Source organism: Amycolatopsis sp. NPDC005003 (assembly GCF_053600695.1).
This window is the reverse complement of record NZ_JBSGAI010000045.1, coordinates 1-55665: the sequence shown is the minus strand read 5'-3', so window position 1 is coordinate 55665 and position 55665 is coordinate 1. Positions and strand designations below refer to the sequence as shown.

The window sequence follows — 55665 nt, the reverse complement described above, 5'->3', positions numbered from 1 at the left end:
TGGGTGCTCTCCCCGGCCGGCGACGGCTCGGCGGGCTTCGGCTCGGGCGGCTCGACGTATTGGGTGCTCTCGCCGTCCGAAGAAGGCGCTGTAGGCGCTGTGGGCGCTGCCGGCGCGGCGAGCTCGGACTGCTCGACCCGGATGTACTGGGTGCTCTCCGCGGCGGGCTTCGCGGCCGGCGGCTGCTGGACGGCGGGCTGCTTCTTCGGCTCGCGGCTGCCCAGGCGGTCGGCGAGGTCCTGCTTGGCCGGGGACGGCGGGGGCGGCGGCTCCTCGGCCGGGGCGTTGAGGCCGGGGATCGGCTCGGGCGGCACGTTCGGCGCGAACCACGATCCCTTCGGCGCCTCACTGCCTGTGACCTTGGGCACGCCGGGGCTGTCCTTCGCGCGCTCCGGCGGGTCCGGCAGTGCCATCGGAGTGGTTTCCCGCGCGCCGGACGACGAGCGGTCTTCGTCCGACGAAGGCCACATCGGCTGGTCGTTTTCCGGCACCCACCACTCCTTCTCACCTGCCCCGGGAGGGGCCAAGCTCACATGCCGCGTGGCCGACATCGATGCGACCCCCGGGCAGGGCGTAGTCCACACTAGGAGACGTCAAGACAGTCATGAAGGTTGCCGCCCGCGACGCGTGGCATGCCCGCAATCGAAAGAAGCAGCGAGGACAGGCGTGGAGTTCGACGTCACGATCGAAATCCCCAAAGGGGAGCGCAACAAGTACGAGGTCGACCACAAGACCGGCCGCATCAAGCTGGACCGGACCCTGTTCACGGCCACCCAGTACCCGGCCGACTACGGGTTCATCGACGACACCCTCGGCCAGGACGGCGACCCGCTCGACGTGCTCGTCCTCGTCCAGGAGCCGACGTTCCCGGGCTGCCTGATCCGCTGCCGCGCGATCGGCATGTTCCGGATGACCGACGAGAAGGGCCCGGACGACAAGGTCCTCGCGGTCCCGACCAACGACCCGCGCCTGGAGCACCTGCGGGACATCCACCACCTGAACGAGTTCCACAAGCTGGAGATCCAGCACTTCTTCGAGGTCTACAAGGACCTCGAGCCCGGCAAGAGCGTCGAAGGCTCCTCCTGGGTCGGCCGCTCCGAAGCCGAAGCCGAGATCAAGCGTTCGCTCGAGCGCGAGACCGACCGCCTGGCCAAGGAAGAAGCCAACGGCGGCCACTGAGCCATGCGGAAAGGGCCCCCTCGGGAGATTCCCGAGGGGGCCTTTTTACGCGGTCAGTGCGCCAGGGCGAGCGCCGGGGCGTCCGCTTCGGCTTCGGCGCGCTGCTCCATCGCCGACTTGTCCGACAGCGGCTTCTCCTTGAGGAACCACACCAGCGCGAAGCCGACGGTCAGCACGATTCCGCCGACCAGGAACACCGTGCTCATCGACTCGGCGAAGCCCTGCAGGATCGGCCGGGCCAGCGTCGGGTCGAGCGTCGACAGGAACGACGTGTCGTTGACGTCGAGGCCGCCCTGCATCTGCTTGGCGAACTCCGGGTGCTGCGCCAGCGCCGCCGTGTAGGCCGGCGTGGTCATCGCCGAGCGGATGGCGTTCGCGATCCGGTCGCCGACCGTGCCGAACAGGATCGAGAGGAACACCGCGGTGCCCGCCGTGCCGCCGATCTGCCGGAAGAACGTCGCCGCCGAGGTGGCGACGCCGATGTCCTGCGGGCGGACGTCGTTGGTCGCGGCCAGCACCAGCGTCTGCATCGAGGCGCCGAGGCCGAGGCCGATCACGAAGGCGATCACCATGACCAGGGCCAGCGAGGTGTCGACGGTGATCGTGGACAGCGCGAACAGCGCCGCCGCCATCAGGCCGATCCCGGCCACCGCGAACATCTTGTAGCGCCCGGTCTTCGAGATGAGCCGTCCGCTGGTCATGCTCGCGGACATGATGCCCAGCGTCAGCGGGAGCATCTGCAGGCCGGCCTGGGTCGGCGTCGCGCCCTTGACGATCTGCAGGTACAGCGGCAGCGACATCATCGCGCCGAACATCCCGGCGCCCTGCACGACCGTGACGATCGTCGACATCCGGAACACCGACCGGTTGAACAGGCGCAGCGGCAGCAGGGCGGCGTCGCCCATCCGGCGTTCGATCCAGACGAAGGCGGTCACGCCCAGCGCGCCGACGACGTACATCGCGATCGAGGCGGCCGAGCCCCAGCCCCACTCGCGGCCCTGCTCGGCGACGATCAGCAGCGGCACCAGGCCGGTGGCCAGCGCCACGGCACCCCAGTAGTCGACCTTCTGGTCCACGCGGGTGTGCGGGAGGTTCAGCACCTTGGTGACGACGACCAGCGCGGCGAGCGCGATCGGGACGTTGACCAAGAAGACCCAGCGCCAGCCGGTGATGCCGGCGAACGTGTCGATGCCGGCGAAGAAGCCGCCGACGACCGGCCCGGCGACGCTCGAGATGCCGAAGACGGCCATGAAGTAGCCCTGGTACTTGCTGCGCTCGCGCGGCGCGGTGATGTCGGTGATGATCGCCAGCGCCAGCGACATCAGGCCACCGGCACCGAGGCCCTGGAAGGCGCGGAACGCGGCGAGCTCGTACATCGACGTCGCCATGCCGCTGGCCAGCGAGCCGACCAGGAACAGCGAGATCGCCGTCAGGTACATGGGCTTGCGGCCGTAGAGGTCGGACAGCTTGCCGTACAGCGGCGTCGAGAGCGTGGCGGTGATGAGGTAGGCCGTGGTGGCCCAGGCCTGCAGGGACAGGCCGTGGAGTTCGTCGGCGATGGTGCGCATCGAGCTCGACACGATGGTCTGGTCGAGCGCGGCGAGGAACATGCCGAGCATCAGCCCGGACAGCACGGTCAGGATCTGGCGGTGAGTCAGTTTGCCGTTCGTAGCGGCTGCTCCTTCCGCCGTGGTGGTGTCGCTCATGGTGGTCTCCCTCGGGAAGTCTCCGCGTAGTTGCTTGTACCTCTCAACTACTTGCCTGAGCCAAGTATTCCCCGGGAAGCTTGTAGCATGCAATCAAATATTCTGTGACGCCCGTCTCGGACATGCCGAGGGCGGCACTTCCACGGGAAAGTGCCGCCCTCGGGGTTGCGGGGTCAGGCGGAGTAGCCCGGGATCGGGAACGGCGCCAGGAACTCGCGGATCTCCGCGGCGATGGTGTCGAGCGAGGAGTCGTCGTGCGCGGCGGCCGCCGTCACCGTGCGGTCGATCCACTCCGCCACCTGCGGCTGGTGCTCCGGCTTCAGGCCGCGGGTGGTGATCGCGGAGGTGCCCAGCCGGATGCCGGACGGGTCGAACGGCTTGCGCGGGTCGAACGGCACCGTGTTGTAGTTCAGCTCGATGCCCGCGCGGTCGAGGGCCTGCGCGGCCGGCTTGCCCGCGACCGCCTTGTTGGTCAGGTCGATCAGCAGCAGGTGGTTGTCCGTGCCGCCGGAGACCAGGTCGTAGCCCTTCGCCAGCAACGCGTCGGCCAGCGCCTTCGCGTTGGCGACGATCGTGTGCGCGTAGTCGCTGAAGTCCGGGCGCTGGGCCTCGCCGAGCGCGACGGCGATCGCCGCGGTCGTGTGGTTGTGCGGGCCGCCCTGCAGGCCGGGGAACACCGCCTTGTCGACGGCCTTGGCGTGGTCGGCGTCCGAAAGGATCATCGCGCCGCGCGGGCCGCGCAGGGTCTTGTGCGTGGTCGTGGTGATCACCTGCGCGTGCCCGACCGGCGACGGGTGCGCGCCGCCCGCGACCAGTCCGGCGATGTGCGCGATGTCGGCGACGAGGACCGCGTCCACCTCGGCGGCGATCTCGGCGAACGCCGGGAAGTCGATCGTGCGCGGGATGGCCGTGCCGCCGGCGAAGATCAGCTTCGGCCGGTGCTGGCGCGCGAGGTCGCGCACCTGGTCGAGGTCGACGCGGCCGGTCTCCTTGGCGACGCCGTAGCGCACCGGCGTGAACCACTTGCCGGTGGCGGACACGCTCCAGCCGTGCGTGAGGTGGCCGCCGTCCGGCAGCGCCATGCCGAGCACGGTGTCGCCCGGCTGCGCGAACGCGAGGTACACAGCCAGGTTCGCCGGCGACCCGGAGTACGGCTGGACGTTCGCGTGGTCGGCGCCGAACACCGCCTTCGCCCGCTCGATGGCGAGCTGCTCGACCTGGTCGACGAACTGCTGGCCCTCGTAGTAGCGCTTGCCCGCGTAGCCCTCGGAGTACTTGTTGGTGAGCACGGTCCCGGTGGCTTCGAGCACGGCCTGCGAGACGTAGTTCTCCGACGCGATCAGGCGGATCTTGTCGTGCTGCCGCTTGGCTTCGTCCTCCACGAGCCCGGCGATGGCGGGGTCGGCGGCGGCGAGTGCGGTCAGTTTCGGCTGGTGTGTCATGGCGTGCTCCGGCTCTGGAGTGGCCTTCACCCAGGCGCGCGGTGCCGGCCTCGTCGTCGCTTCCCGGTGGTGCTCCACCTCGATGGCGCCAGTCGCTGCTGCGGAACCAGCCTAGTCCCTCAGTCGACGACCACGACGCCCATGGACCGGGCCGTGCCCGCGATCGTGCGCATCGCCGCCTCGACGTCGGACGTGTTGAGGTCCGGCAGCTTGCGTTCGGCGATCCCCCGGAGCTGGTCCTTCGTCAGCTTTCCCGCAACCTCGTGCCCCGGCCGCGAGGAACCCTTGTCCCCCAACGCCTTTTTGATGAGGAACGACGTCGGGGGCGTCTTGAGCCGGAGTGCGAACGAACGGTCTTCGAACACCGAGACGACCACCGGCACGATGTCGCCGCGCTGGCTCGCCGTGGCCGCGTCGTAGGACTTCTTGACCTCGACGAGGTTGACCCCGGTCTGCCCCAGCATCTTGCCGAGGTCGACGACCGGGGCGTTGCCCGCGGCGAGTTCCAGGGTGACCTGGTGGGTGAGTTTCTTCTTCGGAGCCATGCCCCGAAGCTAGAGTCTCCAGTTACCGGAGGGTCAAACCGGTTTCGTGCCCGCGCGGTGCCGGCGCGCCAGCTCCTGGTAGATCGCCGCGTTGTGTTCGACCCACATCCGCGCCGAGTCGGTCAGCGGGACGAACTTCTTCGCCGGGCTGCCCATCGCGATGACCTCCTCGGGCACCTCCGTCGCCGGCGTCACGGTGGCCCCGGCCGCGACGAGCGCCCGCGCGCCGATCTTCGCCTTGTCGAGCACCGTCGAGCCGTTGCCGATCAGCGCCTGCTCCCCGATCGTGCAGTCGTGCACCAGGCACTGGTGGCCCACGGTGACGTTCTTGCCCACCTCGCAGACGCCGTCGTTGACGTGGATCACCGAGTTGTCCTGGATGTTGGCGCCCTCGCGGATGACGATCCGGCCGAAGTCGGCCCGGATCACCGCGCCGAACCAGACCGAGGCGTCCTTCTCGACGACGACGTCGCCGATGAGGGTGGCGGTGGGCGCGATCCAGGCGTCCGGGTGGACCTGCGGGCTGAGCCCTTCGAACGAGAAGAGAGGCATGCCCGCACCCTAAACCGCGCAGGCCCCCTTCCCCGGTCCAGCGGGGAAGGGGGCCGTTCGCGAGCCGCGCCGGCCGCTGGGGGTCAGCCGGTGATCGCGGCGTTGATCAGGATGTCGACAGCCTGGTCGTTGCGCGTGGTCTGCGGGACGATCTGGGTGTCGCGCGGGTAGAAGCCCGGGCTGCTGCCCTTCGGGTACATCTCGAAGGTGAAGCTCCAGATCTTGTGCTGCGCCCACATCCAGTCGTTGACGCTGCCGTCGGTGATGTAGAGGTCGCTGGACTGCTGCGGCGTGTAGCCGTTGGTCGCGGCCATCTGCCTGCCGAGCGACTGGAACTTCTGCGCCTGGGCCGCGGTCAGGTCCGGCGCGGTGTCGGCGTAGGTGTAGCCGAACGGCCAGAGGACCAGCTCGGAGTAGGTGTGGAAGTCGATGTGCGTCTTGATCTGCTGGACGCCGCCGACGACCCGCGAGTTCACCCAGTTCGAGACGGCCCGGGTCTCGGGCGCGGAGAACGCCGCCGTGCCGCGGTAGGTCTCACTCGACGTCGAGCCCGACGAGCCGCCGCAGCAGCCCCACTTGTAGCCCCAGTTGCGGTTGGTGTCGGTGCCGGGGCCCTGGCGGTTCTTGCGCCAGCTGTGGAACGTGCCGCCGGAGATGTCGTACTCGGAGCCGTCCGGGTTGACGCTGGGGATCACCCAGATCTCGGTGCTGTCGACCAGCCGCTTGATCGCGCTGTTCGTGGCGTATCCGCTGGTCAGCCGGTCGACGATGTGCAGGCACATCTCGGTGGTGAGGTGCTCGCGCGCGTGCTGGTTGCAGGTGAAGAGGACCTCGGGCTCGTTCTCGTCGGTGGCGGCGTTGTCGCTGATCTTGATCAGCGAGAGCGCCCGGCCTTCGTACGAGTTGCCGGCGCTGCCGAGCTTCGTGAGCGACGGGTAGTTCGCGACCGCCTTCTGCAGCTCGGTCTGCGTTTCCGCGTAGGTGTGGTAGCCGGTGTAGCCGGCCGGGAAGTCCGCGGCGGCGGCCGCCGCCGTGCCCTCCTGCCGGTTGACCTTACCGAGCGACTTGACGCCGAAGCCCTTCGCGCGCAGCTGGGCCGCTTCGCCGGGGTTGGCGATGACGGTGGCCGTCGCGCCTTCGGCGTCGAGGATGTCCGCGCCGGTCCGCGCGATCTCGGTGCGCTGCTGGGCGGTGGCGGCGCCGGTCACCTCGTACACCTGCGGGCCGTCGGGCTGGGCGGCACCGGCCTGGCCGCCGGTGGTGAGCACCAAGAGGGCGGCCGCGGCCGCTGCCATGCACGTTCGTGTGCGCATCACGTCTCCTGCTCTCGGGGGTTCCTCGACCTTGGCCGGAGCCGGACGTAGGGCGCAATCCGGAGCAGTACGGATCTATTGGCGGTTTCTACCCGTAGTTCGCGAAGCAGAGGGCCTCGATGTCGGCACGCAGCGTGGCGAACGGCCGCGGGCGCACCCGCTGCTGGACGACGGTGCCCAGCAGGTACGACAGGAGCGCGCGGGCCCGGGCCCGCGGGTCGTCGACGTCGAGCGGGGCGAGGAGCTCGGCGAGCAGTTCGGTGAGCGAGGTGAGCATGACGTCGATGGCCTGCGGGTGCTGCGCGCGTCCGGCGGCGATCCAGTACTCGAACCAGAGGAAGGCGGCGTTCGGGTTCGCGGCGAAGACGCCCAGGTACTCCTCGAGGACGGCGAAGAGCCGCTCGCGGGGTTCCTCGTGCTTCGCGGCGACCTCGCGCAGGCCCGCGGCGAAGGCGGTGATGTGCGCCGCCATCGCCCGGTCGATGAGGACGTCGATGTCGGCGAAGTAGTAGTGGATCGCGCTCTTGGTGAGCGGGCCGGCGTCGGCGATGGCCCGGACGGTGCACCCCGCGAGCCCGTCGCGGGCGAGGACGAGGCGGGCGGCTTCGACGATCTGTTCCTGCTTGGCCAGCTGGTTCGGCGAGAGCCGCTCGCTGCGGCCGGGGACTGCGCTCACGGTGATTCTCGTTACCTTCTTACTGGACGCCGGACCCCAAACCCTAGGGCAGACGTCCTGTGGGTGGCTTTCGGGTGAAAAACCGGATTGGCCACCCCGCTCCGCGCAGCGGACAATGCCCGGCATGGTGATCTCAGGGGACAAGGGGCTCAGCCCGGCTGCGCGCAGCCAGCTGGAGAAGGAAATCGCGAACCTGCGCGCGCAGCGGGAGGCTCTGGCGCCGCAACCCGGCGAGCAGGAACGCACCGGCGACGCGGCGGACCAGGCGGACGTGATCGACCGGGCGGAGGCCGCGGCCCGGCTCGACCGCCAGATCGCCGACCTGGCGGCCAAGATGGAACACGGCGGCTACGGCAACAGCCAGCTCCCGGACGGCACGGTGGTCACCCTGCGCTTCTCCGACGGAGACGAAGAGACGTTCCAGGTGGTGACAGTCCCGGGCGAGGACGCGGACGCGATCACGTCCGACAGCCCCCTGGGCCTGGCCCTGGTCGGCGCAAAGGCGGGCGACGAGATCACCTATCGAACCCCCCGCGGCGACGCCAAGGCCACGGTGGTGAAGCTGACCCCGCCGAAGTGACAACGCTTCCGGAAGCCGCCTCCCGCCGCGGGGGCGGCTTCCGCTCTCCGAGTGGTGAACTCCCCACGCGGAGCACAACCGACACCACAATTGATCACCCAGAGTGGCAGCCTGTAACGCAGCGAAGTGAGCCCGCGATCGATGTCACATGCTCAACGAGCTCATCCAGGTACAGAACGGCCATGCCGTCCTCGCGAATTCGGTCACCAAGGTGGCGAAGGCGCTCAACCCGCTGGGCCCCGCGGCCGAGATCGTCGCCACCGTCGGAGCGTGCGCGGTGGAGATCGGCCGTTTCCGCATCCAGAAGGAGCAGTTGCAGGCCCGCCACGACACCGCCACGAAGCTCATCCGCACCCGGCAGGGCGTGATCGTCGCTCTCTTCGACGCCCGCATGCGCGACGGCGCCCGCATCAACGTGTCGCTGGCAGAACTGCACCGCAGTTACCGCCGGATGGTCGACCACGCCTGTGACCTGCGCTTGTCGTCCGAAGAGCGGATCGCGACCCAGGGCACCCTGCAGGTCCTGTCCGGCCAGATCATCGGCCACCACGCCGACAGCGGGAACACGCTGGTCCGGCTCAGCGACTCGCTTTCGGTCGGCGACACGAAGACCGCGATCGCGGCTTGGCGCAGCCTCGAAACCCGCCGCTGACGACGATGCAGAAAACGCTCGGCTGTCTGATGGGCGCGTTGTTCGCCCTCGTCCTGCTCTCGTCCGTCATCGAAGCCGTCTTCCGGCTGCTCGCCAACGAATGGCCGTACCTGGTTCCCGTCGTGGGGATTCTGCTGGCGGCCGACCTGGTGTTCCGGCGCCGCCGTCGGCATTCCGCCGAGCAGGCGGAAATGGCGACGATCACCAAGCAGGTCGCCGAGGTCGAGCGGCTGCGGAAGCGCTCCGCCAAGGCGGTCCGCGTGCTCGAAGCCGATCGCATCGTGCTGCAGCGCAAGGCCCAGGAGCTGGAACAGCTGCGCCGGACAACGCGCGGCGAGGTCAACTTCCAGCTGCTGACCCAGCGCCACCACGCATCCCGCCTGCTGGCGGACGAGTGGCACGGGCACAAACACCAGGCGATCGGCTCGAAGCGCGAACTCGCGGCCGGCGTCCGCAAGCTGGAACGCCACCTGGCGGACGCCGCCCGCGGCACCGCGCGCCTGCGCCGCCACGCGGAATCGACCCGCACAACGGTCCGCACCCTGTCCGGCGGGCTCGGCCAGGTACAGCAGGAGATCGACCGCAGCGACCGCGAACTGACCCGCTTCAACCAGGCAACGGGCAAGCTGCGCGACCACATCCGCGACAGCTGCGGCCGCCGAGGCACCCGCTGGTACGACGACCTCCAGGAACGCACCCGTCAACGAGCGAACCGCTGAAGGACTTCGACCGGGCAGTTCTCCGCACCGCCCGAATCGGGATGGGCGACGGCCGGAATCCCCGCGTCGGGTGAACCTGCGGAACTTTCTCCGCCCACCGGCCAGGCGTCTTAGACACTCACTTTGTCACCCACCAGACGAGTCAGGCCCCATCCGAGGTGTCTCGGATGGGGCCTGACCTGCGGAGCCGCCTAGGGGAATCGAACCCCTGACCTATTCATTACGAGCGGAATTCGTCACTTCTTGACCATGGTCGCAGGGCTCCGACCTGTACGTTCGAAGTCTCCAGGCGTCCGTGGACGTCCGTCGCTTGCCGTCTTGATTGACCCTCACTTCGACACTCAGCCAACGCCTACGAGGCGGGCGCAGATGCGCCCCACTCCCAGCGGGGCAGCACACAACGCGCCCCCTGCTCACTCGCCGATCCGAGCACCGGCCATCCGCCGATGTCGCGAGTCCCGTGCCTTGTCCTCTCCCCGGCCGGCCTCCTCCAGTTCAATGCGGGTTGCAGCGAGTCGAGCAGTACTACGTAAGTCAGCGCAGCCCTCCATTCGGGCGAGGAGCCGGAGCGCGTCGATGAGGACGCGGGTGCGTGCTTGTGAGCCGGGGCACTACTAGGGGTAAGTACTGGGTGGTACGGAGTGATTGTCAGGCGGTTGGTCAGGCCATGTCGATCACCACGACCATGCGGGACAGTTTGCCTCGGCAGCACAGTTCGCGACTCGCCGGACGCCGTCTTCGAGCAGCACTCTCTTCGGTCCGGGCTTCGCGGTCAGCTTCCACCTCCACGGGTCGACGACTGGCTACTGCGTAAGCACGCGAACTTGATCCCCACCAGGCGGTTCAGCGAGGGCAAGTGAGTTTCACGCTGCCTGTAACCAAATGTGTACGTCGAACGACTTACCAGCAACGCCCGTCACAGGAGGCACAGCAACGAAATCACACTCATACGCGCTCACCTATGGCAATGCACTTGGCGCGATCAGGCATCCTCGCAAACCTGCACCCCCAGGAGTTCGATGAAATCGAAAAAGAAAAGGAGAGGGTCCACCTTTATCGACGTCGACTGTTTCACCTGGGGACCTCCGGACGACGTCTCTCCTCGTCATTCCATTCGCCGAGGCAATACACCCAGATCACCTCTGGTCGAATTCAGCATCCTCCATTACCTCTTGCGTTCACAATTGATTCTAGGCTTAGACTACCCGAAGGAAGGGTTGCCTGCTTATCGCGAGTTTAGCGAAGCTTGCGCACTCGAAGCTCGGCAACTCTTAAGCACCTGGGAGAGCGTGCCTAACCCAGGCTGGCTGGGAGACTTCCGACAGAATCTAAAGCTGTCAGGAGTGGTCGATTCACACAAAGTCGACGATATCGGCTTTTCGTTCATACTTTCCCCGAAGATCCAGGCTTACAGCTTTCCCTCGGAGCAATTAATCGAGGTTTCAGCCACCTCCCTGGTTCACCTAAGGACGGTCAACCTGCTCTTGTGCACTGCAGCAGGACAACTACACCAGGCCACAGGAACACTCGGCGAAGAAAGAAAGCCTGATGAAGTATGGGACACGGAAGGATGGCTTGAAGGTGAAAACTTTGTAGATTTCTTTCTTCCACATTTGTTCGCACTATATTTCCCGAACGTCAATTACAGTTCCCTGCCAATCCCGAGAACGCCGGACGCCGACATCCTCATGCGCGCGAAGGTTGGCGCCTTCGCGCAAATGGATTTCATGTTGGCACACGAGTGCGCCCACCTATTCCTTCACGGGGACAAGAAGCCCAGCGGCGAACTCGAACAGGAAGCCGACAGGTTTGCATTCGAACTGTGCCTGGACGACGAGAACTTCTGGAAGAACGATCAAGGAACCTTCTTCACCTTCGTTCGATGGTTCTTCCTCTACCTGGCACTCGATAGAATCATCGGGGCAGTTCTATCTCACTACGATATAGACTGGGTTGACCTCCCAATACGCAACCGTGACCGATGGCTAATTGATCGAGTTCCCGACATCAAGTTCGCATCTTCGCAAGATCGCGACTGTCAATTTCTGGGCGACCTCGTACTTTTCCAAGCCAAGGCTAAGCTATACGAACGAGGCGCCGACTGGATCCGGTCAGCCGCCAAAGAGTTTCAGAAAAAGCACTGCTTTCCAGGAGCTTAGGAGCACCAAATGCACAAACAGTTCAATCTAATTCTGGACGTGGACACCCTGTCCGACGGCACGGCGCAGAACCAGGAGAAAGTTCTCGTAGACCGCCCCGATCTGCGGATTGAAGTCCTCGACCAAGAGACCGGCCACGGCTTCGGCCTCGCCGAAATCGTTACTGTAACCGTGTTGATCGGGACTAATGTGACATCGGATCTCGCTGCCTCGTATATCCGTGATGGCATTAAGGCTGTCATCAGACGAGTTAAAGGCCCAAACAGGGAGACAGATGGAAATCAAGAGTCAATCTCAAAGCTGATCGAAGCCGAACGTAAGATTGATGATGAGGAAGGAGATCGGTAGAATACTGTAGTTCGAACACATTTGCATATTCGTTACAAGTGGACGGCGAATTGCAACCTAGCTATGGACAGCGGGCGAACTAATCTGCGGTCGCTCTAGGCGGTCTTGATCAGCCCCATCCGGTCGGCCATGCCGCGGACCTCGCGGGCCACACCTTCGCGCCGAGCTCGGGCAAGCATCGTGGAGATGATTTCCCGGACGAACGGGTTCGTCCGGGTCCGGATGCGCCCCAGCTTCTCGGCCTGGACAAGGAGCGCAAGCACCTCCTCATCGGGCCTGCGGATGCCGTAGAGGGCGCGGGCGTGCTCGATCAGGAATGTGGTGCGGCGTGAGTCGATGGTGAGCTCGGCCGGGTCAACGGTGGCGGCGAGCCGGGCGGCTTCGGCGTGGTCGCCACGTTCGAGGGCCGATGAGATGCGCCAGAGCACGACGTTGGCCGGGCTGAACAGCAGGAAGTTCCGGTTGCCGTACTCGACGTGCTCAGCCAGGCCGGCGGCCTCGTCAAGCGCTGCGGTTGCGTCGCCGCCCAGGACGGATTCGGTGTAGCCGGTGGTGAGGGTAAGCGCGCCGCGGACGTCGTAGGCGTCGGCCGGCACGTAGTCCAGGGCGCGTTCGGCGAGCTTGGATGCCCGCTTGTGTGCGCCGAGGCCGGACAGGGCCTGCGTACGCGCGAACTCGGCGAGGGCGATCCAGCCGGGTTCGCCGAGTCGCTGCGCTGCCTCGTGGCCGCGGTCGGCGGCGATCCAGGCCAGCTCGAACGCGCCGAGGCCCTTCGTGAGGAGGGCCGTGGTGTGGGTGGCGGTGACGAGCGAGCGGAGTGCGTCTGGCTTGTCGACGTGGGTGTGCAGGGCCAGCAGCAGTTCGGGGAGCCGGGCGCCGACCTCGGCGTCCTGGTTCGCCTGCCGCAGGGCTGCGACCAGCTGCGTCTCGGACAGCAACTGCGCGAGGTCGCCGATCGGCGGCTCGGTGCCGTCGAGGTCAGTGCTCAGCAGGGCGTCGCGGATAGCAGGGATGGCGGAGTCTGCCTGCGGGTCGCGGATCTCCAGCCCGTCGCCGGTGATGTCGGAGAGGCTGACGCGGAGCGCGCCGGCGATCGCGACCAGGGTTGAGCGCTTGTCGATCGCCGTGCGCTCGTTCTCGATCTTGGACAGGTAGCCCTTCGAGAGGCCGGACAGGCCGGCGAGCTGTTCGAGGGACAGACCACGCCAACGGCGAAGCCGGCGGATCGTGATGCCGATCGAGTCCATGCGCCTCAGGGTACAGACTTGGGTTTCCCAGCAGGAAACGTTTGTGACCTGCATCTTTGTACGGTCACTAACTATGCGTGATCGACGACGTACGCGACAAAGCACCGAGGGTGTGGACCAGCTCGGCGGTCCGGCGCACGTCGAGGTCGAGGTACGGGATGACGACCGGATCGCGCTGACCAGCTCGACGCCCCCAGGCGAACCGATCCTGTTCACCGCCGAGGCGGCCGCGCAACTTCGGAACCAGCTGGGTGACGCCCTGACTGTCTCGTTGCGCGACGCTCGCACAGCTCGGGGGTGCAAGGCGCCATGACCGCGGAGCACTTCGACGACCGACCGACGTTCCGGTGTGGCGCGTCGCTGTTCAACTCGGGTGGTCAGCGGCTCAACGAGATCGATCTTGATACCTACCGGCATCCGACGAAGCACGCGGACATGACCGACGCCGACTGGGAGCAGGCCGCCGCCGCGGTCCGGGCGTTCGACGTCGAGCGAGGACTTCGATGACCGCGTTGGACGACTGGCCGATCACCGACGCCGACTCGCGCCGGGACTTCTGGGAGTGGCACGAGTTCACTGGGGGCGACGGGTGGGCTCACCTGTACCTGCACTCGCAGATGGCCAACCCGCGGCTCGTCATGCTGTTGCCCTGGTGCCTGACCGACGTCCGGTTCCCGCTGGAGCACGACCGCCCCAGCATCAGCCGCCACCGGGTGATCCCCAGGCCGGGCCGGGTCTGTCCCGTCTGTGCGGCCCAGAACGAGCATCGGCGGATCGGGGTGCCACGTGCACGCTCGTGATCGCGAGTTGCTCGCCGCGCTCTCGAAGGTCAACTCCAAAATCGGAAGCGTGACGGTCGAGCTGCTGACCCTCCAGCCGGACGACGCAGCCTACGCCGCCGGCCTGCGCACCCTCGGCCGCCAACTCGTCCACATCGGCGTTGCCCTCACCCGCCGCGCCGGCGAACTGGACGGGACCGAACTCGATCCATCTGCCCTGCTCAATGGCCCCGACACAGAAACCCACGACCGAACGGAGCGGTCTGAACCGTGACCGAAACTGCCCTCCGACCAGCCGTCATCGCCCTGGCCGGCGGCCTGCGCGAGGCCCGAACCCGGCGCGGCATCGGCCTGCGCCGACTCGCCGACATGATCGGCATCTACCCCGCCGTGCTGTCGAGCTTCGAACTCGGCCAACGAGCGCCACAGGACACGATCGTGGCCCACATCCTCGGGGTCCTGCGAGCACCACAACACGTGCGCGAACACCTCATCGACCTGGCCCGCCGGTCCCACGATCGCGACTTGATCGACCGCACCGGACGCGCTGAGAACTACCTACGCACCGCCTTCGAACAGCGATCCACCCGCGTGACCGAGTGGTCGCCGACGCTCATCCCCGAGGTCCTGCAGACCACCGAGTACGCCCGCGCCTCGCGCGACACCGGCCTGCTCGACCCGGAGGCCGCCGACGTGGGCTGTCTTCTCCGGACCGCACGTCAGCTCGCCCTGTCCGACGAACCGGGCCCACCGCACACCTTCCTGATCGGCGAAGTCGCCACCCGGCCCGACGCTTGCACCCCTGATGTCCTCCGCGACCAGTTCGACCACCTACGCACCTGGGCGAGAAAGCCGCGGATCGGCGTGCGGATCGTCCCCGCCGCCGACTGCCCACCCGGGCTGGTCGAGCCGTTCACCCTCTACGAACGCCGCGTCGGCGCCCTCGCCGTCGCACTGCGCCACCACCACGGAGTCGCCATGTACTCCACCCACCAAGCCGCCTTGACGACCTACGAGAACGCCGCCCGAGCACTACAACGCCACGCCACGGAGAACGCGTGGCCCTAAGCCCCCGGTCGGCGCGTCCTGTCCTCCCTCCAGGCGGCGCGCCGGCTGGGCCTCACCGCCCAGATTCGCCGAGCACACGTTCCTACCGAAGCTCTAGCCTGGCCAAGGCACCCCGATAGAGGAGTCTGATGACATCGACGAAGGCTTTCACGACGGAGCGGACACAAGCTGTCTTCGAGGCAGCGTGCGCCTTCGCCGGGCTGGATGCCACCGGCGCGAAACGAGTCCGGTTCGGGGAGAACGCCATCTACCGCCTGGCCGACAGCTCCGCCGTGGTCCGCGTCGGCCGCTCCATCCCAGCCGCCACAAAGGAAGTGCTCGTCGCCGGGTGGCTCGCCGAGAACCAGTTCCCCGCCGCGACGGTGCTCGACGGCAACGAACAGCCCTTCGTCGAGGACGGTCTACCCGTCACCTTCTGGAACTGCCTAGAAGAGGATGACACGCCGATCACCCCGGCGGAGTTCGGAAAACTGCTGCGTGACCTGCACGCCCTCCCCCACCCGACGGACTTCCGCTTGCCGGCCTTCTCCCCGATGCCGAAGGTCGAACCGCGCCTTCAAGCCCTGAAGGGCAAGCTCCCCGAAGCTGACCTGGATTTTCTACGCGACCGGTACGAGGAACTCTCCGAGAAGTTCCAAGAGCTTGAGTTCCCGCTGCCCGCCGGCCCGGTACACGGCGACGCGCACCCCGGAAACGTCATGCGCTCCCCCGACGGGACGCTGAACCTGATCGACTTCGAGGACTTCGCCTACGGACCGCGCGAATGGGACGCGGCCGTACTCTCCGTCCGGCACCAGGCGTTCGGCTGGGCCTCCGAAGCCGAATATCACTCGTACACGGCGGCCTACGGCTTCGATCCGATCGCGTGGCCGGGCTTCCCCGTGCTCAGGGCCACGCGAGAGCTCAACATGACCATGTGGCTCTCGCAAACGGTCGACGAGTCCGCCGAGGTGAAAGCCGAGGTCGAGAAGCGGATCAGCGACCTACGCGACGACCAGGCGCCCCGACACTGGAAGGTTTTCTGACGGCAGGTGGATGTTGGCGAAGTCGAGGAATTCCTTCACCAACGGGTCGCCGGCATGCCCGCCCAACCGTCCGCGGAAGTCGTCGAGATACGAGATCACCCGGAACGACTTAAGCTTCGCCGCGGTCTCGATGACCGACCTGGCCACGTCCAACGCCTCTTCGAGGTTCCCGCCTTGCAGGTGCGACGTGGCCAGCACGGTCCGGCAGAACGAAAGGCTGCGGACGTAAGTCGACTCCGAAGCCGCGATCGACGCGGCCGCGTGGTGGTTGGCCAACTCGGCGTTCCCGATGTCGCGGAAGCAGTGCGCGAACTCGGCGTGTAGCTCGGCTTCGTCGAAGTAGTGGATCCACTCGGGGTCGTTCTCCCGGATGCCCTGGCAGTGCCACCGTTCAGCCGTGAGCAGCGCGGCCGTGACGTCCTCTGCCCTGCCAAGCGACGCAAGCGCCCTCGCTTCCATCGCGTGGAACAGCGCCATCGTGGTCGGAGTGGCGTAGCCGTTCGCGCCCTTGTACGCCGCTCGCGCCAGGTCGACCGCCCACTGGAAGTGCCCAAGGAAGTTCGCCTGGTGGGACATGCCCGCGAGGATTCGGCCGCAAAGCGCCTTGTCGCCGGCCGCCTTCGCCAGGCGGAACGCCTGCGTCAGGTACCGCTGCGCGAGACCGTGCGCGCCCGTGTCGTATGCCGTCCAGCCTGCGAGCCGCGTTAGAGCAGCGACCTCCCGGAAGTACTCGCGGCCGATCGGGTCCTGCGGGGACACGTGCCTGATGTTCGGCAAGATCTCCTGGTCGAGGAACGAGGCGACGAGCGACTTCGGCCGGCCGCCGCCGTACTTGTAGTCGAAGCTGCTGAACATCGCGGTTGCCTCGCGAACCGCCTCGACGTCCACGACGGTGATCGAGCGCGGTTCGGTCGGCGGCCGCGATCCTTCGGTGTCCGAGTCGGTCAGCCACCGAATGACCAGCCCGCTCCAAGCCTCCGGCACCACGGACAACGGACCAACCCGCTTCGGCGTCCGGAGCTCGAGTTCGGTGATCGCTCCCAACGCGACCAGGCTGTGAGCGATCTCCTCCGGATACTCCAAGCCGACGTCATCCGGAGTGGTCTCCGACGCCGTGGCGAAGCCGATCTCTTCGAGGCCGACGGGCCGGCCGAGCAATTCGCCGAGGACGCCGGCGATCAGCTGACAGGTGCGCGGGTGCGGCTTCGTGCCGTCGAGCCAGCGCTTGACCGACACGTGGTCCGCGCTGACCAGCTCGCCGCCGTCTCTCTGGCTGCGTTCGCGCACCCGGCGGGCGAACCCCTTGTTCGTCGCCCCCGCCTGTCGCATAACCGCAGCTAGAAGTGCGTTCGGCTGCTTCCCCTTGTCGACCACCGGTACCTCCGAAGGTCATTAAAGCACCCCCCGTGCACCCCCCACGTGCAAAAACGCACCCCCGCGTGCACACTGCTGCACCCCTGCATCCGCGCGGTTTCCTGAGTGCATCAGCGACAACGCCGAATCGAAAACCTCGATTCGGATCGGCCTCCAGGCCCGTCGCAGAACGAAAGGAGACCGTGATGGCGAAGAACAACTTCCCGGTTATGAAGAGCGGGGGCGGCCTGGTCGGAAAGGCGATCGGCCTGGTCATCGGGCTCGCGATCGTCGTGCTGATCGTCAAGTACCCGGCCGACTCGGCGAGCTGGGCAAGCGGAGCCGCACACGGCGTCGGCGTCGTAATCGACGGCGTCGTGCAGTTCCTCCGCGCCCTGTTCGGCTAGCGCTCCCCCAGCTTCCGCTCGATCTCGCCGAGACGCTTCCTGATCTCGGCAATGGCCTGCCAGACCCGCTCGTCTCCCGAGGCCTCGGAACGAACCGCGGAGTCACCCTCGGCCGGCTGGGTTCGGACGAACGAGCCCTTGCCGTGCCGGATCACCACCAGGCCCTCTTCCCTGAGGTGGGCAACGGCGCTCTTGGCCGTGTTCACCGCGACGCCCCAGGAATCGGCCAGTTCCTGGTAGGTCGGCAGTTGCGCTCCCGGGGCGTACTCCCCCGACAGGATCGCGGCCCGGAGACCGCCGGCTACTTGCAAGAACGGTGCACGCGGGTCGTCCGGGTTCAGGGATGCCATACCACCAGCGTAGGCCAAGTCAGTTGGCTAAGTCAGTTCTCCCATGTCAGTTGACAGAGTTAATAGACAGGACTTACGTTGGTCTCGGCCGCCGCCGGCCGCTCCCGAGCGGGAGACCTACGAATCGTTGGAGTTCACACCAATGGATGACCTCATCCCTTTGCCCAGCTACGCCCCGGACGGCCTGACCGAGTCGGACATCGACGCGATGATCGCCGAGTACTTCGTGACGGCTCACGAGCAGGAAACGGTGAGTACCAGCCTGGCGCCGAGCACGGACCGGGCCGCCACGCATCGACACGTCCGGCGCATCAGCCGCCAGACCATCAACTCGGCTCTCCGGGGCCGGTCGGACAGCCCAGGCGCGGCTGCTTGAAGCCGCCCCGGCCCGGCGCACGGAACCGCCAAGAACCACCCGCCGGACCGGGCTTCTCCCAACCACTTCCAAACCAGTCAGGAGAACACCCATGGTAGGGCTCGACACGCCCACGAACACCCGAAGCGCGTACCCGCCTTCGGTCACCGACCTGCTGCCCCGTGTCCGCGAGTTCGCCGCAGACCTGGGTGAGCGCCCCTCCCGGAACCGGATCATGACCGAGTTCAAGGTGGGTGCGCCGAAGGCCCGCGCCATCCTCGCCGCGCTGAACGAGGAGGCCGACACCAAGCCCGTGCGGAAGCTGCACGCGGTGACGGAACCCGCAGAGGTCAAGGAACCGAATCAGGAGTCCGATACCTCGGACGACCCAGCCTCGGATGACGCAGAGCCGCAGGTCAACGTCACCGCAGACCCGGGCGCGACGCCGGAGAAGGTGCGGCGGATCAAGCTGTGGCCGGTGCTCCTCCTGGCCCTGCCGGCGTTCGTCGCCGTCTGGAGCGGCTGGGTCGGTCTCGGCAGGCTGACCGGGTTCGGCCCGATCCAGCTCCTGCCGGGAATCTGGGACCACCTGACGATCAACTCGGCGATAACACTCCCGATCGGGGTCGAGACCTACGCGGCGTTCGCCCTGCGGGTCTGGCTGTCCCCGGCGACCCGAACTCACCAAGTCCGAAGCTTCGCGAAGTGGTCGGCCCTGGGCTCGCTCGTCCTCGGGATGGTCGGCCAGGTCGCCTACCACCTGATGTCCGCCGCGAACGTCGAACGCGCTCCCTGGCCGGTGACCACGCTCGTCTCCTGCCTGCCGGTGGTCGTCCTCGGCTGCGGCGCTGCCCTCGCACACCTCGTACGCGACACCACCGACCAGGAGGTGAACGACTGATGAGCACCACCAACGAACCGCACGGCGGCCGCGTGATCGCGTTCCCCAGCACAGCCCCCGTCGAGGCCGACCCGTTCGTCATCGACGCCGAGTCCGGCGACGAGGCCGCGGAGCAGTCGCCGGCTGTCCCCGTCGACCGCTCGGTCACGGATGGCTCGTCGTGGCTGGACCGCCTCCGCTCGCAGAACCGCCAGGCGATCATCCCCAGCTACCTCAAATCCACGGCCGACGCGAAAGACGCCGCGAAGTGGGTGGGGAAGCACTACGCCCACAAGGCCGGCTACCACGCGGCGCGGTCCCCGCTCTACGCGCTTCGACTCGCGGTGCGCTCCCCTCGGGGCCTTCTCCTCCTGCTGGCAGCAACCGGACGGTACGTGACCGACGCCGAAGGGCGTCCGGCCCGTTCGGAGACGGCTACGGCGGATAAGGCCGACCTCTACCTGAAGCTGTCGCAGCAGCGTGACCGGCGAGTCGTGCTACGCCTGATTCAGCTCGGTCTCGTGTCGACGGTCGGCCTGGTCCTGGTGTTCACGCTGCCGAACGTCCTGCCGGAGTGGGTGCTCTGGGCCTGCGGCGCCATCGCGGTAGGACTGCTGGGAAAGCTCGGGTCCACCCGGGACAACCCGGTGGTGTCGTCTCGCGCCGTCCTGTCCACTCAGGTCCAGAAGCTCACGAGTGACAACGTCGTTCAAGCGCTGTCGGTGCTCGGCGTCGCCGGCATCAACCAGGCTCTCGCCAAGAACCCGAACGCGATCGGTTTCACGGCGCCGATCACCCGCGACGGCCCCGGCTGGCGCGCCGACGTCGACCTTCCGCCGGGCGTCACGGTGTCCGAAGTGGTCGAGCGGCGCGCGAAGCTCGCGTCCGGCCTCGGCCGTCCCCTCGGCTGCGTCTGGCCGGAGGGCAACGCCGAGGTTCACCCCGGGCGGATGGTCCTGTGGGTCGGTGACCAGGACCTCTCCAAGTCGCGACAGGCCGCCTGGCCGCTGCGGAAGCCCGGCACTGTCGACCTGTTCAAGCCTCAGCCGTTCGGCACCGACCAGCGCGGCCGGTGGGTGGACATCACCCTGATGTTCATCTCGATGGTCATCGGCGCGATCCCGCGCATGGGCAAGACATTCACCCTGCGAGAGCTGCTGCTGATTGCCGCGCTGGACCCGCGGGCCGAGCTGCACTCGTTCGACCTCAAGGGAACCGGCGACCTCTCGCCGCTGGCGCCGGTGTCGCATCGGTACCGCGCCGGCGACGAGCCGGAAGACATCGCGTACGCCGTCGCCGACCTGCGTGCGCTCGCCGACGAGCTGCGGCGGCGCGCGAAGGTGATCCGGGAGCTGCCCAAGGACCTGTGCCCGGAGAACAAGGTTACGCCTGAGCTGGCCGACAAGAAGTCCCTCGGCCTGCACCCGATCGTGATCGGTGTCGACGAGTGTCAGAAGTGGTTCGAGCACCCGGAGTACGGCGCGGAGATCGAGGAGGTCTGCACCGACCTTGTGAAGCGCGGCCCGGCGCTGGGCATCGTGATCATCCTGGCGACGCAGCGGCCGGACGCGAAGAGCATTCCGACCGCGATCAGCGACAACGCGGTGATGCGGTTCTGCCTCAAGGTCACCGGCCAGCAGGCCAACGACATGGTGCTCGGCACCTCGTCGTACCGGAACGGCATCCGGGCCACCACGCTGTCCTTTCGGGACAAGGGCATCGGATACCTGGCCGGCGAAGGCGACGAACCGCGCATCACCCGCGGCGTGTACATCGACGGCCCGGACGCCGAGAAGATCGCGGCCCGCGCACGAACCGCGCGGCTGGCGGCCGGACGGCTGACCGGCTACGCCGCCGGCCTCGACCTCACGCCCGAGGACGACGAGGACACGAGCACGTTGCTCGCCGACGTGCTGACCGCGATCGGCGACGCCGAGAAGGCGTGGTCGGAGCGGATCGTTGACCGGCTCGCCGAGCTGCGGCCGGCGGTCTACGGCCCGTGGGCCGAACTACCCACCGGGGCGGCGAAGGCAACCCAGCTGTCGACCGCGCTGAAGCCGCTCGGGATCACCACCAAGCAGGTGTGGGGCACCGACGTCGACACCGGCAAGGGCGCCAACCGGATGGGCGTCAAGCGCGAATGGATCGCCGATGCACTAACCGAGCGTGATCGGAACCGCAAGAGCGGCTAGCTACCGCAGGGCTCTAGGTCTAGAGCCTCGTCCCTCTAGACCTAGAGCCCTCCCTAGACCACCACAACACCGCTGATCAGCGCCCTACCACCTAGAGGCGCGGGCCAAGTGCGGCCAAAAACAGCCCCGGAGGCTCCGTTGAACCCCCTCAGCAACCCGACCATCCTGCTCCTGACCCTTCTCGCGATTGTCACCCTTGGTTACTCCTGGTCGTGCGCGGTCTACCCGTACAAGCCGTGCCGCTCCTGCCGGGGCTTCGGCGCTTTCCGCTCGCCGCTGCTCCGCGCGATCCGGCTCTGCCGCCGCTGTGGCGGCACCGGCCGCACGCTCCGCGCCGGCCGCCGCGCCTACAACTCCGGCCTCCGCGCTCGTCGGTCGTACCGCGATCTCCGCGACCGCGACCGCCGCGACAACAGCCGCTGACGCGCAGCTCAATCGAAAGGCCACCCCATGAAGACCACATTGCTCGACCCCGAGCGTCAGTTCCTGGGCTGCGTGATGCAGGTCCGGCTGACCGGGGCCCGCCGGCTGCTCGCCGGCATGCGCGCCGACGACTTTGGCTCGCCGATCGCCGCCCACGTTCTCCAGCTGGTCATCGAGCTGACCGGCGCGGGCCACACACCGACCCCGATGGCCGTGATGGACCACGCCCGCGAGAGGACGGCGACCGAACCGCGGTCCGGCGGCGCGCACCGCCTGCACAGCCTCGGCCTCTGGATCGTCGAGACGTACACCGACGGCCCGCTCCTGCCGCCGCCGTACTACGGCGCCTGGCTGAAAGCCGTCGTGCTCAAGGACGCGTACCGCCGCGCCGTCCGAGAGCACGCGGCGCGCCTGGTGCAGGCCGTCGAAGACGACTCGCCGACCGACCTCCTCCGCAACCAGCTCGACGACACCGAGCGCCTTGACGACCTGTGGCGGCGCTACCGCCAGGCCGGAGGCGACGACGAACTGACCGCGCGTCTGGAGGTGGCCGCCTGATGTCCGGATTCGACGACACCTTGTCCGTGATCGACTTCGTGATCTCCGACGAACCTGCACCGAACTGCCAGCAATGCGGCCGGCCACGCGGTGACTCGCCGTCTGGCGACTTCTGCTCGGAGAACTGTCAGCGCGTCTGGCGCGGCCGCCACATCGCGGCCACGCCCGCTGAGGACGGCGGCACCCACCCGAGCGAGCTGCCCGAGGTCGCACCGGTCAACCCGCTCACGTGGCTCGGCCCGGCTCCGGCCGGTGCCTTCACGAAGCCCGGTCACGAGGTCCTCGACGCCGTCGTGACGTTCGTGTCGCGGTTCTCCGCCTTCGCCAACGAGCACGCCGCGCCGACGCTCGCGCTCTGGTACGCCCACACCCACGTGGCCGAGCGGCTGTACGTCACGCCGAGGCTGATCCTCGACTCGGCTGAGCCGGGGAGCGGCAAGACGCGCGTGCTGGAGGTCGCGCAGTACCTCGTGGCCAAGCCGGAGATGACGATCAGCATCACCCCGGCCGCGATCTTCCGGATGCTCGCCGACGGGCCGATGACGCTGCTCTTCGACGAGATCGACGCAGTCTTCAACCCGAAGACGGGAGGCAACAACGAGGACCTCCGCGCGCTGCTCAACGCGGGCTACAAGCGGTCGGCGACGGTGACGCGGTGCGTCGGCGACGCCAAGAGCATGAACGTGACCCGGTTCCCGGTCTACGCGCCGGTCGCGCTCGCCGGGATCGCCGGCGGCATGCCGGACACGATCACCACCCGGGCGATCACCGTACACATGCGCAAGCGCCGGTTCGACGAAGTCGTCGAAGAGTTCATCGAAGAGGACGTCGAGCGCGAGTCAGCGCCGGTGCGCGCCGAACTGGCGGACTGGGTCGGACGCGTCGGCGACGACGTGAGCCGCGCACGACCGGAACGCCCGGACGGCGTCCGCGACCGTGCCGCGGAGATCTGGCGGCCGTTGCTGGCGATCGCGGACGCGGCCGGCGGCCATTGGCCGGAGACCGCGCGGCGAGCTTGCCGACACTTCGTGCTCGAAGCGACCGCGCAACCCGTCTCGATCGGTGTCCGGCTGCTGGCCGACGTCCGGCAGATCTTCGCTGCGCAGAACACCGACCGCATGGTGACGGCCGAGCTGATCCGCGAACTGCACGCCATCGAAGACGGCCCGTGGACGGACCTGCAAGGCAAGCCGCTCGACAGCCGCCGCCTGGCGAAGGAACTCGACCGGTACCTGGTCCGGCCGAAAGACCTCAAGGTCAGCGGCAAGACGCTCAAGGGCTACCGCATCGACGGCGACGGCGGACTGGCCGACGCCTGGAGCCGCTATCTACCGCCGCTCGAAACGGGCGCGACCTCCGCAACCAGCGCGACCCCGCAGGTCAACGCCACATCCGGCGTCGCGGAGTCGCCGGGTCCGTCCGCGACCTCCGCAACCCGGGTCGCGGACGGTCGCGGCACCCAACAGCCGCTCGCACCCGTGCTGACCAGGCCGGTCGCGGAGGTCGCGGACGTCGCGCCTGCCAAGCCGGATCACGACCACGAGGGGGACTGATGAACGCCGCACCGATGCCGGTCGCCGTGCCCGAACGGCACCTCTACCGAATCACCGAAGCCATGCGCCTGCTCTCGATGAGCCGCTCGGTCATCTACGAACAGCTCCGCTCCGGGCGTCTGCGCTCGGTCAAGCAAGGCCGCGCCCGACTCGTCCCGGCGGTCGCCATCCAGCAGTACGTCGAGCTGCTCATGAAGGAAGCGGAGGTCGGCTATGGCGAGTCGGCGTAGTCGCGGAGATGGCACGGTCTATTGGTCGGAAAGCCGTCAGCGCTGGATCGCCGAGCTGACGATCGGCTACCGGCCGAACGGGAAGCGCATATACCGCAAGGTCAGCGGCAAGACCAAGACCGAAGCCAAGAACAAGCTCAAGGAGCTGGTTCGCACCGTCGAAGAGGGCGCCACTAACGCGTCGACCAGGTACACGGTCGAGCAAGCGGTCAACGACTGGCTCGTGAGCTACGAACGCGGCGAACGAGATCCCAACACCGTCAAGGCCGTCCGGTCGCTGGTGAACAACCACATCGTGCCCGCGATCGGTGCCCGGCCGCTGGTCAAGCTCGAAGTCGACGACGTCGAAGACTGGCTGGCGGAGAAAGCCGAAGTACTGGTGACCTCGACCCTGCGCAACCTCCGCTCGATCCTGCGCCGAGCGATCAACCGCGCGCAGGTGCGCAAGCGAGTCCGATATAACGTGGTCCTGCTGTGCGACGAGCTACCAGCCGGGAAGGGGACCGGGCGTCCCTCGAAGGCGCTCACGCTCGCTCAGGCCGAAGCGGTGCTCACCGCGGCGGAGTCGTCGCCCATGCGCGCCTACATCGTGGTGTCCCTGCTGACCGGCGCGCGGACCGAGGAGATGCGCCCGCTCACCTGGGACCACGTGGACCTGGTGGGCAAGCCGGACGCGACGCCGGCGATCCCGCCGAACGTGAAGGTGTGGCGTTCGGTCCGCGCCCGCGGCGAGACGAAGACGCGGAAGTCCCGGCGGACGCTTGCGCTGCCCGAGCGGGCCGTCAAGGCGCTGGAGGCGCACCGAGTGGCCCAGCAGGCGGTCAAGGCGGTCGCGGGCGACGACTGGCGCGAACACGGGATCGTGTTCGCAACCAACGTCGGCACCGAGCGGGACGTCAACAACGTCCGGCGGGACTTCCGCCGGGTGATCAAGGCGGCCGGGCTCAACCCGGCTCAATGGACGCCCCGGGAGCTGCGGCACAGCTTCGTCTCGATCCTTTCGGACGGCGGAATGCCGATCGAGGAGATCTCGCGGCTGGTCGGGCACAGCAGCACCGCCGTCACGGAGCTGGTCTACCGGAAGCAGATCCGGCCGGTAGTCGAGTCCGGCGCGACCGCGATGGACCGGCTCTTCCCCGCGACGGACGAATCTGCGGAACTTCCTCCGACCACCAATCAAGCGTCGTAGCCATCCGCGCGGGGAGCCAGGCCCCGCCCGAGCAATCGGCGGGGCCCGACCTCGTCATACGGCTCAAAACAGGAACCAAGTGATTCGCCCTTCAAGCGCTCCTGCCGGTCTGGGAGCACGTTGCGGAGGCGTTCTAGCGCGAGGACTACTCGGCCGCAATCAGCTGGCTCTATGCCGAGGAGTACGACCGCTTGCCGGCGAACTCTGCGCCACCGGAGCACTCATAGCCTGGCCCGGCGCGTGCTCCTCGACCTTTGACCTGGCATCGATCACGGGCGCCACCGGTCACACTCGATCACTATGCAGCATGACCTGCGTGAACGCAGGCGCCTTCATCAATGCCGACCGCTGACAGGCAAGCCCTATCGAGCGTTGATTACTGGCGAAATACCGGCGCAGACGTTGACCAGATCGCGGGCAACCCGAGGCCTCGAAGCACCGAGGCCGTCGTCGCCAGCCACCTACACACCCACATGAGTGCGACGCGGACAAGACCCACCACAAGATGTGAGACATATCACTCGAACGGATGTACTTGTTTCTCCGTACTAGCCCATAGGGCTTCGAACGCTAGTGATCGATCTTCGTGACCCCTACACTACCGTGGGTAAGGTTAAGAGCGACTAACAAAGCCCGGCAGTGTACTTCCCCTGAGCGCCATCTCAAAGGGTGGACACGCGCACGAATGAGTGAAGTTGTGCAACCGATACGTCCTTTCGGGTGATCTCAGGCATAATCGAAAACAAGGCCTACGCGTCCAACGACCTATTGCCGACACACCGAAGGGATGGCAGCTCGTTGGGCGGCATCAAGGACGAGATCAACGACCTACTGGACGACCTACGAAGTCAAGGCTGGCGAACGACAAAGGGGCAGAGGTACTGGAAGTGCTGGTGTCCGTGCGAGAAGAAGCACTGGAAGACCGTGCACCTCACACCCTCCGACCCTAGATACATGAAGAACCTTCGGGGACAGTTGAAGCGAACGACCTGCTGGAAGGAGGGTGGAAGATGACGCGGTACTACGTTGAGATAGGATGCACAGTTCGAAGTGCGTCGGGGGACCTTGAAGATCACTTCAGCGAAGTGATGGATGCGCTCCTTGAGGAGCCAGGCGCGGTTGACCCCGACATCTCCGCTGAGCTGGCCACAGGAAACATCGCGCTTGCCATGAGCGTGGACGCAGAGACCGACCGCGGCGCCTTGGAGAGGGCGCTTGTCATTGCTCGGTCTGCGATCCACAAGGCTGGTGGCTTCACTCCAGACTGGCCCGACCGCCCCCACGAAGGCAAGTTCTTCGTGACCGCAGATGGCTTCGACGCACGAGTTCGACCAACCGGGGTCAACGCCTGCTGAGTCCGCAACGAGCCCGCACCTCCTCCAGGACCGAGGGTGGTGCGGGTTTGTCGTATTGAGACCTACCTCAAGTGTGGGTCCTGCGCGTCTCCAGTGGACCGCCTCGAACGGTGCTGGCACTGGGTGACTGCCAGAGGCAAGAGCCGGGCGTCGTTGCGCGCGGGCAGGACAGCGACGGCGGGGTGGGCGGCAGAGGGCCAGAAGCAGATCCAATCGGTGTCAAGTCGGGCGCGATCGCGATGGTCTGGCTTTCCCCGCGACAGGTGAACCTGCGGAACTTTCCACACCCACCGACCAGCCGTCTTAGACCCTCAGTTAGACCCTCACCAGACGAGTCAGGCCCCATCCGAAGACTTTCGGATGGGGCCTGACCTGCGGAGCCGCCTAGGGGAATCGAACCCCTGACCTATTCATTACGAGTGAATCGCTCTGGCCGACTGAGCTAAGGCGGCATGTCTCCGGCTCGCGCTGGCGACGATAGCAAGTGTAGCGGAGGCTGGGCGCGTCACTTTCCGGGGGGACCGTCGTTAGGGCCCTATGACGCCGGTCTCACCCCCCGGTCTACCCCACTTGGAGGCTCTGGCACATGCGGCGAAGACTGCCCCGCTCGGCGGCCCTGCCGGCGGCTGCTGCGTTGCTCCTGCTCAGCGCGGCGCCGGCGAATGCCGATCCGGTCTATCCGACGACGCCGATTCCGCAGCCGGCGCATCCGGGGCAGGCGCCGATCTCCGCGCCGATCGGGCCGCAGCCGCTGGGGCAGGCCGTGGGGGATGCCGGGACCGCTCTCGGGATCATCCGGTTGCTGCCCAACGCCGTGCCGACGAACACCATCCTGCCCGGGTTCGGGCAGACGCTGCCGAAGCAGTCGGCGCTCGAGGCCGGGATGGGCCTGTCGAGCGCGTCGGCGAACTCGGACGCCTACCTGAGCTACGAGAAGGCCATCGCGCAGGCCTCGCCGTTCGGGTTGTCGATCGGCGGGAACGCGCCGCAGACGCCGGGCAGCGTCGTGCAGACCGCCTTGCCGGACAACCCGCAGCCGATCAGCGGTGGGCTCAACGCGCCGCCGAACCCGCTGCTCAACGTGGGTCTGCTCAACGGGAGCGCGCACGCGCGGTGGAGCCAGACGCTCGGCCCGTGCGTCGACACCATCGCCGACGCGAGCACGTCGGTGGCCAGCCTGTCGCTGTTGAACGTCGTGCCGTCGATGCCGAACCTCGGGCTGGACGCGCTGAAGCCGAGGCTCGACCCGAACTCGCTGGCGAGCGGCTTCGACCTGACCAAGGGCCTGCAGAGCCTCGGCGGCCTGCTGCAGGGCGGCGGCCAGACCGCCGCGGACGGCAACGGCTCGCTGCTGAGCCTGCCGAACACGCTGTCTTCGCGGTCGCAGGTGAAGCTGGTTGACATCCCGGGTTCGGACAACAAGGCCGTGCAGTCGACCTCGACGCTGCAGGCCGCGGCCATCGAGATCCTCAAGGGCACGCCGCTGGCGCTGAGCATCAAGGTCGTCAGCCAGCCGACGCTCAAGGTGACCTCCACCGGTGACGCGAAGACGTCCAAGGTCGAGTACACCGCGCCGGTGCTGAGCATCGAGGCCGGCGGCAAGGTGCTGTACACGCTCGACGCGGCGCACCCGACGAAGGACATCCCGATCGGGCTGCCGCTGAAGGGGCTGAGCGACCAGTTCGGGCAGGTCGACGACATCCCGGTGGTCGGTGGCCTGGTCTCGACGCTCACCAAGGGCCTCCAGCAGGTCGGCGACACCACGGGCACCGTGCTCGACCTCGGGGTGCTGCGGCTGAGCATCGCCGGGCTCGACCAGAAGTCGGCGAACATGACCACGCCGTTCGCCGGTTACCAGCTGGGCGCGTCGGCGCGGATGTTCGACCTGCAGCTGCTGCCGACGACCAAGCTCAAGAGCCTGCTGCCGGACGACCAGGCGAAGAACCTGCCCTCGTCGCTGGCCCAGCTGTCGCTCGGCGAGCAGATCGCCCGGGCGTACGCGCCGACCGGCGGCGTCGTCTGCGGGACCACCTCGACGCCGCCGCCCGCGGGTGGCGAAGCGCCGAAGGGGCCGGTGAAGAACCTGGCCTACACCGGGGGCGCGTACGACACCGTGCCGCTGTTCTGGACCGGCACCGCGATGCTGCTGCTGGGCGTGGTCATGGTGGCCGCGATGCCAGGCGGACGGCGCCGCCCGCTGGCCGTGGCCGTCGAGGAGAAGCCGTTCAAGCCGTCACCCCGTCCGCGCGAGTGACCCGAGGGGTATGAAGGAGCCCGCCAGGCGCGCCTGGCGGGCTCCTTCGCGTTCGGCGGTTTCAGCGCCTCAGCCTTGGCGAAGCGTCGTGACCATCGCTTCGACGGCGATGCGCGGCTTCACGTTCAGCTCGATCGCCTCGCGGCACTCCAGCACCGCTTCGAGGCGTCGAAGCGTCGACTCGGGCGTCCACGACGAGGCCGCTTCGCGGATCTGGTCGACGTGGTCCGGGTGGTTGAGCGTCGCGCCGGAGCGGGTTCCCATCACCAGGACGTCGCGGTAGAACCCGACGAGGTCGACCAAGGCCAGGTCGAGCGTGTCGCGCTGGGTGCGGGTCGCGCGGGACTTCTGCTTCTTCTCGAGCTGCTTGACCGCGGCTTCGGCGGCGCGCTTGGCGCCGGCGACGCCCTTCCCGACGCCGTCGCCGCCCATCGCCGTCCGCAGCTCGTTGCGCTCGTCCTCGTCGCGAGCCTTGCTGGCCTCGCCCGCGTCCGCCTCGGCCGCGCTGATCAGCTGGTCCGCGCACGTGAAGACGTCGCTCATCCGGCGGAGGCCGAGCGGGATCCGCAGCACGGTGGCCCGCCGCTGCCGCGCGGCCTCGTCGGTGGCGAGCCGGCGCGCGCGGCCGACGTGGCCACCGCACACGGAGGCGGCCCATCGCGCGCGCTCGGCGTCGACGTGGTCGCGGCGCATCAGCACGTCGGCGATCGCTTCCGGCGGCGGTGTCCGGAGCGTCACCAGGCGGCAGCGCGAGCGGATGGTCACCGAGACGTCCTCGGGGTGGTCCGAGGGCGCGCACAGCAGGAACACCGTGCGGTCCGGCGGCTCCTCGACGGCCTTCAGCAGGGCGTTCGACGCGCCTTCGGTGAGCCTGTCGGCGTCCTCGATAATCACGACCTGCCAGTTGCCGGTCGTAGGGCGCCGCGCGGCGGCCTGCACCAGCGCGCGCATCTCGGCGACCGAGATCGACAGGCCTTCCGGCACCACCAGCCGGACGTCGGCGTGCGTGCCCGCCATCGTCGTGTGGCAGCCGGGGCAGGCGTCGCAGCCGGTGCCGGTGCTGCACTGCAGAGCCGCGGCGAACGTCCGGGCGGCCACCGAGCGGCCGGAGCCGGGCGGGCCGGTGAGCAGCCAGGCGTGCGTCATCGCGCCGGGCGGCGCCGGCTCGCCGGCGATGATCTTGGCGGCGGCCGAAGCGGCCGCGCTCAGTATCTCGACCGCGGGTTCCTGGCCGACCAGCTGGTTCCAGACGCCAATGCGTTCGGTCGTCGTCACTTCGCCTCCACGCGAGGCTCTTCCGGGGTCTCCAGGGACAACGTGTCCAGCGGAAGCGTCACCGGCTTCTCCGTCGTCGGCGCCAGCGCGGCCAGCCGCCCGACGAACACGGCCCGTAGCGCGGTGCGGATGCGCTCGGCGACCTCGGCGTCCGTGCCGTCGGCGTCGATCACGACGTACCGGTCCGGGTCCGCCGCGGCCATCTCGGTGAGCAGGTGCTGGACCCGCCACTGGTCGTTCAACGCGGCCGACTTGTCGCGCGGTGCGCCGTTCGGAGCGGCGTCCAGCAGGATGGTCAGGTCCGGGCGCAGGCGGCCGGTCGCCCAGTCCGCGAGGCCCTCGAGCTCGTCGCTGTCCAGCCCGGCGACGGCGGACAGGTGCGCCAGCGGCGAGTCGACGAACCGCTCCATCACGACCACCGAACCGGCGTCCAGCGCCGGCTGGACGTGCCGCTCGACGATGTCGGCCCGCACCGCGGCGGCGGCCAGCGCCTGGGCTCGCGCCCCGGTGAGCGAGGCGCCGGAGATGAGCGCGGTGAGCCGCTGGTCGTCGAGCGCGGGGTCCGCGGCGACGACGACCGGGCGGGTGCCGCCGCGCATCCAGTCGGCCAGGTTGACGGCCTGGATGGCGGTGTTGATCGCGGTGGTGCCCTCGACGGCGATGAGGTAGCCGTTGACGCGCCGCGGCGTGCGGCGCAGCGCGTTGCGCAGGTCGGCGAGGATCGGCTCGGTGCGCTTGTCGTCCATCTGCCGGTAGGCGAAAAGCCCGGCGATCAGCGCGATCGCGGCGCCGCCGAGCATGATGGGCCGGGTGCCGTCGATCGTGACCGGGCTGCCCCAGACGGTGACGGTGCGCTTCGCCACGACACCGACCAGCACCGGCACGGTGACGGTCGTGCCGAACAGCACCAGCTTCATCATCAGCTGGTAGATCGCGTTGATCCGGCCGCGGATGGCGTCCTCGACCCGCGAGCCGATGATCGTGACCCCGGTGAGGAACGCGGTGCCCGCCCAGAAGCCGACCAGGACGACGGTGACGAGCGAAACCGACAGGTGCGGTGACAGCGCCACCAGGGCGAGCGAGAGCCCCGCCGCGATGATGGAGACGCCGAACAGCCGGTCGTGCGGGAGCCGCCGGGAAAGCTTGGGCGCAACCGCCATCCCGGAGGCGAGGCCGACGAAGACGGCCAGCACGAGGAGGCTGAACGCCGAGTCACCGGCCCCCAGGCTCGACGAGTACGGCTTGGCCGAGCCGATCACGGCGCCGCCGGCGGCGAACGCGCCGAACGCGCCCACCAGCAGGCCGCGCACCAGCGGCGTGCTGCGGACGAACCGGAAACCGTCGGCGATCATCGTGCCGACGCCGAGCTTTTCCTCGTCGGCCTGCTTGACCTTCTGCTCCGGCAGCGCGTGGACGTTGCGCAGCGAAAGCTCGGGGATCCGGGTGGCGATGAGAATCGCGCTGGCCAGGTAGAGCAGGGCGGTGATGATGACGACCAGCTTCGCGATGCGGAGGCTGGTGTCTTCGCCGGGAACGTGGAGGAAGTTCGTGTTGATGCCGGTGAGGATCGCGTTCGCGCCGGCCGCGGTGACGACGGCCAGGCCGTACGTCATCACCATGCCGAGCTGGTTGGCCGTCTCGACCTGGTCGGGCCGGCGGAGCAGGTTCGGGACCGCCGCCTCTTTCGAGGGGATCCACATGCTCGCCGCGCTGCCGACCAGGAAGTTGCCGACCAGCAGCCACCAGGGCGCGCTGACGAAGGCGATGGACAGCAGGAAGCCGCACCGCAGCAGGTCGGCGCCGATCATGACCTTGCGGCGGTCGAACCGGTCCGCCAGCAGCCCGCCGACCGGGGCGAACAGCAGCCCCGGCGCCAGGCCGGTCAGCACGACGCCGACGAATGCGAAGTTCTGGGCGAAGTAGTTGTTCGTCAGCTTCGTGGCCAGGCCGGTGAGGGCGAGGATGTTCAGCCAGTCGGCCACGCTGCACAGGTACGTGACGCCCCAGAGCCGCCGGAAAGGTTTGATCGCCAGTACCCGCCGGACCCGGTTGATCGTGGACGCCTCGGCACCCGACGACGCACCCGGGCCGGCCTCGGGTACCGAACGCACGCCCTCGCTGATACGCCCACCCCACTAGTCACCGCGGTGCCGGACGCCCTCGGGCGGGACCCGACCGTGAAGCCAGGGTAGCCCGATCGGCCTCTGGCGCGCGGGACGGCCCCGTGGTGCGGGGCCGGCGGCGACCGGCGGCGGGGCGCTAGTCGAACAGGCCGGTCACGCTGCTGACCAGGCTCGACACCATCTCGATGGCGACGAAACCGAACACGATCAGCAGGACGACGGCCAGCATGACCCCCGCGGCACTCGACGACGGCCGGTTGAACGCCGGCATCGAAACCGACGGCATCCGCGGCAGCCGGCGCCGCTTGACGGGCACGAGCTCGACGTCGTCGACATCGTCCTCGGCGAGCGGATCCTGCCGAACGGGCCGCATGATCTGCGGCGGCCGGGTCGGCCAGGTGCGCCGCCGGTTCCGCTGCCGGGGCAGCAGGCCCAGGGGCCGGTCCTGGTTCAGCGTGCCCGCGGGCGGGATCGCCTCGGGCGTCTTTTCTTTTTCCTCGCGGAGCGTCTCCTCGACCATCCGGCGCACGGCTTCCTCGTCCGGCTTCACCGGCCCGGCCACCGGAATGGCGGCGGGCTCGTGGCCATTCGCCACCGCGGCGTGTGGCCCCGGCGCCGCGGTGACCAGCCCGGAGACCGGATCCGCGAACATCTCGGCGGGTGCTTCGGACAGAGTGCCGTCGCGCTGAGTGAGCTCGGGGGCATTGAAGAAGGGAGCCTCACCGTTCGCGCTCATGGTGACCACCTCACTACTGAATGTCCTCGCCTTTCCAGGGTAGCGACGCTGGCGGATAACGCATCCGCCCAATGGCTCTGTCTCCAATGGATGGTCGGTCACGCAGCGCAAGCGCGCACCCGAACCCCCTGCAGTGTCCAGCCCGACGGTCACCGGGTCGACCGCTGTTGGTGACAGATTGTAGTGAGACGGGTCACATCATGGGGCTGGGGGTGGTTGGCCAGTGGGTGGCCTTCCGGTGGCCAGTTTGAGGGGCGGGGCTTGGGGGCGGGGCTTGGGGTCGGCTGGAGGTTCGACGGCGGGCTTCGGGCTTGCCGGGTTGCGGCCGCGGGGGGAAGTGCGGCTGCGGGCTCGCAGAGCTTCGGGCTCCAGGCGCACCGGGCTTGCAGGCCCGCGGGCCGACGCGAGTCGCTGGGTCGACGGGCTCGCCGAGCCGCCGGCCATAGGCCGCCAATCCCGCGGGCCCGCGGGATTGCGGCTCCGGGCTCCGGGCTTGCCGGGTTGCGGCCCTAGGGAATTGCGGCTGCGCGCCCGCAGCTGCGGACTCCATGCACACCGGCCTTGCAGACCCGCGGGCCGACGGGACGCGCCGAGGCCTCCGGGCTCGCCGGGCCGAGGGGGCTCGCCGAGGCCGCGGGCCTGCGGGCTGCGGGCTGCGGGCTGCGGGCTCCGGGCTCCGGGCTCCGGGCTCCGGGCTCCGGGCTCCGGGCTCCGGGCTCCGGGCTCCGGGCTCCGGGCTCCGGGCCGATCATCCCCGCGTCCCCCGCCCCGCCCCCGCCCCTCCCTCCCCCCTCCTGGTCTATCCCCGGGACTCTCCGCTCAGGGCATCTCCTCCTGTCCGAGGTCGATCATCTTGCGGCACCAGTCGCGGAGCATGCCGCGGCTGAAGGGGCTCAAGACCAGCTGGCGGCGGCCCTCTCCTCGGTCCAGGGCCGCCAGGGCGAAGCGGCCCAGGTCCGTGTCGATCAGGACGAAGCCGTGGTCGGGGAACTCTGCGCACAGGCCGCCGAATGCCAGCATGTCCAGGACCGCCGTTCCGGACCTTGGGCGGGCCAGGAGCTCTCGCATTGCGCCCACGTCGTCGTCCTGGCCGTCGTGGACCAGGCCGTCGTCGTCCACCGAGATCCAGATTGCCCGCGCCGAATTGCCGAACGGGACCTCCGGGAGCTCGGCCACCAGCATCTCCGGCAGCTCCTCGAAGTCGGCCAGGTGGATCGCCGTGCGGCCGGGGAGCGAGCCCATCATGAACGCGCGCTCGCCGTCCGCGTAGCAGCGGATGTCCGCCGTCTCCGGGCCTTCGTCGAACACGCCGCACAGCGCCGCCCGGACCGAACCGCGCAGCATCAGCGAGACCACCTCGAAGCCGATCTCGTTCAGCTCGCCGTTCTCGCCGAACGGTGTGCCGTCGATCCAGGCGGCCCACGCCATGTGCCGCTCGACCTCGGCCACCAGGTCCGCCGGGTCGTCCGACACCGGGCCGTGGACCAGGATGTCGTCGTCGCTGACGTCCGGGTTGTACAGCCGGTCGACCGGCTCGCGGTCCGGCATCGCCGCCAGCACCGGGCCGGCCGCCAGCTCGAGCAGCTCGCGCGCCGCCGTGCGTTCAGCCATGCCGCCGCCTCTCCTCGCGGCCCGCCGGTGGCGCGGCCGCCTGCCGCTGCTCCGGGACGCCGCTGTTGAGCTCGGCCGCCGCGAGGATCGCCTCCCGCACCGTCAGGTCCCGAGGAGCCGCCTCGACCACCCTGTCGACTCCCTCCCCGGCCGTCTTCCGCACCGCCGCGTGCTCAGGCATGGCTCTGCACCGCCTCGACGATCCACTGCTCGGCCGTGCTGCGCGACGCCGGACCCCAGGTGACCGTCCAGCTCCCGGTGCGGGCCACCGCGGCGCTGAACTGGTACCGGCCGAGGTCGTTGTCCACCAGCCCGAACGCGCCGTGCGGGTACTCGGCCAGGATCGCGTTGCGCACCGCGAGGTCGACCAGCACCGTGCCCAGCCGCGGCCGGGCCGCGCACTCCCGGATCAGCTCGACCGCCCGCTCGCACCGGCGCGGGATCAGCCCGCGCTCGTCGGTCTCGATGCGCAGGTGCTCGCCCGGCCCCGGCGGCCGGTCCGGCAGCCCGTCGAACACCCAGCCCGGCAGCTCGCTGAGGAAGCCCGACCGCAGCCGCGCCCGGTTGCCGAGCTTGTGCAGGACCGTGGTGTAGTCCTCGTCGCCGAAGAACCGCACCTCCCACGGCTTGGCCCGGGCCGGGAAGACCCCGGTGACCACGCCGCGGATGAAGCCGCCCCGCAGCGCGCGGTACAGCCCGACGGCTTCCGCGGTGACCTCGCCACCCGGCGCGAGGCCGATCGCGGCCATCCCGGCGACGAACCGGGTGTACTGCTCCACCTCGTCCGCGAGGCTCGGCGCGGGCGAGGAGCGTCGGCCCGGCAGCGGCCCGGTGTCCGCCAGCACCGGCGGGATCTCGAACTGCGGGTCGTAGAACTCCATCACCGAGGGCCGCTCCGGCACCTCGGCCGACAGCGGGGCGATGACCTCGTCGATGACGTCGAAGACGGCGACTGCGTTGCTCACCCCTCGATTGAACACCCTGGCACCGACAATTTCTCGCACATATGTTCGAGAGGGTGACATCGTTCGTTAAGCGGTCGGCGAACGGCTCAGCCATGCTCCGGCACCCGCCCTTCGACGAACTCGGCGAGCCGCTCCACGGTCCCGGGCAGCCACCAGAGCCGGCGGTGGCCGCCCCGAGGTCTGCCCAAGGCCGCCAGATGCCTGCCACGGTCGTCGTCGACGAACGCCAGCACCTCCCACCGCGGAGGTGAGCCGTCGCGGTGGATGTCGAACTGGACGGTGCCGCGCCGCGGGCGCCGCAGGTCGTCCATCAGGTCGAGGACGAGGCACCGCTGCCCGGGCTCGAGCACTCCCCGCTCGTCCGCGTCGAGGTACACCCCCTCGCCCGGCACCGGCGGCAGCGGAGGCAGGCGCGTCAACGCCAGCCGGAGCAGCTCGGCGACGCTGCCCGGAGAAGGCCCGGACAGGCGCAAGCCGTCGCCGGCGATGCCGAACTCGGTGCGGTCGTCGTAGAACGCCGCAGCCCACGGCTCGCCGGACATCGCGACGGCCACGCCGCAAACTCCGCCGGTGCCGATGAAGCCGGTCAGCGACTCCATCATGTCCATGGCGGTGGAACTGCCGGCGGCCGCCGCCCGGACCGGCTTCAGGATCTTGGTGGTCACCGTGTGCACGGTGCGTGGTGTTGTGGTCACGCGTTCATGGAACCCGGCGCCACCGACAATTTCCCGAACATCCGTTCGAGGTGTCACCTGAAGGTGTGACCCGAAGATGTGATCGAGGGCCTCCCATCAGGGAGGCCCTCGATCCGGGACTTACTTGGCCTTCGTCGCGGTCGAGCTCGAGCGCTTGGCCGTGGTCGTCTTCGCGGCGGCGGCCTTCTTGGTCGTGCCCGCCTTGACCGTCTTCGCGGTCGTCGACGCCGGCTTGCGCGCCGGTGCCTTCCGCTTCGGCGCCGGGCCCTTGGCCCGCTTCTCCGCCAGCAGCTCGGCCGCCCGCTCCGCGGTCAGCGACTCGATTTCGTCGCCCTTCCGCAGCGTCGCGTTGTATTCGCCGTCGGTCACGTACGGGCCGAACCGGCCGTCCTTGACCACCATCGGCTTGCCCGACACCGGGTCGTCGCCGAGCTCCTTGAGCGGCGGCTTCGCCGTGGCGGACCGGCCACGCTGCTTCGGCTCCGAGTAGATCTTCAGCGCCTCTTCGAGGGTGATCGAGAAGAGCTGGTCCTCGGTCGAGAGCGAACGCGAGTCCGTGCCCTTCTTCAGGTACGGCCCGTAGCGCCCGTTCTGCGCCGTGATCTCGTCGCCGGACTCCGGGTCCTTGCCGACCACGCGCGGCAGCGAGAGCAGCTTCAGCGCGTCGTCCAGCGTGATCGTCTCGATGTCCATCGACTTGAACAGCGAGCCCGTGCGCGGCTTCGGCGCCTTCGCCTTCAACGCCTTCTTCTGCGCGGCCGTGGCGTCCTCGGGGATCTCGATCTCCGGCAGCACCTCGGTCACGTACGGCCCGAAGCGGCCTTCCTTCGCGACGATGTCGTGCCCGCTCACCGGGTCGGTGCCCAGCGTGCGGCCCTCCTGCGGGGTCGCGAACAGCTTCTCCGCGATCTCCTGCGTGAGCTCGTCCGGCGGTAGGTCTTCGGGCAGGTTCGCGCGCTGCGAGTTCCCGTCGACCTCGCGCTCCAGGTACGGCCCGTAGCGGCCGACGCGGACCACGACGGTGTGCCCGTTTTCGTCGCTGAACAGCGGGATCGAGTTGATCTCCCGCGCGTCGATGTCCTCGACGCTGCCCTCGACCAGCTTCTTCAGCCCGCCGAGGCGGCCGATCGAGCCGTCGACACCCATGTCGCCGCCGAAGTAGAACTTCGACAGCCACTGCGCGCGCTGCTCGTCACCGGCCGCGATGCGGTCGAGCTCATCCTCCATGCCGGCGGTGAAGTCGTAGTCGACCAGGCGCTCGAAGTGCCGTTCCATCAGGCCGATCACGGCGAACGCGACCCACGACGGAACGAGCGCGGAGCCCTTCTTCCAGACGTAGCCGCGGTCCTGGATCGTCTTGATGATCGACGCGTACGTCGACGGGCGGCCGATGCCCAGCTCTTCCAGCTTGCTGACCAGGCTCGGCTCGGAGTACCGGGCCGGCGGCGAGGTGGTGTGCCCGTCCGGGTTCAGCTCGGACGCGGTCAGCGCCTGGTCCTTCTCCAGCACCGGCAGGCGGCTCTGCTTGTCGTCGGCCTCGCCACCGGTCTCGGTGTCGACGGCCTCGACGTACGCCTTGAGGAAGCCCGCGAAGGTGATCGTGCGGCCCGAAGCGGCGAAGGTGCACTCCTCGCCCGAAGCCGCGTTGCCGACGATGCGCACGGACATCGTGGTGCCCTTGGCGTCCGCCATCTGCGACGCGATCGTGCGCTGCCAGATCATCTCGTAGAGCCGGAACTCGTCGGTGTCCAGCTCGCCCGCGACCTGGCCCGGCGTGCGGAAGACCTCGCCCGACGGCCGGATCGCCTCGTGGGCTTCCTGCGCGTTCTTCACCTTGCGCGTGTACTGGCGCGGCGTCGGCGAGACGTACTCCTTGCCGTACAGCTGCGTGGCCTGGCTGCGCGCGGCCGAGATCGCCGACTCCGACAGCGTCGTGGAGTCGGTACGCATGTAGGTGATGTAGCCGTTCTCGTACAGCTTCTGCGCGATCCGCATGGTGCGCTCCGAGGTGAACCGCATCTTGCGGCCCGCCTCCTGCTGCAGCGTCGACGTCATGAAGGGCGCGTACGGCTTCCGCGTGTACGGCTTCTCCTCGACGCTCGCGACCTTGAAGTCACGCTGCTTCAGCGCTTCGGCCAGGCGCCGCGCGTCGGCCTCCGCGAGCACGCGGACCTCGGTGTTCGACGCCTTGAGCTGCCCGTCCGAGCCGAAGTCGCGACCGGTGGCCAGGCGCGCGCCGTCGACGGCGACGAGCCGCGCCGGGAAGTTCCGCGGCGACGCGTCCTCGCCGGCGTCCATGGTCGCCGAGATGTCCCAGTACGACGCCGAGGTGAAGCGCATCCGCTCGCGCTCGCGCTCGACCACGATCCGGGTCGCCACCGACTGCACGCGGCCCGCCGAAAGCTTCGGCATGACCTTCTTCCACAGCACCGGCGAGACCTCGTAGCCGTAGAGGCGGTCGAGGATGCGGCGGGTCTCCTGGGCGTCGACGAGGTCGGCGTCCAGCTCACGGGTCGAGTCGGCGGCCGCGCGGATGGCCTGCTCGGTGACCTCGTGGAAGACCATCCGGCGGACCGGGACCTTCGGCTTGAGCGTCTCGAGGAGGTGCCACGCGATCGCCTCGCCCTCGCGGTCGGGGTCCGTGGCGAGGTAGAGCTCGTCGACGTCCTTCAGGAGGCCCTTCAGCTCGGTGACCTTGGACTTCTTGTCCGGGGTGACCACGTAGAGGGCCTTGAAGCCGTTGTCGACGTCGACGCCGAGCCGTGCCCACGCCTCGCCCTTGTACTGGGCGGGCACGTCGGCGGCACCACGCGGCAGGTCGCGGATGTGCCCGACGGAGGACTCGACGACGTAACCGCCGCCGAGGTAGGGCGCGATCTTGCGGGCCTTCGTCGGCGACTCGACGATGACCAGCCGCCGGTGCCCGGCGCCGTTGCCCGCCGTGGCTCCGTTCTTCTTGGTCCGTGCTCCTGCCACGCTGTCCTGCTCTCCGCTCATCTCGTCCCGCCGCCGCGGGACTGCACCACGTCCCTGCCAGGGCCCGTGTCTCGACCTGCCAGTGTGCACGCTGTTCCCGGCCGGACGGCGTGGAGGTGGCCCAACACGCCGCCGGTCCTGTGCCCAGCGCATCGCCGCTGACCTCGACGATGTTTCCCCAACGTACCTGCCACGTGATTTCGGCCACGTCCCGCGCAGCCTAGCGCGTGACCGTCCGGATACCCTCCGTTCGACGGTGGTGGGCGCCGGGATGTCACCGCTTCACTGGTTTCCCCGCCCAGCCGAAAGGACCCGCCATGACCCGACGCCTGCTCGGCGCCCTGTTCACCGCCGCGACCGCCACAGTATTGCTGGGGGTCACTCCGGCGAACGCGGCCGCCGCGAACTTCGCCGGCACCGTGGCCCTGTCCAACTGCTCGGGATCGGTGGTCAAGCCGGCCGCGACCCCCGACACCGCGCCGGCGCTCGTGATGTCCAACGGCCACTGCCTCGAAACCGGTTTCCCGGCGCCGGGCCAGGTGATCACCAACCGCGCCTCCAGCCGGACGTTCACCCTGCTCACCGCCAGCGGCAGCAACAAGGCCACGCTCCGGGCCAAGAAGATCGTCTACGGCACAATGACCGACACCGACGTGTCGCTCTACCAGCTCACCACCACCTACGCGCAGATCAAGGCGAGCTACGGGATCTCGCCGCTGGAACTGTCGAACGCCCACCCGGCGGCCGGCGCGGCGATCGACGTCGTCTCGGGCTACTGGAAGCGCATCTACTCCTGCAACATCGACGGTTTCGCCTACCGGTTGAAGGAGGGCAGCTGGACCTGGAAGGACTCGATCCGCTACACCTCCGCCTGCCAGACCATCGGCGGCACCTCCGGTTCGCCGATCGTCTCCGGCGGCAAGGTCGTCGGCGTGAACAACACCGGCAACGAGGACGGCGAACGCTGCACGGACAACAACCCGTGCGAGGTCGACCAGGCCGGCAACGTCACCGTGCACTACAAGACGAACTACGGCCAGGAGACCTACGGCATCCCCGCCTGCCTCACCGCGGCCAACGAAATCGCGCTCACCCAGACCGGCTGCACGCTGCCCCGGCCCTGACGCACCCGCCGCACCCGGTCAGGCCGTGCTCGTCGCGGCCTCCGGGTGCGGTTGCGGTTCCGCGCCGGGCCACGCCGCTTCGGCGCCCGGCGGCGGCTCGCCGATCAGCTCCAGCAGCGCCTCCAACCGACGTTTTCCGGTGACTTTCACGGCCGGGACCTCGGCCTTCGGGCCGGTCAGCTTCGCCGCGACACCCAACGGCGTCAGCGCCTCGACCAGCCGCTCGTGCATGCCCGGGGCGAGCGGGTCGACGCCCAGCAGGTAACCCTGCGTGCCCGGACGGCCGCCGGCCAGCGCCCACATCCGCAGCATCGCGCCGCTCAGCCGGAACCCCTCCGGCACCGCCTTGCCCGAGTCGTCCTCGACCGGGCCGGTGCAGCCCTCACGCAGCCACCGCAGCGCCAGCGGCAGCAGGTCGACCCGGAACGACGTGCGCACCTGCGGACGGCCGCAGTCGGCCTTCGAGACCTGGGCGTCCGCGCCACGGCAGCGGAACTCGCCGGCCAGGACGTGCGCCCGCCACGGCTCCTCGACGACCACCGAAAGCCGGGCGGCGGTGCGCCCGAAGCCGGTGATCTGGCCGTGGCAGCACAACAGGCCGGCCAGGTCGCCCAGGCCCGGCCCGCTGGCCTCGGCGGAGAAGAGCGAGATCGTCCGATCCACCGCGTCATACTAGAACACAAGTTCGATCAGCGGCAGTGTTCGCGGGGATCTTCAGCCGGCAGGCTGATCCAGCTGGCGGCAGGCCGGCGCGCGCTGTTCCGCGGCCGCGAGGGCCGGCACGTCTTTGAGGCCCTTGAGGTAGTCGAGCGCGTCGATGCGGTCCAGCGTCGCCTTGGCCTGGCCCAAAGCGTCCTTCGTCGCCGCCGAGTTCCCGCGGGCCGCCTCGATGCGCCGGCGCGCGTTCTCGGCCTCCGCGCGGATTTCGGCGAACTGGCCGATGACGTCCTTGCGCCCGCTGTCCGCCGACGGCATCGGCGGCGCACCGATCGCCTTCAGCCCGGCCAGGCTCTGGTCGAGCCCGCCGACCACCGAGGAAAGGAGGTCACTGGACGTCCGGGAGGCCTTCTGCGGGGTGCTGGGATCGACCGCGGGCAGTGCCGCGAGCGCGCGGACCAGGTGCGTCACCGCGTCGCAGTAGCCACCCGCCCAGCTCACCGCGGGATCGGCCTGGGGAGCCGCGGTGGTCGCCGGAAGGTCCTGCTCGCGCGGCGGCGCCGGCACCTCGGAAGGCTGCCCGCACCCGGCGAGGCCGATGGCGATCGTCGTGGTCAGGGCGGCGAAGACGGTCGGCCGCAGCCGCACTCGCGTACCTCCTGCCCGACGACGTCCCGGCAGGCCCGACGGTACCGACTCGGTGGTGCTTCGCAAGTCGCCGGGCCTTTCTGGGACGGGCAGGCCCCGGGCCCGGCGCGCGTCGACGCGCACCGGGCCCGGGGTCACCTGGAACTCAGGCCTTGATTTCGGCCGGGGTGTCGGAAATGACGGTTCCCCGCCGCTTCGACACCACGATCGCCGCCACGATCACGGCGACCGCGACGAGCGAGATGATGATGCGGACGGCGGCGTTCTCGTCGGGACCGATCGAGAACTGCACAACGGCGGGCGCGATCAGCACGGAGACCAGGTTCATCACCTTGATCAGCGGGTTGATCGCCGGGCCGGCGGTGTCCTTGAACGGGTCGCCCACGGTGTCACCGATGATGGTGGCCTCGTGCGAGGACGAGCCCTTGCCACCGTGGTTGCCGTCCTCGACCAGCTTCTTCGCGTTGTCCCACGCGCCACCGGAGTTGGCGAGGAAGATCGCCATCAGGGTGCCGCAGGCGATCGCGCCGGCCAGGTAGCCGGCGAGCGCGCCGGTGCCGAGGCCGAAGCCGACCGCGATCGGGGCGAAGACCGCCAGCAGACCCGGCGTCGTCAGCTCACGCAGCGAGTCGCGCGTGACGATGTCGACGACCTTGCCGTACTCGGGACGGGTGGTGCCCTCCATGATCCCCGGGATGTCGCGGAACTGGCGGCGCACCTCGAAGACGACCGCACCGGCGGCGCGGGAAACCGCGTTCACCGCGAGGCCGGAGAAGAGGAACACCACGGCCGCACCGATGATCACGCCGACCAGCGTGTTCGGGCTGACGATCTGGTTGACGAACGACTTCGCCGCGTCGAGACCGGTGACCACGCCGGTGCCCATGCCCGACAGCGTCTTCGTGATCGCGTCCGAGTACGACCCGAACAGCGCCGTCGCCGCGAGGACCGCCGTGGCGATCGCGATGCCCTTGGTGATCGCCTTGGTGGTGTTGCCGACCGCGTCGAGCTCGGTGAGGATCTGCGCGGCCTTCTCGTCGACGTCACCGGACATCTCGGCGATGCCCTGCGCGTTGTCCGAAACCGGGCCGAACGTGTCCATCGCGACGATGACGCCGACCGTGGTCAGCAGGCCGGTGCCGGCCAGCGCCACGGCGAACAGCGCGATGCCGCCGCCCAGCAGGTAGGCGCCGAACACGGCCGCGCCGATCACGAGCGCGGTGTACACAGCGGACTCGAAGCCGACCGAGATACCGGAGAGGATGACCGTCGCCGGGCCCGTCTCCGACGTCTTGCCGACGTCCTTGACCGGCTTGTACTCGGTGCCGGTGTAGTAGCCGGTCAGCTTGAGGATGACCGCCGCGAGCACGATGCCGATGATCACCGCGATGGTCGCGATGACCGCCGGGTTGCCGGTGCCCTCGAAGCCCGGGCCGAAGTCAGCGAAGCTGCTCGGCAGGTACACGAACGCCGCGATCGCCGACAGCACCGCGGAAATGACCGCGGAGATGTAGAAGGAGCGGTTGATCGTGACCAGGCCGCCCTCGCCGGCGCGCGCCTTCGTGATGTAGACACCGATGACGGCGGTGATGACACCGATGGCCGGGACGATCAGCGGGAAGATCAGGCCGTGCACGCCGAAGGCGGTGCTGCCCAGGATCAGCGCGGCGACCAGCATGACGGCGTAGGACTCGAAGAGGTCCGCGGCCATGCCGGCGCAGTCGCCGACGTTGTCCCCCACGTTGTCCGCGATGGTCGCGGCGTTGCGCGGGTCGTCCTCCGGGATGCCCTGCTCGACCTTGCCGACCAGGTCCGCGCCGACGTCGGCGGCCTTGGTGAAGATACCGCCGCCGACACGCATGAACATCGCGATCAGGGCGGCGCCGAAGCCGAAGCCCTCGAGCACCTTGGGCGCCTGGCCGGTGTAGACCAGCACGACGACCGCGGCACCGAACAGGCCGAGGCCGACGGTGATCATGCCGACCACGCCGCCGGTGCGGAACGCGACGCGCATCGCCTTCTCGCGGCCGCCTTCCTCACGCGACGCGGCGGCGACGCGCAGGTTCGCCTGCGTCGCCAGCCACATGCCGAGGTAGCCGATCGCGAACGAGAAACCCGCCCCGACCAGGAAGAAGATCGAACGGCCGATCTTCTCGTTCCAGTCGTCCGCGGGAAGGATGAAGAGCAGGAGGAACACGATCGCACCGAAGATGGCGAGAGTGTTCCGCTGCCGCTTGAGGTACGCGGCCGCGCCTTCCTGCACCGCCTTGGCGATGTCCTGCATCTTGGCGGTGCCCTGGCCTGCGGCCAGCACCTCCTTGAGCAGGACGTAGCCGATGACGAGTGCGGCAAGCGCGACCACGGCGACTACACCGACAATCGTGTAGCCACCTCCGGTGAGCGAGATATTCCCGCCCTCCGCGAGGAACTGCCGTGACATTCGTCCTCCAGGAGACGTCGCCGTGCGCCAACGTCGACGGCAAGCCGAGGGTTCGACACGGCCGGCGCTGGCATGGACCCTGTACCGAGCGACACGCTAGCCGGGCAGCAATGCACGTCTCACATGACGCTCACCACAGAGGGTGTGGATTGCGGGAGTGTATTGGTATCGCAACCAGCGTCTTCACGCCGTCCCGGTGACGGTACATTCCGTTACCCTGTGAGCCTCCTCACTTGATCGATCACTCTTTCGCCGATCCGTTGGCGCCGCTGGGATGCCGGAACTGTCGGACCCCTGTGCCAAGCTCGGCGGGTGGACGAATCACGTGGGCAGCGGCTGCTGAGGCGGGTGACCGCCGGCATCCCGTCGCGCGAGCACCCGGTCACGCACGTCGCGGACCTGCCGGGCCGCGCCGCGCGCTACGCAGAGTGGCCGTCGTGGGCGGATCCGGCGGTTGTCGCTGCGCTGCGTGACTGCGGCGTCTCCGCGCCCTGGGCGCACCAGGCCGAGGCGGCTTCGCACGCGTACGAGGGCCGTCACGTGGTGATTTCGACCGGGACGGCGTCGGGCAAGTCGCTCGCCTACCAGCTGCCGGTGCTGTCCCGGCTGGCCGCGGGTGAGAAGGCGAAAGCTTCGGTTCGGGGGTCCCGGGTGGCGGAGCCCCCGGCCCGGGGCGAAGCCCCGGTTGTCACAGCGCTGTACCTGTCGCCGACGAAGGCGCTGGGCGCGGACCAGCTGCGTGCGGTGTCCTCTTTGGACGTGCCGGGGGTGCGGGCGGCGGCGTTCGACGGGGACACTCCGATGGCGGAGCGCGACTGGGTGCGTGCGCACGCGAACTGGGTGTTCACCAACCCGGACATGCTGCACCGCGGGATCCTCTCGGCGCACGGCCGGTGGGCGACGTTCTTCCGGCGGCTCACCTGCGTGGTCGTCGACGAGTGCCACAGCTATCGCGGCGTCTTCGGCTCGCACGTCGCCCTGCTGCTTCGCCGGCTTCGGCGGGTGGCGGAGCATTACGGCGCTTCGCCGGTCTTCGTGCTCGCTTCGGCGACGACGGCTTCGCCTGCTTCGTTCGCTTCGCGGTTGACGGGCGTGTCCTGTGTCGCCGTGACGGAGGACGCTTCGCCGCGCGGCGCCCGGACGGTCGCGTTGTGGGAGCCGCCGCTGCTCGAGGAGCTGACCGGGGAGAACGGCGCGCCGGTCCGGCGTTCGGCCGGGGCGGAGGCGTCGCGGATCCTCGCCGACCTGGTGCTGGAGGGGGCGCGGTCGCTGGCGTTCATCCGGTCGCGGCGCGGCGCGGAGCTGGCGGCGCTGGGTGCTCGGCGCATTCTGTCCGAAGTGGACCCGGAGTTGGCGGAAACCGTTGCGGCGTATAGGTCCGGCTACTTGCCGGAGGAGCGTCGTGCACTGGAGGCCGCGCTGCTGTCGGGCCGGTTGCTGGGGGTCGCGACGACGAACGCGCTGGAACTCGGCGTCGACATCGCGGGCCTGGACGCGGTGGTGCTGGCCGGCTACCCGGGCACGGTCGCGTCGTTCTGGCAGCAGGCCGGCCGGGCGGGCCGGTCCGGCGATTCGGCGCTGGTGGTGTTCGTCGCGCGGGACGACCCGCTCGACACCTACCTGGTGCACCACCCGGCGGCGTTGCTTTCGCGGCCGGTGGAGACGGCGGTGCTCGACCCCGCGAACCCGTACGTACTGGCGCCGCAGCTCGCTTGCGCCGTCGCCGAGCTGCCGCTGACCCTGCCCGAGCTGGAGGTGTTCGGCGGCGCGGCGGCCCAGGAGGTGCTGGCCGAGCTGGCGGACCGGAAACTGGTGAGGCGCCGGTCGAGCGGCTGGTACTGGACTTCGCGGGACCGGCCGCACGCCGAAGTCGGCATCCGCGGCACGGGCGGGGAGCAGATCGCGGTGGTCGAATCGGACTCCGGCCGGATGCTCGGAACGGTCGACCCGGGTTCGGCCTGCTTCGCCGTGCACCCCGGTGCGGTGTACCTGCACCAGGGCTCCTCGTACGTCGTGGACGAGCTGGACCTGGAAACCGGGCTGGCGCTGGTGCACGCGGAGAACCCGGACTGGACGACGACACCGCGCGAGGTCGTGGACATCTCGGTGCTGAGCACCCAGGAAAAGCAGGACCACGGCGGGGTGAGCGTCTGCCTCGGCGAGGTGGCCGTGACGTCGCAGGTGGTCGGCTATCTGCGACGGCGCCCGTCCGGGGAGGTCATCGACCACACGCCACTGGACCTGCCGGAGCAGAGCCTGCGTACGCGGGCTGTCTGGTACACGGTGTCGTCTTCGCTGCTCGGTTCCGCTGGTTCTGATGGCGAGGTGGGGACCGGGGGCCATCGGGTGGGGACCGAATCTGCGGGGCCGGCGGGGACCGGGGAGGAACCCCTGGCGAACGGTCGGGGGCCCGTTCACGAGGGTGGCAGGGCACCGGGGGGTGCCGGATTGGTTCCGGCACGGGTCCCCGGTGCCCTGCATGCCGCCGAGCACGCGGCGATCGGCCTGCTACCGCTGTTCGCTACGTGCGACCGGTGGGACATCGGCGGGGTGAGTACCGCGTGGCACGAAGACACCGGGGAGGCGACGGTGTTCGTGCATGACGGCCATCCCGGGGGTGCGGGATTTGCCGAACGCGGTTATGCCGCGATTGTCCCGTGGCTGGCCGCAACGCGGGAGGCGATCGTCTCCTGCGAGTGCCCGACGGGATGCCCGTCCTGCGTCCAGTCGCCGAAGTGCGGGAACGGCAACGAGCCGCTGGACAAGGCGGGGGCAGTGGCTGTGCTGGGAACCGTGCTCGGGGCGTTGCGTCAACACGGCACCTAGACGGCCACTTGGTGGTTCATGGAGTTGTGTCCTGCTCCGCCTCGGCCGGGCTGGGACCGGCCGGCGGCGGTGGTTCGGGTGGTCCAGGCCTTTCAGGCGGCGCTGGACTGGACCAGCTGCGGCGAGTGCTCGCCGGCCAGGGCCCGCACGAGGACGTCGTGCACCTCGGCGGCGTCCGGCAGCTGCCAGCCGCAGACCTCGGGCTTGACGCGCCAGTGCACGACACCGTGCTGGAACGGCGACGGCGGCAGCGGGATGTAGCTGTCCTTGCCGTGCCACTGGACGGAGGCGCGGGTGGCCAGCTCGGCCGGCACGTGGTCGGCGACGGTGGTGAGGAAGAGCCAGCGGCCGTTCGGCAGGGCGATGATCGGCGCGGGGTGGCCGATGGCGCGGAGGAGGCGGCAGGCGCGCTTGCCGAGTTCGTCGTCGACCTCGACGGCGTCGAGCACGGTGCCGGTGGCGACGAGCAGGCTGTGGGTGCGGTCGGAGAACCAGGTGGCGACCTCGTGGGCGTGGGTGCCGGTCTGCTCGCGCCAGTCGTCAATGGCCGGAACGGGACGGCGCCAGGTGAGGTCGTCGCCTTCGGTGAGCGGAGCGGGGTCGACACCCGGGAGCACCGGCCAGCCGCGCCAGGCGAGACCGATCGCCTCCGCCCGCAGTTCGATGCGGAAGGCGCCCCGCCAGCTGTCCGGCCAATTCGCGTCCAACATTGTGTTTCCTGCCTTCAAGTTCCGGTTCTCCGCGACCCGCTAGACCCTGTCGTGGTGTCGCACATCTCACTTAACGGCAAGTTGCACATTGCTCGGAACCCCCGCGCGACAACCGGTGGTTACGAGGCGATGAACGCCCAGTGATCCATACGGCCCGACCGAACACCCCGGCACGGCTGGACGGTGAACGGTGACCGCACACGGACCGTTCGTCGCGGGAAACTCCAGGTTCCGCGGGGTTCCGGGCGCCTCTTCGACGGGGTGAGCGCGACGCTTCGGCCCAGGTGAGCAGCCGATTCGACCGCTCGCCGTGCACCAACGACCGCTGCCCGTGACAATCGGCCGCTCATCGCCCGGCCGGACGGATCTGCCGGTCACCGCCCCATACCGACCGGTCGGCGTCCGCCGGGCGGTGTGGGGTGGGGCGGCGCTGTGGCCGGCTTGGCGCGGCGGTGGCCGCGGGTGGAGGTGTGTGGTGTCGCCGGAGCGCGACAGGAGGGCACACGCGCACGACAGTGGGGTGTCGCGGGCGCGCGACAGTGAGGCGCTGCGGAGAGGTGCTGCGGACGAAGTGGCGTCTTGGACAGCGCGGCCTGGATGCGGGGGTGCGCCGGTCGGCCGGGCAAGGGGCGCGGCCCCGTGGCCTCCTGGCGGCAGTATGGCTCCGCCTGGGCGGAGGGAACGGGGCCCAAGGCCGCCGGTCCGCACCGCGGGACTTGGCGCTGTGGTCCTCCCGTCAGCCCGGGTGCATGGGCGTACCGCCGAGGCCTCCCGGCGGCACAACTGCGGCCGGGCGCCGTGGTTCGCCCGCCGGGCCGGCGCGGGCGTGGGCCGACGGCCTCGGCAGCCCGGCGAAGGCCGGGCCGGGTGCCTCGACCTCCACCAGTGCGTCGAGCTGTTGCCACCGGCAGGTCACGAGCCGCACGCTCATCCGGTCTGTGACCCATCTAGCGCGCTCGCACGCTTGGACCGGACCTTCGTACGCGTGGGAGGCCGCGGCCAACGCGCCCAGGTCGGCCGCGGACTCCGCTTGGTGGCGCGCGATCACCGTCGCTCCCAGCCACAACGCGAACGTTGCCACCCCGGTCAGGGCCGCCACCGCCATCGCCGTCCAGATCGTCGCCGCTCCGGTGTCCGGGGCTGGCCCGTCAGCCTGGGGCATCCGTCGCCTCCGTGCTCGGCTCGGCGACCGCGTAGGCCGTTGCGCCGAGGTGGATCGCCGGCAGGAGGCCGGACGGCGGGTGGGCCGTCACCGTTGCCGTGATCGTGTCGCCGATTTGCTCGAACGCCAGGTTCGCGCCGGGTGGGCCGATCTTGTGGACCGCGGCCGCCGCCTCGCCGGGCTGCCCCCTGGCCAGCAGCCGCGCTGCCTCGCGGGCCGCGTCCGTGCAGCGCAGCTGGCTGGTCAGCACCATGAGGCCGGCGAACAGCAGGACCGTCACCACCGTCAGGCCGGCCAAGCCGAGCGCCGCCTCGACGGTCACCGAACCTTCGTCTCTGTGTCTCACGACGGCACCGACAGGGCCTTCATGACCAGGTTCGTCAGCCAGGAAACGACCGAATCCCCGGTGAGCAAGGTGTAGAGGACGGCGGCGAAGGCCGCGACGGCGACTGTGACGATGGCGTACTCGACAGTCGTGGAACCGTCGTCCGAGCGGAGGCGGCGGCGGAATGCGCGCATGGGGCTTCCCTTCGATGGGGTTCGTGGTCAGAAGAGCGGGCCGAGCCGCCCGGCGAGGCCGAGGACGACCGGCAGCACGCCCAAGCAGAAGAAGGCCGGCAGGAAACACAGACCGACCGGCAGGGCGAGCGCCACCCCGGCCCGCTCGGCGCGTTCCTCGGCCTCCGTGGCCAGCTCGTCGCGGAACCGGCCGGCGAGGTCGCCGGCCGCCGTGGCGAACGCCGCGCCCGAACGGGAGGTCCGGACCGCCGCGGCCGCCAGCTCGCCGAGGCCGGGGACGGCTCGCACCGGCGCCCAGGCCTCGTCCGGACGAGAGCCGAGAGCGAGCAGCCCGGCCGTCGAGCTCAATGCTGTGCGCGCCGCTGCGGGCGCGGTGGCCGCCACGGCCTCCAACGCCGAGGGGACCGGCAGCCCGGCGCGCAGGCAGGCGGCGAGGAGGTCGAGCGTGCCCGCCAGCCGCAGCTTGGCGGCGATGTCCACGGCCGGTGCCCGCGGACGCCGAGTGCGGCGGATCGCCCACCACCCGGTCGCGGTCACGATCGTGCCCGCCACCACCCCGGCGGCCCCGCCGACCAGCACCGCTGTCGAAACCCCGCCCACTGCCGCCGCGATGTGCGGCAGGGCGCGGTGCCCCTTGCGGATGGGCTTCGGACCGCCGGTCAAGCGGCGTGCGATCGCATCGTCCGGCCAGCTCAGCAAGGCTCCGGCGAAGAGCAGGAGCGCGATGGCGGTCACCGGATCCGCACCCGGCCGGTCAAGGCCCGGCACCAGGCCGTGCCCGCCCAGAGCAGGACGCACCCGGCGACCAGCAGCACCTGGCCGGGCGGGCTGCCGGTCAGCACGGACAGCGGAGCCGCGCCCATGGCCTGCCCGAGGAGCACACAGAGCACCGGGAGCCCGGTGAGCACCGCCGCGCTCGCCCGTGGCCCGGCCAGCTTGGCGCGCATCCGGCGGCCGAACGCCAGACCGGCTTCGGTGTCGCGGCGGGCGGCGTCGAGGACGTCGGCCATCGGAAGGCCGTAGCGCTTGCCCAGCGTCCAGGCCGTGGCCAGCCGAGGTAGGGCCGGTGCGCGCAACTCGGTGTCGAGCCGGGCCGCCGTCGCCAGGAGGCGGAGGTCGCCCGCCACCGCCGGGACCACGTCCGCGGCGGCCTCCGCCGCCATGACCGGATGGGCACCGGATCGGAGCTCGGCCACCATCGTCCGCAACGCTGTCGCGGTGTGGACGGCCATCGCCAGCTCCGCGGTGGCTCGGCGGTGGGCTCGCCACTCCTGGCGCCACGCCAGCGTCAGCACTCCGGCGGCGATCGCGCCTCCGGCGCCCGCGAGCAATCCGGTGAGTGCGGCCGGGAGCAGCCAGCGGACGACGCGCCACACCTCGGGGATCCGGACGGTCGCTGGTGGCTCGATCGCGACCTGGAGCCGGTTCGGCGCCGCGGGCCAGCACGCCAGAGCCGCGCCCAAGCACAGCGGGAACCACGGGGTGATCATCGCCGTCTCCTTCGGTTGCGCGGGAAGGGGTTGAGCAGCAGGGAAATCCGCACCAGCAGGAGGCTCAGCACGCGATCGCCCCCGGTGCCGGGAACAGGTGCCGGTCGACCGTCCACCGGCCCGCGCGCCACACCGGCACGACCCGCGCCCGGCCGTGTTCGGCGCGGAGCACGCCGACCTCGGCGAGCCGGCGGCGACCGCCTGGTTCTCGACGCATGTGCAGCACCACGCGGATCGCGGCGACGAGCTGGCTGTGCACGGCATCGCGGCCGAGGCCACCGAGCGCGGCCAACGCCTCGATGCGGGCGGGCACCTCGGCCGGGGAGTTGGCGTGGACGGTGCAGGCGCCGCCGTCGTGGCCGGTGTTCAGCGCGGTGAGCAGGGCACCGACCTCGGCGCCGCGGACCTCGCCGACCACCAGCCGGTCGGGACGCATGCGCAACGCCTGACGCACGAGCTCGGGCAGGCCGACCGCGCCCGCACCCTCCACATTGGGCGGACGGGCGACGAGGCCGACGAACTGCGGGTGCGCGGGCTGCAGCTCGCCGGCGTCCTCGACGCAGACGATCCGTTCGCCCGGGTCGACCGCGCCGAGCAGCGCGGCCAGGAGCGTGGTCTTGCCCGCGCCCGTGCCGCCGGTGACGAGGAACGCCATCCGCTTCGAGACGACGGTGCGGAGGAGACGGGCGCCGGCCTCGTCGAACGCGCCGAGTTCGCCGAGGGTGGTGAGGTCGTGGGTCGCCGGGCGCAGGACGCGGAGGGACAGGCAGGTGCCGCCGGCCGCGATCGGCGGGAGGACGGCGTGCACGCGGATGCGGCCGTGGGGCCCGGCGCCGGGGAGCCAGCCGTCGACGTACGGCTGTGCGTCGTCGAGGCGGCGCCCGGCCGCGAGGGCCAGGCGCTGGGCCAGGCGGCGGACGGATTCTTCGTCCTTGAAGCGGATACCGGTGCGGGTCAGGCCGTGCGGGCCGTCGGTCCAGACCTCGTGGGGTCCGGTGACGAGGACGTCGGTGGTTGCCGGGTCGTCGAGGAGCGGAGCGAGCGGGCCGGCGCCGACGAACTCGTCACGGGCTTGGCGGGCCGCGTCGAGCACCGCGTCGTGGCCGAGGGCGCCGCCGGCTTCGGCGCGGACGGCAGTGGCGACGGCGACCGGGTCGGCCTGGCGGCGGTCGCCGGCCAGGCGGTTGCGGACGCGGTCCACGAAATCGGTGGTCATGAGCTCATCCGCCTTGCTCGATGATGGGTTCGGGGTGGCCGGTCGGCGGTGGCGTGGCGCGGTGACGCGGGTGTTCGGTGAGGGGCCGCTGCCCTGGTGCCCGAGAGCCAGGTGGCCGAGAGCCAGGTGGCCGCCGCGTAATCCGGTGGCGCGAGACATGCGGTGACGCGGGTTCCCCGCGACGGACGCGAGGGCCGCGGGCTCGCCGAGGCTGTCGTCATGAGTTCACCTGCTCTGCGGGGAGTGCGGCTTGGGGGATCGCTGCAGGCCTGCGGTGACCCGTGACGTGGGTGGCCGGCCGTGTGCTTGCGGGCGGCTCCTGCTCGGGCTGCAGCGTCGAAAAGGCTGCCGCGCCTGCCGGGGCTCGGGTCAGCAGGCCGATCAGGGTGGGCAGCAGCAGGTCCGCCACTCTTGTCGGGGCGCCGGTGGTGCGGAGGCCGCCCGGTGTGGTGGTCATCGGGTGGCCGCCTCGGCTTCGCGGCGGGCCATCGTCAAGATCTCGCGTGCCGCCTTGGCCAGGGGCCCTCTCGGCTTTGCCGGGAACTCGGCACGCTCCAGTGCCTGCCAGAGACCGCGCTCCGGGAGCATCGAGGCCATCAAGGGCGGGCCGATGAGGGCGGCCGTGCGTACCGCCGGGTCCTTCGAGTGTCCACATGTGACCACGCCGATGCGGGCGGTCAGCTTCGACAGCCTGTTCAGCACCTTCTTCGCCGCCAGACTTGCTCGGTACTCCAGCGGCACCATCAGCACGACCAGGTCGGCCCGCAGCACCGCCTCCTCGGACGCCCCGCCGAGCGTGCGCGGGAGGTCGCACACCACCGTGCGCCCCGAGCGGCGGCCGGCGGACAAGATCGCCGACAACGACTCGACCTCCGGACCGTGCCCGTCGGGACCGGAGGCGAGCACCGGCAGGCTGCCGCCGCGGTGCTTTCGCTGTGGGAGCTCCGCGGCCAGCGATGACACCGACATCCGGCCGCTCAGCCGGACGTCCGGCCAGCGTGCTCCCGGGGCCTTGTCCAACCCGAGCAACACATCCAGGCCGCCGGCGAGCGGGTCGCAGTCGAGCAGCAGCGCGCCGCCCGGAGCGCTGTCGGCCACCAGCGCCAGCGTTGCCGCGAACACGGACGCGCCCGCGCCGCCCCGGCCGCCGACCACGCCGAGCACCAGACCGGGTTGCTCCGCCGGTGTCTCGACGACGTCGGCGAACGCGCCGGCGAGCTCGGTCTCCTCGTCCGGCAACGAGATCACGCGCTGGACGCCGCTGCGGAACGCGTGCTCCCACGTCGCCGGCCCCGGACTGCCCTTGCAGACCAGGAGAATCCCGCCGCGCCGGGGCAGCACCGGCGGCTGCCGCACGGCCTCTTCGTCGAGGACCACCAGCGGCGCACGGGCCCAGTGCCCGCTCGCGGCGGTCAGGTCCGGCGCGCGGTCGAGTTCGCAGCCCGCGACCGCGGCCACACGCAGTATCTCGTCGAGCACCGTTTCGTCCGCGGCGATCACCAGCGGTCGTTGCCCCGTCATGCGTTCCTCCCCCGTCTTCGGTGCGGGCCGTGGGTGGCCCGGCTTCCACCGTCGCGGGCGGGGGTGGGGCGGCACAACGGGTCGTGCGGCCGGCTGTGGACAACTGGGGTGTTGTGGACAACTGCCACTCGTGGAGCGCTCGCGGACCTGTTCCGTCGGCCGGCTGTGGCAGCATCACGGTCGTCGGCGACGCATCTGCGGCGGGAATGAGCGCGGATATCCGCACGCGAAGATTTCGCGCCGACCACGAACCAGGAATCGTGGCTCGACGAAAAATTGACGAAGGTAAGCGGAAGGTAAGAACTCCGACGGAAAGGAGAATCCGGCCGGGCACAAAGGGAACCGGAAAGGCAATCGGGAGGTAAGAGGGCGGCCCCCGCCAGGGGGGAGGGACGGGGGCCGCCGTGGGTTCAGCCCCGGGGGGTCGGACTGAACCGGCCCGGTTGGACACCGGGCTCCCTCACTGTAACTCCGCCCGGTGCCGGTTCGCGCGCCGGATGAGGCACACAGTTCGATAACGGCACAGCGCGCCCGAAGTGCCTGCCTGTCATGGATTTTCCGCCCGGCGCGACGCGCGCGTGGTGGATCAACGGGACGCGCGCCGATCAAGCCCTATCCTGGACGGGTGGCCGAACCGAGCAGCGCGCCGTCGCGCATCCGGAAGCCGGGCCCGGAGCACGCGGTGGCCGCGTTCTTCGACCTGGACAAGACGATCATCGCTTCGTCGAGCGCACTGGCGTTCAGCAAGCCCCTCCTCAAAGAAGGGCTGATCAACCGTCGCGCCGCGTTGCGAAGCGCATACGCGCAGCTGGTGTTCTCACTCGCCGGTGCCGACGAGAACAAAACCGAGCGGCTGCGCGCCGAAGTTTCCGCGCTGTGCGCCGGCTGGGACGTCGCCCAGGTTTCCGCGATCGTCCGCGAAACCCTGCACGACGTCGTCGATCCGCTCGTGTACGCGGAGGCGGCGGAGCTGATCGCCCGCCACCGCGAGGACGGGCACGACGTCATCGTGCTGTCGGCGACCGGCGAGGAGGTCGTCGCGCCGGTGGCGGAGATGCTCGGCGCGACCCGGAGCGTCGCCACGCGGATGCAGATCGTCGACGGCCGCTACTCCGGCGAAGTCGACTTCTACTGCTACGGCGCCAACAAGGCCGTCGCCGCGAAGCAGCTCGCCGCGACCTACGGCTACGACCTCAGCGAGTGCTTCGCCTACACCGACTCGAGCACCGACATCCCGCTGCTCGAGGTGGTCGGGCACCCGCACGCGGTCAACCCGGACAAGCTCCTGCGGCGCGAGGCCCTCGAGCGCGGCTGGCCGATCCTGGCCTTCGACCGGCCCATGTCGCTGCGCACCCGGATCCCGACCCGATCGGCGGGAATGGTGGCGCTCGGCGTCGGCGCGGTGGCCGCCGGGGCGACCTGGTACGGCCTCAACCGTCGCCGTCGGTCCCGTTGACCGGACGCCCGCCACCCACACGGCCGTACGCTCGTCACTTTGCTTGGCCCAGCCCCGAATTGTCCGTCGCGCAGGGTGCCGATGTCACCCGATCCAGCCTCTGTACCGGTGCACCCGTCCGCGCACTTGAAGTGACCGGGCTCACGGCGTAGAAAGTAGGTGCGGACGTTCGGTCGGCCAGGGAGCAGGTAGAAGAGAAGCCTGTTCCACCCCGGCAAACCTCCGTGCGCGGACTCCGGGTACCCACGCGCAGCGCGCCGCGGGAGGCTCGTCGTCTAGGGACTGCGTAGTGGGACGCCACACGCCGAGTCCATGTAGGTACGACCAGAGTTGCACGCTTGGTCGCCCGAGAAGTTCGCGCTTGCAGGCGGGGGGGGGGGGGGGGGGCGCGGGGGGCGCCCCCGGCGGGATGTAGTTATAACCGCA

Annotated in this window: 55 protein-coding genes, 1 tRNA gene and 1 riboswitch (1 of these 57 only partly in view); of the genes, 26 read left to right on the top strand and 30 right to left on the bottom strand. The window is 69.5% G+C overall.

The window, feature by feature from the left end; translation table 11 throughout:
• Positions 1 to 491, bottom strand: the 5' portion of a protein-coding gene (dacB, locus tag ACWED2_RS38450) for a D-alanyl-D-alanine carboxypeptidase/D-alanyl-D-alanine endopeptidase (RefSeq protein WP_449695436.1). 1939 nt of this gene lie to the left of the window's left edge; only the first 491 of its 2430 coding nucleotides appear in the window; its start codon is at positions 489 to 491; its stop codon lies beyond the left edge, outside the window.
• Positions 492 to 666: 175 nt separating this feature from the next.
• Between dacB and ACWED2_RS38445 the strand changes: the two genes are divergently transcribed.
• On the top strand, positions 667 to 1179 hold the full coding sequence (locus ACWED2_RS38445) for an inorganic diphosphatase (protein ID WP_449695435.1): 513 nt from the start codon (positions 667 to 669) through the stop codon (positions 1177 to 1179).
• 53 nt (positions 1180 to 1232) lie between these two features.
• On the opposite strand, the gene ACWED2_RS38440 is transcribed toward ACWED2_RS38445, so the two are convergent.
• The 6 genes from ACWED2_RS38440 to ACWED2_RS38415 all read right to left on the bottom strand — a co-directional run bounded on the left by ACWED2_RS38440 (position 1233) and on the right by ACWED2_RS38415 (position 7413).
• Positions 1233 to 2885 carry an MDR family MFS transporter gene (locus ACWED2_RS38440; RefSeq protein ID WP_449695434.1) on the bottom strand — a complete coding sequence of 551 codons (1653 nt, stop codon included), beginning with the start codon at positions 2883 to 2885 and terminating at the stop codon, positions 1233 to 1235.
• Between the two features lie 173 nt (positions 2886 to 3058).
• Positions 3059 to 4327 (bottom strand): serine hydroxymethyltransferase, encoded by a 1269-nt coding sequence (locus ACWED2_RS38435; RefSeq protein ID WP_449695433.1) that lies wholly within the window; start codon positions 4325 to 4327, stop codon positions 3059 to 3061.
• A 21-nt stretch (positions 4328 to 4348) separates the two neighbouring features.
• A riboswitch (ZMP/ZTP riboswitch) is annotated at positions 4349 to 4433 on the bottom strand.
• Positions 4434 to 4446: 13 nt separating this feature from the next.
• Positions 4447 to 4872 (bottom strand): uL11 family ribosomal protein, encoded by a 426-nt coding sequence (locus ACWED2_RS38430; RefSeq protein WP_449695432.1) that lies wholly within the window; start codon positions 4870 to 4872, stop codon positions 4447 to 4449.
• Between the two features lie 33 nt (positions 4873 to 4905).
• Entirely contained in the window at positions 4906 to 5424 is a 519-nt protein-coding gene (locus ACWED2_RS38425; protein ID WP_004559890.1) for a gamma carbonic anhydrase family protein, read from the bottom strand.
• A gap of 83 nt (positions 5425 to 5507) precedes the next feature.
• Complete coding sequence (locus ACWED2_RS38420) at positions 5508 to 6719, bottom strand: M14 family metallopeptidase (RefSeq protein ID WP_449695459.1); 1212 nt, start codon at positions 6717 to 6719, stop codon at positions 5508 to 5510.
• Positions 6720 to 6825: 106 nt separating this feature from the next.
• Positions 6826 to 7413 (bottom strand): TetR/AcrR family transcriptional regulator, encoded by a 588-nt coding sequence (locus tag ACWED2_RS38415; protein WP_449695431.1) that lies wholly within the window; start codon positions 7411 to 7413, stop codon positions 6826 to 6828.
• Positions 7414 to 7537: 124 nt separating this feature from the next.
• On the opposite strand from ACWED2_RS38415, the gene ACWED2_RS38410 reads away from it, so the two are divergent.
• From ACWED2_RS38410 to ACWED2_RS38390, 5 genes are all read left to right on the top strand, one after another.
• A complete protein-coding gene (locus ACWED2_RS38410; RefSeq protein ID WP_449695430.1) occupies positions 7538 to 7993 on the top strand; it encodes a GreA/GreB family elongation factor in 456 nt (151 codons plus the stop codon).
• Between the two features lie 148 nt (positions 7994 to 8141).
• Positions 8142 to 8645: a hypothetical protein gene (locus tag ACWED2_RS38405; RefSeq protein WP_449695429.1), complete on the top strand. Its 504-nt coding sequence runs from the start codon at positions 8142 to 8144 to the stop codon at positions 8643 to 8645.
• 5 nt (positions 8646 to 8650) lie between these two features.
• Positions 8651 to 9364 (top strand): hypothetical protein, encoded by a 714-nt coding sequence (locus ACWED2_RS38400; RefSeq protein WP_449695428.1) that lies wholly within the window; start codon positions 8651 to 8653, stop codon positions 9362 to 9364.
• A gap of 1019 nt (positions 9365 to 10383) precedes the next feature.
• Positions 10384 to 11523 carry an ImmA/IrrE family metallo-endopeptidase gene (locus ACWED2_RS38395; protein WP_449695427.1) on the top strand — a complete coding sequence of 380 codons (1140 nt, stop codon included), beginning with the start codon at positions 10384 to 10386 and terminating at the stop codon, positions 11521 to 11523.
• Between the two features lie 9 nt (positions 11524 to 11532).
• Positions 11533 to 11871, top strand: coding sequence for a hypothetical protein (locus tag ACWED2_RS38390; protein ID WP_449695426.1), 339 nt, complete (start codon positions 11533 to 11535; stop codon positions 11869 to 11871).
• 95 nt (positions 11872 to 11966) lie between these two features.
• On the opposite strand, the gene ACWED2_RS38385 is transcribed toward ACWED2_RS38390, so the two are convergent.
• Positions 11967 to 13118, bottom strand: coding sequence for a helix-turn-helix domain-containing protein (locus ACWED2_RS38385; RefSeq protein ID WP_449695425.1), 1152 nt, complete (start codon positions 13116 to 13118; stop codon positions 11967 to 11969).
• A gap of 112 nt (positions 13119 to 13230) precedes the next feature.
• Here ACWED2_RS38385 and ACWED2_RS38380 point away from each other — a divergent pair, with 112 nt between their 5' ends.
• The 6 genes from ACWED2_RS38380 to ACWED2_RS38355 all read left to right on the top strand — a co-directional run bounded on the left by ACWED2_RS38380 (position 13231) and on the right by ACWED2_RS38355 (position 15990).
• Complete coding sequence (locus tag ACWED2_RS38380) at positions 13231 to 13431, top strand: hypothetical protein (protein ID WP_449695424.1); 201 nt, start codon at positions 13231 to 13233, stop codon at positions 13429 to 13431.
• Entirely contained in the window at positions 13428 to 13625 is a 198-nt protein-coding gene (locus ACWED2_RS38375; RefSeq protein ID WP_449695423.1) for a hypothetical protein, read from the top strand. The genes ACWED2_RS38380 and ACWED2_RS38375 overlap by 4 nt, the downstream gene beginning before the upstream one ends.
• The gene (locus ACWED2_RS38370) at positions 13622 to 13918 is read left to right on the top strand and encodes a hypothetical protein (RefSeq protein WP_449695422.1); all 297 of its coding nucleotides are present in this window, start codon (positions 13622 to 13624) and stop codon (positions 13916 to 13918) included. Before ACWED2_RS38375 ends, ACWED2_RS38370 begins: the two co-directional genes overlap by 4 nt.
• A gap of 49 nt (positions 13919 to 13967) precedes the next feature.
• Positions 13968 to 14171 (top strand): hypothetical protein, encoded by a 204-nt coding sequence (locus ACWED2_RS38365; protein WP_449695421.1) that lies wholly within the window; start codon positions 13968 to 13970, stop codon positions 14169 to 14171.
• On the top strand, positions 14168 to 14965 hold the full coding sequence (locus ACWED2_RS38360) for a helix-turn-helix domain-containing protein (protein WP_449695420.1): 798 nt from the start codon (positions 14168 to 14170) through the stop codon (positions 14963 to 14965). The genes ACWED2_RS38365 and ACWED2_RS38360 overlap by 4 nt, the downstream gene beginning before the upstream one ends.
• A 128-nt stretch (positions 14966 to 15093) precedes the next feature.
• Positions 15094 to 15990, top strand: a complete 897-nt coding sequence (locus ACWED2_RS38355) for a phosphotransferase enzyme family protein (protein ID WP_449695419.1) — start codon at positions 15094 to 15096, stop codon at positions 15988 to 15990.
• On the opposite strand, the gene ACWED2_RS38350 is transcribed toward ACWED2_RS38355, so the two are convergent.
• The gene (locus tag ACWED2_RS38350; RefSeq protein WP_449695418.1) at positions 15949 to 17319 is read right to left on the bottom strand and encodes a hypothetical protein; all 1371 of its coding nucleotides are present in this window, start codon (positions 17317 to 17319) and stop codon (positions 15949 to 15951) included. The genes ACWED2_RS38355 and ACWED2_RS38350 overlap by 42 nt on opposite strands.
• 230 nt (positions 17320 to 17549) lie before the next feature.
• On the opposite strand from ACWED2_RS38350, the gene ACWED2_RS38345 reads away from it, so the two are divergent.
• Positions 17550 to 17750: a hypothetical protein gene (locus ACWED2_RS38345; protein ID WP_449695417.1), complete on the top strand. Its 201-nt coding sequence runs from the start codon at positions 17550 to 17552 to the stop codon at positions 17748 to 17750.
• Here the strand turns inward: ACWED2_RS38345 and ACWED2_RS38340 are convergent.
• Entirely contained in the window at positions 17747 to 18100 is a 354-nt protein-coding gene (locus ACWED2_RS38340) for a GntR family transcriptional regulator (RefSeq protein ID WP_103351026.1), read from the bottom strand. The two genes, ACWED2_RS38345 and ACWED2_RS38340, sit on opposite strands and share 4 nt — an antisense overlap.
• A 142-nt stretch (positions 18101 to 18242) precedes the next feature.
• Here ACWED2_RS38340 and ACWED2_RS38335 point away from each other — a divergent pair, with 142 nt between their 5' ends.
• From ACWED2_RS38335 to ACWED2_RS38295, 9 genes are all read left to right on the top strand, one after another.
• Positions 18243 to 18476: a hypothetical protein gene (locus tag ACWED2_RS38335; RefSeq protein ID WP_449695416.1), complete on the top strand. Its 234-nt coding sequence runs from the start codon at positions 18243 to 18245 to the stop codon at positions 18474 to 18476.
• Between the two features lie 91 nt (positions 18477 to 18567).
• Entirely contained in the window at positions 18568 to 19356 is a 789-nt protein-coding gene (locus ACWED2_RS38330) for an ABC transporter permease (RefSeq protein ID WP_449695415.1), read from the top strand.
• Complete coding sequence (locus tag ACWED2_RS38325) at positions 19356 to 21527, top strand: cell division protein FtsK (protein ID WP_449695414.1); 2172 nt, start codon at positions 19356 to 19358, stop codon at positions 21525 to 21527. Before ACWED2_RS38330 ends, ACWED2_RS38325 begins: the two co-directional genes overlap by 1 nt.
• 138 nt (positions 21528 to 21665) lie before the next feature.
• Positions 21666 to 21950 (top strand): hypothetical protein, encoded by a 285-nt coding sequence (locus ACWED2_RS38320; protein ID WP_449695413.1) that lies wholly within the window; start codon positions 21666 to 21668, stop codon positions 21948 to 21950.
• A gap of 27 nt (positions 21951 to 21977) precedes the next feature.
• Positions 21978 to 22508, top strand: a complete 531-nt coding sequence (locus ACWED2_RS38315; RefSeq protein ID WP_449695412.1) for a hypothetical protein — start codon at positions 21978 to 21980, stop codon at positions 22506 to 22508.
• The gene (locus tag ACWED2_RS38310) at positions 22508 to 24061 is read left to right on the top strand and encodes a DUF3631 domain-containing protein (protein ID WP_449695411.1); all 1554 of its coding nucleotides are present in this window, start codon (positions 22508 to 22510) and stop codon (positions 24059 to 24061) included. Before ACWED2_RS38315 ends, ACWED2_RS38310 begins: the two co-directional genes overlap by 1 nt.
• On the top strand, positions 24061 to 24291 hold the full coding sequence (locus ACWED2_RS38305) for a helix-turn-helix domain-containing protein (protein ID WP_449695410.1): 231 nt from the start codon (positions 24061 to 24063) through the stop codon (positions 24289 to 24291). The genes ACWED2_RS38310 and ACWED2_RS38305 overlap by 1 nt, the downstream gene beginning before the upstream one ends.
• On the top strand, positions 24275 to 25480 hold the full coding sequence (locus ACWED2_RS38300; RefSeq protein WP_449695409.1) for a site-specific integrase: 1206 nt from the start codon (positions 24275 to 24277) through the stop codon (positions 25478 to 25480). The genes ACWED2_RS38305 and ACWED2_RS38300 overlap by 17 nt, the downstream gene beginning before the upstream one ends.
• A 1010-nt stretch (positions 25481 to 26490) precedes the next feature.
• Positions 26491 to 26835 carry a hypothetical protein gene (locus ACWED2_RS38295; RefSeq protein ID WP_449695408.1) on the top strand — a complete coding sequence of 115 codons (345 nt, stop codon included), beginning with the start codon at positions 26491 to 26493 and terminating at the stop codon, positions 26833 to 26835.
• A 378-nt stretch (positions 26836 to 27213) separates the two neighbouring features.
• Here ACWED2_RS38295 and ACWED2_RS38290 read toward each other — a convergent pair.
• Positions 27214 to 27287 (bottom strand) — tRNA-Thr (locus ACWED2_RS38290).
• Between the two features lie 134 nt (positions 27288 to 27421).
• On the opposite strand from ACWED2_RS38290, the gene ACWED2_RS38285 reads away from it, so the two are divergent.
• A complete protein-coding gene (locus ACWED2_RS38285; RefSeq protein WP_449695407.1) occupies positions 27422 to 29089 on the top strand; it encodes a hypothetical protein in 1668 nt (555 codons plus the stop codon).
• A 69-nt stretch (positions 29090 to 29158) separates the two neighbouring features.
• Here the strand turns inward: ACWED2_RS38285 and ACWED2_RS38280 are convergent, their stop codons facing one another.
• The 8 genes from ACWED2_RS38280 to topA form a co-directional block, all read right to left on the bottom strand.
• Positions 29159 to 30364: a DNA polymerase III subunit delta' gene (locus tag ACWED2_RS38280; protein ID WP_449695406.1), complete on the bottom strand. Its 1206-nt coding sequence runs from the start codon at positions 30362 to 30364 to the stop codon at positions 29159 to 29161.
• The gene (locus ACWED2_RS38275; RefSeq protein ID WP_449695405.1) at positions 30361 to 32475 is read right to left on the bottom strand and encodes a bifunctional MFS transporter/dTMP kinase; all 2115 of its coding nucleotides are present in this window, start codon (positions 32473 to 32475) and stop codon (positions 30361 to 30363) included. Before ACWED2_RS38275 ends, ACWED2_RS38280 begins: the two co-directional genes overlap by 4 nt.
• A gap of 148 nt (positions 32476 to 32623) precedes the next feature.
• Entirely contained in the window at positions 32624 to 33223 is a 600-nt protein-coding gene (locus ACWED2_RS38270; RefSeq protein ID WP_449695404.1) for a hypothetical protein, read from the bottom strand.
• Between the two features lie 819 nt (positions 33224 to 34042).
• A complete protein-coding gene (locus ACWED2_RS38265) occupies positions 34043 to 34834 on the bottom strand; it encodes a hypothetical protein (RefSeq protein WP_449695403.1) in 792 nt (263 codons plus the stop codon).
• Complete coding sequence (locus ACWED2_RS38260; protein ID WP_449695402.1) at positions 34827 to 35015, bottom strand: hypothetical protein; 189 nt, start codon at positions 35013 to 35015, stop codon at positions 34827 to 34829. Before ACWED2_RS38260 ends, ACWED2_RS38265 begins: the two co-directional genes overlap by 8 nt.
• Positions 35008 to 35799: an ESX secretion-associated protein EspG gene (locus ACWED2_RS38255; RefSeq protein WP_449695401.1), complete on the bottom strand. Its 792-nt coding sequence runs from the start codon at positions 35797 to 35799 to the stop codon at positions 35008 to 35010. The genes ACWED2_RS38260 and ACWED2_RS38255 overlap by 8 nt, the downstream gene beginning before the upstream one ends.
• 86 nt (positions 35800 to 35885) lie before the next feature.
• Positions 35886 to 36464 (bottom strand): hypothetical protein, encoded by a 579-nt coding sequence (locus ACWED2_RS38250; RefSeq protein ID WP_449695400.1) that lies wholly within the window; start codon positions 36462 to 36464, stop codon positions 35886 to 35888.
• A gap of 150 nt (positions 36465 to 36614) precedes the next feature.
• Entirely contained in the window at positions 36615 to 39491 is a 2877-nt protein-coding gene (gene topA / locus ACWED2_RS38245; RefSeq protein ID WP_449695399.1) for a type I DNA topoisomerase, read from the bottom strand.
• A 296-nt stretch (positions 39492 to 39787) separates the two neighbouring features.
• On the opposite strand from topA, the gene ACWED2_RS38240 reads away from it, so the two are divergent.
• The gene (locus ACWED2_RS38240; protein WP_449695398.1) at positions 39788 to 40594 is read left to right on the top strand and encodes a S1 family peptidase; all 807 of its coding nucleotides are present in this window, start codon (positions 39788 to 39790) and stop codon (positions 40592 to 40594) included.
• Between the two features lie 18 nt (positions 40595 to 40612).
• Here the strand turns inward: ACWED2_RS38240 and ACWED2_RS38235 are convergent, their stop codons facing one another.
• The 3 genes from ACWED2_RS38235 to ACWED2_RS38225 all read right to left on the bottom strand — a co-directional run bounded on the left by ACWED2_RS38235 (position 40613) and on the right by ACWED2_RS38225 (position 44339).
• Positions 40613 to 41257 (bottom strand): hypothetical protein, encoded by a 645-nt coding sequence (locus ACWED2_RS38235; protein ID WP_449695397.1) that lies wholly within the window; start codon positions 41255 to 41257, stop codon positions 40613 to 40615.
• A 51-nt stretch (positions 41258 to 41308) separates the two neighbouring features.
• Positions 41309 to 41899, bottom strand: coding sequence for a hypothetical protein (locus ACWED2_RS38230; RefSeq protein WP_449695396.1), 591 nt, complete (start codon positions 41897 to 41899; stop codon positions 41309 to 41311).
• Positions 41900 to 42044: 145 nt separating this feature from the next.
• Positions 42045 to 44339, bottom strand: a complete 2295-nt coding sequence (locus ACWED2_RS38225; RefSeq protein WP_449695395.1) for a sodium-translocating pyrophosphatase — start codon at positions 44337 to 44339, stop codon at positions 42045 to 42047.
• Positions 44340 to 44687: 348 nt separating this feature from the next.
• Between ACWED2_RS38225 and ACWED2_RS38220 the strand changes: the two genes are divergently transcribed.
• Positions 44688 to 47165: a DEAD/DEAH box helicase gene (locus ACWED2_RS38220; protein WP_449695458.1), complete on the top strand. Its 2478-nt coding sequence runs from the start codon at positions 44688 to 44690 to the stop codon at positions 47163 to 47165.
• Between the two features lie 92 nt (positions 47166 to 47257).
• Here the strand turns inward: ACWED2_RS38220 and ACWED2_RS38215 are convergent, their stop codons facing one another.
• From ACWED2_RS38215 to ssd, 8 genes are all read right to left on the bottom strand, one after another.
• Positions 47258 to 47875, bottom strand: coding sequence for a bifunctional DNA primase/polymerase (locus ACWED2_RS38215; protein WP_449695394.1), 618 nt, complete (start codon positions 47873 to 47875; stop codon positions 47258 to 47260).
• A gap of 736 nt (positions 47876 to 48611) precedes the next feature.
• On the bottom strand, positions 48612 to 49037 hold the full coding sequence (locus ACWED2_RS38210; RefSeq protein WP_449695393.1) for an Rv3654c family TadE-like protein: 426 nt from the start codon (positions 49035 to 49037) through the stop codon (positions 48612 to 48614).
• Positions 49024 to 49359 (bottom strand): TadE family type IV pilus minor pilin, encoded by a 336-nt coding sequence (locus ACWED2_RS38205; RefSeq protein ID WP_449695392.1) that lies wholly within the window; start codon positions 49357 to 49359, stop codon positions 49024 to 49026. The genes ACWED2_RS38210 and ACWED2_RS38205 overlap by 14 nt, the downstream gene beginning before the upstream one ends.
• Before the next feature lie 20 nt (positions 49360 to 49379).
• Positions 49380 to 49556, bottom strand: coding sequence for a DUF4244 domain-containing protein (locus tag ACWED2_RS38200; RefSeq protein WP_449695391.1), 177 nt, complete (start codon positions 49554 to 49556; stop codon positions 49380 to 49382).
• Positions 49557 to 49583: 27 nt separating this feature from the next.
• On the bottom strand, positions 49584 to 50291 hold the full coding sequence (locus ACWED2_RS38195; protein WP_449695390.1) for a type II secretion system F family protein: 708 nt from the start codon (positions 50289 to 50291) through the stop codon (positions 49584 to 49586).
• Positions 50288 to 51046 (bottom strand): type II secretion system F family protein, encoded by a 759-nt coding sequence (locus ACWED2_RS38190; RefSeq protein WP_449695389.1) that lies wholly within the window; start codon positions 51044 to 51046, stop codon positions 50288 to 50290. The genes ACWED2_RS38195 and ACWED2_RS38190 overlap by 4 nt, the downstream gene beginning before the upstream one ends.
• Positions 51047 to 51110: 64 nt before the next feature.
• Positions 51111 to 52262, bottom strand: coding sequence for a TadA family conjugal transfer-associated ATPase (locus ACWED2_RS38185; RefSeq protein WP_449695388.1), 1152 nt, complete (start codon positions 52260 to 52262; stop codon positions 51111 to 51113).
• 453 nt (positions 52263 to 52715) lie between these two features.
• Entirely contained in the window at positions 52716 to 53783 is a 1068-nt protein-coding gene (ssd, locus tag ACWED2_RS38180) for a septum site-determining protein Ssd (RefSeq protein WP_449695387.1), read from the bottom strand.
• A gap of 625 nt (positions 53784 to 54408) precedes the next feature.
• Here ssd and ACWED2_RS38175 point away from each other — a divergent pair.
• A complete protein-coding gene (locus ACWED2_RS38175) occupies positions 54409 to 55239 on the top strand; it encodes an HAD family hydrolase (RefSeq protein WP_449695386.1) in 831 nt (276 codons plus the stop codon).
• The last annotated feature ends 426 nt before the right edge of the window (positions 55240 to 55665 follow it).

What these genes read in the sequence shown, in the direction of transcription:
- ACWED2_RS38430 (WP_449695432.1), bottom strand. Translation starts at nt 4,872, where the DNA reads ATGGCTCCGAAGAAGAAACTCACCCACCAGGTCACCCTGGAACTCGCC.
- ACWED2_RS38210 (WP_449695393.1), bottom strand. Translation starts at nt 49,037, where the DNA reads ATGCCCCAGGCTGACGGGCCAGCCCCGGACACCGGAGCGGCGACGATC.
- ACWED2_RS38300 (WP_449695409.1), top strand. Translation starts at nt 24,275, where the DNA reads ATGGCGAGTCGGCGTAGTCGCGGAGATGGCACGGTCTATTGGTCGGAA.
- ACWED2_RS38200 (WP_449695391.1), bottom strand. Translation starts at nt 49,556, where the DNA reads ATGCGCGCATTCCGCCGCCGCCTCCGCTCGGACGACGGTTCCACGACT.
- ACWED2_RS38240 (WP_449695398.1), top strand. Translation starts at nt 39,788, where the DNA reads ATGACCCGACGCCTGCTCGGCGCCCTGTTCACCGCCGCGACCGCCACA.
- ACWED2_RS38410 (WP_449695430.1), top strand. Translation starts at nt 7,538, where the DNA reads ATGGTGATCTCAGGGGACAAGGGGCTCAGCCCGGCTGCGCGCAGCCAG.
- ACWED2_RS38295 (WP_449695408.1), top strand. Translation starts at nt 26,491, where the DNA reads ATGACGCGGTACTACGTTGAGATAGGATGCACAGTTCGAAGTGCGTCG.
- ACWED2_RS38330 (WP_449695415.1), top strand. Translation starts at nt 18,568, where the DNA reads ATGGTAGGGCTCGACACGCCCACGAACACCCGAAGCGCGTACCCGCCT.
- ACWED2_RS38375 (WP_449695423.1), top strand. Translation starts at nt 13,428, where the DNA reads ATGACCGCGGAGCACTTCGACGACCGACCGACGTTCCGGTGTGGCGCG.
- ACWED2_RS38225 (WP_449695395.1), bottom strand. Translation starts at nt 44,339, where the DNA reads ATGTCACGGCAGTTCCTCGCGGAGGGCGGGAATATCTCGCTCACCGGA.
- ACWED2_RS38345 (WP_449695417.1), top strand. Translation starts at nt 17,550, where the DNA reads ATGGCGAAGAACAACTTCCCGGTTATGAAGAGCGGGGGCGGCCTGGTC.
- ACWED2_RS38385 (WP_449695425.1), bottom strand. Translation starts at nt 13,118, where the DNA reads ATGGACTCGATCGGCATCACGATCCGCCGGCTTCGCCGTTGGCGTGGT.
- ACWED2_RS38325 (WP_449695414.1), top strand. Translation starts at nt 19,356, where the DNA reads ATGAGCACCACCAACGAACCGCACGGCGGCCGCGTGATCGCGTTCCCC.
- ACWED2_RS38395 (WP_449695427.1), top strand. Translation starts at nt 10,384, where the DNA reads ATGAAATCGAAAAAGAAAAGGAGAGGGTCCACCTTTATCGACGTCGAC.
- ACWED2_RS38215 (WP_449695394.1), bottom strand. Translation starts at nt 47,875, where the DNA reads ATGTTGGACGCGAATTGGCCGGACAGCTGGCGGGGCGCCTTCCGCATC.
- ACWED2_RS38420 (WP_449695459.1), bottom strand. Translation starts at nt 6,719, where the DNA reads ATGGCAGCGGCCGCGGCCGCCCTCTTGGTGCTCACCACCGGCGGCCAG.
- ACWED2_RS38425 (WP_004559890.1), bottom strand. Translation starts at nt 5,424, where the DNA reads ATGCCTCTCTTCTCGTTCGAAGGGCTCAGCCCGCAGGTCCACCCGGAC.
- ACWED2_RS38190 (WP_449695389.1), bottom strand. Translation starts at nt 51,046, where the DNA reads ATGATCACCCCGTGGTTCCCGCTGTGCTTGGGCGCGGCTCTGGCGTGC.
- ACWED2_RS38265 (WP_449695403.1), bottom strand. Translation starts at nt 34,834, where the DNA reads ATGGCTGAACGCACGGCGGCGCGCGAGCTGCTCGAGCTGGCGGCCGGC.
- ACWED2_RS38260 (WP_449695402.1), bottom strand. Translation starts at nt 35,015, where the DNA reads ATGCCTGAGCACGCGGCGGTGCGGAAGACGGCCGGGGAGGGAGTCGAC.
- ACWED2_RS38315 (WP_449695412.1), top strand. Translation starts at nt 21,978, where the DNA reads ATGAAGACCACATTGCTCGACCCCGAGCGTCAGTTCCTGGGCTGCGTG.
- ACWED2_RS38405 (WP_449695429.1), top strand. Translation starts at nt 8,142, where the DNA reads ATGCTCAACGAGCTCATCCAGGTACAGAACGGCCATGCCGTCCTCGCG.
- topA (WP_449695399.1), bottom strand. Translation starts at nt 39,491, where the DNA reads ATGAGCGGAGAGCAGGACAGCGTGGCAGGAGCACGGACCAAGAAGAAC.
- ACWED2_RS38305 (WP_449695410.1), top strand. Translation starts at nt 24,061, where the DNA reads ATGAACGCCGCACCGATGCCGGTCGCCGTGCCCGAACGGCACCTCTAC.
- ACWED2_RS38370 (WP_449695422.1), top strand. Translation starts at nt 13,622, where the DNA reads ATGACCGCGTTGGACGACTGGCCGATCACCGACGCCGACTCGCGCCGG.
- ACWED2_RS38400 (WP_449695428.1), top strand. Translation starts at nt 8,651, where the DNA reads ATGCAGAAAACGCTCGGCTGTCTGATGGGCGCGTTGTTCGCCCTCGTC.
- ssd (WP_449695387.1), bottom strand. Translation starts at nt 53,783, where the DNA reads ATGACGGGGCAACGACCGCTGGTGATCGCCGCGGACGAAACGGTGCTC.
- ACWED2_RS38355 (WP_449695419.1), top strand. Translation starts at nt 15,094, where the DNA reads ATGACATCGACGAAGGCTTTCACGACGGAGCGGACACAAGCTGTCTTC.
- ACWED2_RS38435 (WP_449695433.1), bottom strand. Translation starts at nt 4,327, where the DNA reads ATGACACACCAGCCGAAACTGACCGCACTCGCCGCCGCCGACCCCGCC.
- ACWED2_RS38390 (WP_449695426.1), top strand. Translation starts at nt 11,533, where the DNA reads ATGCACAAACAGTTCAATCTAATTCTGGACGTGGACACCCTGTCCGAC.
- ACWED2_RS38440 (WP_449695434.1), bottom strand. Translation starts at nt 2,885, where the DNA reads ATGAGCGACACCACCACGGCGGAAGGAGCAGCCGCTACGAACGGCAAA.
- ACWED2_RS38310 (WP_449695411.1), top strand. Translation starts at nt 22,508, where the DNA reads ATGTCCGGATTCGACGACACCTTGTCCGTGATCGACTTCGTGATCTCC.
- ACWED2_RS38270 (WP_449695404.1), bottom strand. Translation starts at nt 33,223, where the DNA reads ATGAGCGCGAACGGTGAGGCTCCCTTCTTCAATGCCCCCGAGCTCACT.
- ACWED2_RS38340 (WP_103351026.1), bottom strand. Translation starts at nt 18,100, where the DNA reads ATGGCATCCCTGAACCCGGACGACCCGCGTGCACCGTTCTTGCAAGTA.
- ACWED2_RS38185 (WP_449695388.1), bottom strand. Translation starts at nt 52,262, where the DNA reads ATGACCACCGATTTCGTGGACCGCGTCCGCAACCGCCTGGCCGGCGAC.
- ACWED2_RS38350 (WP_449695418.1), bottom strand. Translation starts at nt 17,319, where the DNA reads ATGCGACAGGCGGGGGCGACGAACAAGGGGTTCGCCCGCCGGGTGCGC.
- ACWED2_RS38335 (WP_449695416.1), top strand. Translation starts at nt 18,243, where the DNA reads ATGGATGACCTCATCCCTTTGCCCAGCTACGCCCCGGACGGCCTGACC.
- ACWED2_RS38285 (WP_449695407.1), top strand. Translation starts at nt 27,422, where the DNA reads ATGCGGCGAAGACTGCCCCGCTCGGCGGCCCTGCCGGCGGCTGCTGCG.